The 54528-nt window shown below is 56.5% G+C and carries 69 protein-coding genes (2 of these 69 running past the window's edge); 15 read left to right on the forward strand and 54 right to left on the reverse strand.

What is annotated here, in order from left to right:
- The 3 genes from PGS25_RS01585 to PGS25_RS01595 form a co-directional block, all read right to left on the reverse strand.
- Nucleotides 1–1492, reverse strand: partial view of an anaerobic ribonucleoside triphosphate reductase gene (locus tag PGS25_RS01585; protein WP_117488118.1) — the 5' portion only. 842 nt of this gene lie to the left of the window's left edge; 1492 of the gene's 2334 nt are visible here — the first part of the coding sequence; it begins with the start codon at nt 1490–1492; its stop codon lies beyond the left edge, outside the window.
- A gap of 416 nt (nt 1493–1908) precedes the next feature.
- A complete protein-coding gene (fba, locus tag PGS25_RS01590; protein ID WP_270417444.1) occupies nt 1909–2877 on the reverse strand; it encodes a class II fructose-1,6-bisphosphate aldolase in 969 nt (322 codons plus the stop codon).
- Between the two features lie 55 nt (nt 2878–2932).
- Nucleotides 2933–3061, reverse strand: a complete 129-nt coding sequence (locus PGS25_RS01595; protein ID WP_256372130.1) for a hypothetical protein — start codon at nt 3059–3061, stop codon at nt 2933–2935.
- 76 nt (nt 3062–3137) lie between these two features.
- On the opposite strand from PGS25_RS01595, the gene PGS25_RS01600 reads away from it, so the two are divergent.
- The 3 genes from PGS25_RS01600 (at nt 3138) to PGS25_RS01610 (ending at nt 5840) form a co-directional block, all read left to right on the forward strand.
- Nucleotides 3138–4379 carry a 6-phosphofructokinase gene (locus PGS25_RS01600; RefSeq protein ID WP_116705116.1) on the forward strand — a complete coding sequence of 414 codons (1242 nt, stop codon included), beginning with the start codon at nt 3138–3140 and terminating at the stop codon, nt 4377–4379.
- A gap of 103 nt (nt 4380–4482) precedes the next feature.
- A complete protein-coding gene (locus tag PGS25_RS01605; RefSeq protein ID WP_270417445.1) occupies nt 4483–5163 on the forward strand; it encodes a hypothetical protein in 681 nt (226 codons plus the stop codon).
- A 17-nt stretch (nt 5164–5180) separates the two neighbouring features.
- A complete protein-coding gene (locus tag PGS25_RS01610; protein ID WP_270417446.1) occupies nt 5181–5840 on the forward strand; it encodes a hypothetical protein in 660 nt (219 codons plus the stop codon).
- Nucleotides 5841–5949: 109 nt separating this feature from the next.
- Here PGS25_RS01610 and PGS25_RS01615 read toward each other — a convergent pair whose 3' ends face one another.
- The 8 genes from PGS25_RS01615 to PGS25_RS01650 all read right to left on the reverse strand — a co-directional run bounded on the left by PGS25_RS01615 (nt 5950) and on the right by PGS25_RS01650 (nt 14721).
- Nucleotides 5950–7611 (reverse strand): glutamine--tRNA ligase/YqeY domain fusion protein, encoded by a 1662-nt coding sequence (locus PGS25_RS01615; RefSeq protein WP_270417447.1) that lies wholly within the window; start codon nt 7609–7611, stop codon nt 5950–5952.
- A 135-nt stretch (nt 7612–7746) separates the two neighbouring features.
- Nucleotides 7747–9399 (reverse strand): glutamate--tRNA ligase, encoded by a 1653-nt coding sequence (gltX, locus tag PGS25_RS01620; protein ID WP_227600637.1) that lies wholly within the window; start codon nt 9397–9399, stop codon nt 7747–7749.
- Between the two features lie 1040 nt (nt 9400–10439).
- The gene (locus PGS25_RS01625; RefSeq protein WP_118760472.1) at nt 10440–10772 is read right to left on the reverse strand and encodes a hypothetical protein; all 333 of its coding nucleotides are present in this window, start codon (nt 10770–10772) and stop codon (nt 10440–10442) included.
- 50 nt (nt 10773–10822) lie between these two features.
- Nucleotides 10823–11338 carry a Gx transporter family protein gene (locus tag PGS25_RS01630; protein WP_118479424.1) on the reverse strand — a complete coding sequence of 172 codons (516 nt, stop codon included), beginning with the start codon at nt 11336–11338 and terminating at the stop codon, nt 10823–10825.
- A 12-nt stretch (nt 11339–11350) separates the two neighbouring features.
- On the reverse strand, nt 11351–11722 hold the full coding sequence (locus PGS25_RS01635; protein WP_118760470.1) for a NusG domain II-containing protein: 372 nt from the start codon (nt 11720–11722) through the stop codon (nt 11351–11353).
- Nucleotides 11712–12761 carry an FAD:protein FMN transferase gene (locus PGS25_RS01640; protein WP_158580183.1) on the reverse strand — a complete coding sequence of 350 codons (1050 nt, stop codon included), beginning with the start codon at nt 12759–12761 and terminating at the stop codon, nt 11712–11714. Before PGS25_RS01640 ends, PGS25_RS01635 begins: the two co-directional genes overlap by 11 nt.
- A gap of 374 nt (nt 12762–13135) precedes the next feature.
- A complete protein-coding gene (locus PGS25_RS01645; RefSeq protein ID WP_227108968.1) occupies nt 13136–13576 on the reverse strand; it encodes an HIT family protein in 441 nt (146 codons plus the stop codon).
- Nucleotides 13577–13656: 80 nt separating this feature from the next.
- Nucleotides 13657–14721, reverse strand: a complete 1065-nt coding sequence (locus PGS25_RS01650; RefSeq protein WP_270417450.1) for an FkbM family methyltransferase — start codon at nt 14719–14721, stop codon at nt 13657–13659.
- Nucleotides 14722–15036: 315 nt separating this feature from the next.
- On the opposite strand from PGS25_RS01650, the gene PGS25_RS01655 reads away from it, so the two are divergent.
- Nucleotides 15037–15510: a hypothetical protein gene (locus PGS25_RS01655; protein WP_270417451.1), complete on the forward strand. Its 474-nt coding sequence runs from the start codon at nt 15037–15039 to the stop codon at nt 15508–15510.
- Nucleotides 15510–16367: a hypothetical protein gene (locus PGS25_RS01660; RefSeq protein ID WP_270417452.1), complete on the forward strand. Its 858-nt coding sequence runs from the start codon at nt 15510–15512 to the stop codon at nt 16365–16367. Before PGS25_RS01655 ends, PGS25_RS01660 begins: the two co-directional genes overlap by 1 nt.
- 76 nt (nt 16368–16443) lie before the next feature.
- Here the strand turns inward: PGS25_RS01660 and PGS25_RS01665 are convergent, their stop codons facing one another.
- The 3 genes from PGS25_RS01665 to PGS25_RS01675 all read right to left on the reverse strand — a co-directional run bounded on the left by PGS25_RS01665 (nt 16444) and on the right by PGS25_RS01675 (nt 19894).
- A complete protein-coding gene (locus PGS25_RS01665; RefSeq protein ID WP_270417453.1) occupies nt 16444–17421 on the reverse strand; it encodes a TPM domain-containing protein in 978 nt (325 codons plus the stop codon).
- Between the two features lie 13 nt (nt 17422–17434).
- On the reverse strand, nt 17435–18541 hold the full coding sequence (locus tag PGS25_RS01670; RefSeq protein ID WP_118285294.1) for a hypothetical protein: 1107 nt from the start codon (nt 18539–18541) through the stop codon (nt 17435–17437).
- A gap of 87 nt (nt 18542–18628) precedes the next feature.
- Nucleotides 18629–19894, reverse strand: a complete 1266-nt coding sequence (locus PGS25_RS01675; RefSeq protein WP_270417456.1) for an SPFH domain-containing protein — start codon at nt 19892–19894, stop codon at nt 18629–18631.
- A 255-nt stretch (nt 19895–20149) separates the two neighbouring features.
- On the opposite strand from PGS25_RS01675, the gene PGS25_RS01680 reads away from it, so the two are divergent.
- The 10 genes from PGS25_RS01680 to PGS25_RS01725 all read left to right on the forward strand — a co-directional run bounded on the left by PGS25_RS01680 (nt 20150) and on the right by PGS25_RS01725 (nt 27452).
- Entirely contained in the window at nt 20150–20863 is a 714-nt protein-coding gene (locus tag PGS25_RS01680; protein WP_270417458.1) for a tetratricopeptide repeat protein, read from the forward strand.
- A 103-nt stretch (nt 20864–20966) separates the two neighbouring features.
- Nucleotides 20967–21176, forward strand: a complete 210-nt coding sequence (locus PGS25_RS01685; protein ID WP_270417459.1) for a hypothetical protein — start codon at nt 20967–20969, stop codon at nt 21174–21176.
- Between the two features lie 253 nt (nt 21177–21429).
- Nucleotides 21430–22479: an FUSC family protein gene (locus PGS25_RS01690; RefSeq protein WP_270417460.1), complete on the forward strand. Its 1050-nt coding sequence runs from the start codon at nt 21430–21432 to the stop codon at nt 22477–22479.
- A gap of 140 nt (nt 22480–22619) precedes the next feature.
- Nucleotides 22620–23189: a biotin transporter BioY gene (locus PGS25_RS01695; protein ID WP_117487942.1), complete on the forward strand. Its 570-nt coding sequence runs from the start codon at nt 22620–22622 to the stop codon at nt 23187–23189.
- Nucleotides 23186–23575, forward strand: coding sequence for a DUF1284 domain-containing protein (locus tag PGS25_RS01700; RefSeq protein ID WP_270417461.1), 390 nt, complete (start codon nt 23186–23188; stop codon nt 23573–23575). The genes PGS25_RS01695 and PGS25_RS01700 overlap by 4 nt, the downstream gene beginning before the upstream one ends.
- A gap of 484 nt (nt 23576–24059) precedes the next feature.
- A complete protein-coding gene (locus PGS25_RS01705) occupies nt 24060–24482 on the forward strand; it encodes a BlaI/MecI/CopY family transcriptional regulator (RefSeq protein WP_270417462.1) in 423 nt (140 codons plus the stop codon).
- A gap of 61 nt (nt 24483–24543) precedes the next feature.
- Nucleotides 24544–25632 (forward strand): M56 family metallopeptidase, encoded by a 1089-nt coding sequence (locus PGS25_RS01710; protein ID WP_270417534.1) that lies wholly within the window; start codon nt 24544–24546, stop codon nt 25630–25632.
- A 486-nt stretch (nt 25633–26118) separates the two neighbouring features.
- Nucleotides 26119–26745: a dCTP deaminase gene (gene dcd / locus PGS25_RS01715; RefSeq protein WP_158575101.1), complete on the forward strand. Its 627-nt coding sequence runs from the start codon at nt 26119–26121 to the stop codon at nt 26743–26745.
- On the forward strand, nt 26735–27196 hold the full coding sequence (locus PGS25_RS01720) for a hypothetical protein (protein ID WP_270417463.1): 462 nt from the start codon (nt 26735–26737) through the stop codon (nt 27194–27196). Before dcd ends, PGS25_RS01720 begins: the two co-directional genes overlap by 11 nt.
- A complete protein-coding gene (locus PGS25_RS01725) occupies nt 27183–27452 on the forward strand; it encodes a DUF1653 domain-containing protein (protein ID WP_270417464.1) in 270 nt (89 codons plus the stop codon). The genes PGS25_RS01720 and PGS25_RS01725 overlap by 14 nt, the downstream gene beginning before the upstream one ends.
- 45 nt (nt 27453–27497) lie before the next feature.
- On the opposite strand, the gene PGS25_RS01730 is transcribed toward PGS25_RS01725, so the two are convergent.
- From PGS25_RS01730 to PGS25_RS15700, 40 genes are all read right to left on the reverse strand, one after another.
- Nucleotides 27498–28361, reverse strand: a complete 864-nt coding sequence (locus tag PGS25_RS01730) for a peptidoglycan recognition protein family protein (RefSeq protein ID WP_270417466.1) — start codon at nt 28359–28361, stop codon at nt 27498–27500.
- Between the two features lie 8 nt (nt 28362–28369).
- On the reverse strand, nt 28370–28639 hold the full coding sequence (locus PGS25_RS01735; RefSeq protein ID WP_270417467.1) for a phage holin: 270 nt from the start codon (nt 28637–28639) through the stop codon (nt 28370–28372).
- A 15-nt stretch (nt 28640–28654) separates the two neighbouring features.
- On the reverse strand, nt 28655–28966 hold the full coding sequence (locus PGS25_RS01740; protein ID WP_270417469.1) for a hypothetical protein: 312 nt from the start codon (nt 28964–28966) through the stop codon (nt 28655–28657).
- Between the two features lie 370 nt (nt 28967–29336).
- Nucleotides 29337–29543, reverse strand: a complete 207-nt coding sequence (locus PGS25_RS01745) for a hypothetical protein (RefSeq protein ID WP_270417470.1) — start codon at nt 29541–29543, stop codon at nt 29337–29339.
- Between the two features lie 12 nt (nt 29544–29555).
- Nucleotides 29556–29696 carry a hypothetical protein gene (locus PGS25_RS01750; protein WP_270417471.1) on the reverse strand — a complete coding sequence of 47 codons (141 nt, stop codon included), beginning with the start codon at nt 29694–29696 and terminating at the stop codon, nt 29556–29558.
- Nucleotides 29689–29856: a CD1375 family protein gene (locus PGS25_RS01755; RefSeq protein ID WP_270417472.1), complete on the reverse strand. Its 168-nt coding sequence runs from the start codon at nt 29854–29856 to the stop codon at nt 29689–29691. The genes PGS25_RS01750 and PGS25_RS01755 overlap by 8 nt, the downstream gene beginning before the upstream one ends.
- A gap of 43 nt (nt 29857–29899) precedes the next feature.
- Nucleotides 29900–30277 (reverse strand): hypothetical protein, encoded by a 378-nt coding sequence (locus PGS25_RS01760; RefSeq protein ID WP_270417473.1) that lies wholly within the window; start codon nt 30275–30277, stop codon nt 29900–29902.
- Complete coding sequence (locus tag PGS25_RS01765) at nt 30246–31301, reverse strand: RNA-directed DNA polymerase (protein WP_270417474.1); 1056 nt, start codon at nt 31299–31301, stop codon at nt 30246–30248. The genes PGS25_RS01760 and PGS25_RS01765 overlap by 32 nt, the downstream gene beginning before the upstream one ends.
- Before the next feature lie 319 nt (nt 31302–31620).
- Entirely contained in the window at nt 31621–33603 is a 1983-nt protein-coding gene (locus tag PGS25_RS01770; RefSeq protein WP_270417475.1) for a hypothetical protein, read from the reverse strand.
- A gap of 11 nt (nt 33604–33614) precedes the next feature.
- A complete protein-coding gene (locus tag PGS25_RS01775) occupies nt 33615–34139 on the reverse strand; it encodes a putative phage tail protein (RefSeq protein ID WP_270417476.1) in 525 nt (174 codons plus the stop codon).
- Nucleotides 34132–35190, reverse strand: a complete 1059-nt coding sequence (locus PGS25_RS01780) for a baseplate J/gp47 family protein (RefSeq protein ID WP_270417477.1) — start codon at nt 35188–35190, stop codon at nt 34132–34134. Before PGS25_RS01780 ends, PGS25_RS01775 begins: the two co-directional genes overlap by 8 nt.
- Nucleotides 35177–35629, reverse strand: a complete 453-nt coding sequence (locus PGS25_RS01785) for a DUF2634 domain-containing protein (protein WP_270417478.1) — start codon at nt 35627–35629, stop codon at nt 35177–35179. Before PGS25_RS01785 ends, PGS25_RS01780 begins: the two co-directional genes overlap by 14 nt.
- A gap of 18 nt (nt 35630–35647) precedes the next feature.
- Nucleotides 35648–37297, reverse strand: a complete 1650-nt coding sequence (locus PGS25_RS01790) for a terminase large subunit (RefSeq protein WP_270417479.1) — start codon at nt 37295–37297, stop codon at nt 35648–35650.
- Nucleotides 37298–37314: 17 nt separating this feature from the next.
- Nucleotides 37315–37578 carry a hypothetical protein gene (locus PGS25_RS01795; protein ID WP_270417480.1) on the reverse strand — a complete coding sequence of 88 codons (264 nt, stop codon included), beginning with the start codon at nt 37576–37578 and terminating at the stop codon, nt 37315–37317.
- A 61-nt stretch (nt 37579–37639) separates the two neighbouring features.
- Nucleotides 37640–39499, reverse strand: a complete 1860-nt coding sequence (locus tag PGS25_RS01800) for an XkdQ/YqbQ family protein (RefSeq protein ID WP_270417481.1) — start codon at nt 39497–39499, stop codon at nt 37640–37642.
- Between the two features lie 13 nt (nt 39500–39512).
- Complete coding sequence (locus tag PGS25_RS01805; RefSeq protein WP_270417482.1) at nt 39513–39929, reverse strand: hypothetical protein; 417 nt, start codon at nt 39927–39929, stop codon at nt 39513–39515.
- 13 nt (nt 39930–39942) lie between these two features.
- On the reverse strand, nt 39943–42036 hold the full coding sequence (locus tag PGS25_RS01810) for a hypothetical protein (RefSeq protein WP_270417483.1): 2094 nt from the start codon (nt 42034–42036) through the stop codon (nt 39943–39945).
- Complete coding sequence (locus PGS25_RS01815; RefSeq protein WP_270417484.1) at nt 42029–42214, reverse strand: hypothetical protein; 186 nt, start codon at nt 42212–42214, stop codon at nt 42029–42031. Before PGS25_RS01815 ends, PGS25_RS01810 begins: the two co-directional genes overlap by 8 nt.
- Before the next feature lie 14 nt (nt 42215–42228).
- A complete protein-coding gene (locus PGS25_RS01820; RefSeq protein ID WP_270417485.1) occupies nt 42229–42612 on the reverse strand; it encodes a hypothetical protein in 384 nt (127 codons plus the stop codon).
- Entirely contained in the window at nt 42605–43033 is a 429-nt protein-coding gene (locus PGS25_RS01825) for a hypothetical protein (RefSeq protein WP_270417486.1), read from the reverse strand. Before PGS25_RS01825 ends, PGS25_RS01820 begins: the two co-directional genes overlap by 8 nt.
- Nucleotides 43030–43476 (reverse strand): HK97 gp10 family phage protein, encoded by a 447-nt coding sequence (locus PGS25_RS01830; protein WP_270417487.1) that lies wholly within the window; start codon nt 43474–43476, stop codon nt 43030–43032. The genes PGS25_RS01825 and PGS25_RS01830 overlap by 4 nt, the downstream gene beginning before the upstream one ends.
- Nucleotides 43466–43822, reverse strand: coding sequence for a head-tail adaptor protein (locus PGS25_RS01835; protein ID WP_117490923.1), 357 nt, complete (start codon nt 43820–43822; stop codon nt 43466–43468). Before PGS25_RS01835 ends, PGS25_RS01830 begins: the two co-directional genes overlap by 11 nt.
- Nucleotides 43803–44117 carry a head-tail connector protein gene (locus tag PGS25_RS01840; protein ID WP_270417488.1) on the reverse strand — a complete coding sequence of 105 codons (315 nt, stop codon included), beginning with the start codon at nt 44115–44117 and terminating at the stop codon, nt 43803–43805. Before PGS25_RS01840 ends, PGS25_RS01835 begins: the two co-directional genes overlap by 20 nt.
- Nucleotides 44114–44857: a head maturation protease, ClpP-related gene (locus PGS25_RS01845; RefSeq protein ID WP_270417490.1), complete on the reverse strand. Its 744-nt coding sequence runs from the start codon at nt 44855–44857 to the stop codon at nt 44114–44116. Before PGS25_RS01845 ends, PGS25_RS01840 begins: the two co-directional genes overlap by 4 nt.
- Nucleotides 44858–44868: 11 nt before the next feature.
- Nucleotides 44869–45297 carry a phage tail tube protein gene (locus PGS25_RS01850; protein ID WP_270417491.1) on the reverse strand — a complete coding sequence of 143 codons (429 nt, stop codon included), beginning with the start codon at nt 45295–45297 and terminating at the stop codon, nt 44869–44871.
- 60 nt (nt 45298–45357) lie between these two features.
- Nucleotides 45358–46557, reverse strand: coding sequence for a phage major capsid protein (locus PGS25_RS01855; protein ID WP_270417492.1), 1200 nt, complete (start codon nt 46555–46557; stop codon nt 45358–45360).
- Nucleotides 46558–46586: 29 nt separating this feature from the next.
- On the reverse strand, nt 46587–47687 hold the full coding sequence (locus PGS25_RS01860) for a phage tail sheath C-terminal domain-containing protein (RefSeq protein ID WP_270417493.1): 1101 nt from the start codon (nt 47685–47687) through the stop codon (nt 46587–46589).
- Nucleotides 47687–48955 (reverse strand): phage portal protein, encoded by a 1269-nt coding sequence (locus PGS25_RS01865; RefSeq protein WP_118360507.1) that lies wholly within the window; start codon nt 48953–48955, stop codon nt 47687–47689. Before PGS25_RS01865 ends, PGS25_RS01860 begins: the two co-directional genes overlap by 1 nt.
- A 12-nt stretch (nt 48956–48967) precedes the next feature.
- A complete protein-coding gene (locus tag PGS25_RS01870) occupies nt 48968–49123 on the reverse strand; it encodes a hypothetical protein (RefSeq protein ID WP_158578310.1) in 156 nt (51 codons plus the stop codon).
- Nucleotides 49120–49383, reverse strand: coding sequence for a hypothetical protein (locus tag PGS25_RS01875; protein WP_117490909.1), 264 nt, complete (start codon nt 49381–49383; stop codon nt 49120–49122). The genes PGS25_RS01870 and PGS25_RS01875 overlap by 4 nt, the downstream gene beginning before the upstream one ends.
- 234 nt (nt 49384–49617) lie before the next feature.
- The gene (locus tag PGS25_RS01880) at nt 49618–49965 is read right to left on the reverse strand and encodes a hypothetical protein (protein WP_270417494.1); all 348 of its coding nucleotides are present in this window, start codon (nt 49963–49965) and stop codon (nt 49618–49620) included.
- Nucleotides 49966–50122: 157 nt separating this feature from the next.
- Entirely contained in the window at nt 50123–50845 is a 723-nt protein-coding gene (locus PGS25_RS01885; protein WP_270417495.1) for a hypothetical protein, read from the reverse strand.
- Complete coding sequence (locus tag PGS25_RS01890; protein ID WP_270417496.1) at nt 50835–51389, reverse strand: LemA family protein; 555 nt, start codon at nt 51387–51389, stop codon at nt 50835–50837. The genes PGS25_RS01885 and PGS25_RS01890 overlap by 11 nt, the downstream gene beginning before the upstream one ends.
- A complete protein-coding gene (locus tag PGS25_RS01895) occupies nt 51386–51550 on the reverse strand; it encodes a hypothetical protein (RefSeq protein ID WP_270417497.1) in 165 nt (54 codons plus the stop codon). Before PGS25_RS01895 ends, PGS25_RS01890 begins: the two co-directional genes overlap by 4 nt.
- Nucleotides 51551–51791: 241 nt before the next feature.
- On the reverse strand, nt 51792–52310 hold the full coding sequence (locus tag PGS25_RS01900) for a phage terminase small subunit P27 family (RefSeq protein ID WP_118360505.1): 519 nt from the start codon (nt 52308–52310) through the stop codon (nt 51792–51794).
- A gap of 10 nt (nt 52311–52320) precedes the next feature.
- Nucleotides 52321–53025 carry a DNA-methyltransferase gene (locus tag PGS25_RS01905; protein WP_270417498.1) on the reverse strand — a complete coding sequence of 235 codons (705 nt, stop codon included), beginning with the start codon at nt 53023–53025 and terminating at the stop codon, nt 52321–52323.
- Nucleotides 52971–53597 (reverse strand): ParB/Srx family N-terminal domain-containing protein, encoded by a 627-nt coding sequence (locus tag PGS25_RS01910; RefSeq protein WP_270417499.1) that lies wholly within the window; start codon nt 53595–53597, stop codon nt 52971–52973. Before PGS25_RS01910 ends, PGS25_RS01905 begins: the two co-directional genes overlap by 55 nt.
- Nucleotides 53598–53776: 179 nt before the next feature.
- Nucleotides 53777–54151: an HNH endonuclease gene (locus PGS25_RS01915; protein WP_270417500.1), complete on the reverse strand. Its 375-nt coding sequence runs from the start codon at nt 54149–54151 to the stop codon at nt 53777–53779.
- Complete coding sequence (locus tag PGS25_RS01920; protein ID WP_270417501.1) at nt 54141–54353, reverse strand: hypothetical protein; 213 nt, start codon at nt 54351–54353, stop codon at nt 54141–54143. The genes PGS25_RS01915 and PGS25_RS01920 overlap by 11 nt, the downstream gene beginning before the upstream one ends.
- A 51-nt stretch (nt 54354–54404) precedes the next feature.
- A protein-coding gene (locus tag PGS25_RS15700; protein WP_442865203.1) for a cysteine-rich KTR domain-containing protein crosses the window boundary here: on the reverse strand, nt 54405–54528 show its 3' portion. It continues 113 nt past the right edge of the window; only the last 124 of its 237 coding nucleotides appear in the window; its start codon lies beyond the right edge, outside the window; the stop codon is at nt 54405–54407.

A 54528-nucleotide genomic window follows, 5' to 3' on the forward strand; every position in this document is an offset into this window, starting at 1 on the left:
GGTCCTCGAAGAACCAGTCCAGATCGCCGTGGCTGCGGATTGCGATGCGAGGCAGGTTGACCGACGTGAACGACAGGTTGCCGCGGCCGTAGGTAATCTCACGGGTCGGATCGCACACATTGGACATAACACGCGTGCGGCAGCCCATGTAGCCGACCTCGGTCTCCGGATGACCCGGCTTGTAATACTGCAGGTTAAACGGCGCATCGAGGAACGAGAAGTTCGGGAACATACGCTTCGCGGAAACGCGGCACGCCAGCTTGAACAGGTCGTAGTTCGGGTCGCCCTCGTTGTAGTTGACGCCCTCCTTGACCTTGAAAATGTGGATCGGGAAAATCGGAGTCTCACCGTTGCCCAGACCAGCCTCGGTCGCGAGCAGCAGCTGCTCCATGACCAGACGGCCCTCCGGAGAGGTATCCGTGCCGTAGTTGAGCGACGAGAACGGAATCTGTGCACCTGCACGCGAGTGCATGGTGTTCAGATTGTGAACCAGCGCTTCCATCGCCTGATAGGTGCCCTTGCGGGTCTCCTTATCCGCGTACTTGCGGGCAAACTTCATGCACTTTGCAACCGTCTTTTCATCAAGCGTCTCGGAAAGTGCCTTAGCCATCGCCTCGTCGTAGCCGTTGCCGCCTGCCAGACAAGCCCACTTGCCGGTCTCCTGCTCAACACGCTCGGTCAGCGCACGCGCATCGACCTCGTTGTTGTCGTCCTCACCGAACACCTCGAGGGCCTTGGCGAGATTGTCGCGGAACAGCTTGCGGAAGGTCTTGCGCACACCCGGCGCCATCGAGTAATCGAAGTTCGGCACGCTCTGACCGCCATGCTGGTCATTCTGATTAGACTGGATAGCAATGCACGCCAGCGCGGAGTACGAACGGATGTCGTTCGGCTCACGCAGGAAGCCGTGGCCGGTGGAAAAACCGTCGCGGAACAGCTTCAGCAGGTCAATCTGACAGCAGGTGGTGGTCAGCGTCAGAAAATCCAGATCGTGGATGTGGATATCACCCTCGCGGTGTGCCTTGGCGTGCGCCGGATCGAGGATGAACATCTCGTAGAACTGCTTGGCACCTTCGGAGCCGTACTTGAGCATGGTGCCCATCGCGGTATCACCATCGATATTGGCGTTCTCACGCTTGACGTCGTTCTCGAGCGAGGACTTGAACGTCAGATCCTCGTACACCTTCATCAGACGGGTGTTCATCTCACGCACGCGGGTGCGCTCGTTGCGGTACAGGATGTACTTCTTGGCCGTGCGGGCATGTCCGCTTTCAATCAGAACCTTCTCAACAGTGTCCTGCACCTGTTCAACGGTGGGAGTTTCGGTTCCAGCAGTCTCCTCCAGCGTTTTTTCGACCTGCTCTGCCAGCTCCTGCGCCATATCGTGATCCTGGCCGCCGGAGGCCTGTGCTGCGCCGAAAATTGCATTTGTGATCTTGTCGATCTCAAAGGGAGCCATGCGCCCGTCCCGCTTGACGATCTGCTGAATCATAAAGAAAAATCCCTCTCTCATACAAAAACCGCCTAACGGCGATTTCTTGATTATTTACTAAATTATGTAGTGGTGCATTCAATATCGCACAACATCTTGTGTCTGCTTATCTCTTGCTTATATATTCTACCGCCGAAACACCGCCCTGTCAAGGCGCTAAATTCTTTTTGGCACATTTGCAAGAAAAGCACTATTTTTATTGGAGCATTCTCTAAACTTTTCCTCTTGACTCGAAAAATTTATCAGAAAAGCGCGACAAATTCCACAAAGTTTCTCCTTTATTTTCTCCGTGGTAATTTCTCCCGCAAAAAAGCAGCTACACTATATATGGTATCCGTTCTATTCCCCATCGCAAGACGAAAAAAGAACCCCGGAACAGGATTCCGAGGTTCTTTGGTTTCGATCAGAAAATGATCTTATGCCTTGCCGTTGCAGCCCAGAACATTGATCAGCTTGTGGGTAACCATGTCCTTGACAGCCTGACGAGCCGGCTTCAGGTACTGGCGCGGGTCGAAGTGATCCGGATGCTCAGCGAAGTGCTCGCGGATAGAAGCGGTGATAGCCAGACGAATATCGGAGTCGATATTGATCTTGCAGACGGACAGCTGTGCAGCGTGACGCAGCTCTTCCTCCGGAATGCCGATTGCATCCGGCATCTTGCCGCCGAACTTGTTGATCTTGTCAACAAACTCACGCGGTACGGAAGAGGAACCGTGCAGTACGATCGGGAAGCCCGGCAGACGCTTGGAAACTTCCTCGAGTACGTCGAAACGCAGCGGAGGCGGAACCAGAATGCCCTGCTCGTTGCGGGTGCACTGATCCGGGGTGAACTTGTAAGCGCCGTGAGAGGTGCCGATTGCGATAGCCAGAGAGTCACAGCCGGTGCGGGTTACGAACTCCTCAACCTCTTCCGGATGGGTGTAGGAGGAATCCTCAGCGGAAACCTTTACGTCGTCCTCTACGCCAGCCAGGGTGCCGAGCTCAGCCTCGACAACAACGCCGTGAGCGTGAGCATACTCTACAACCTTCTTGGTCTCCTCAACGTTCTCGTCGAACGGACGGGAGGAGCAGTCGATCATAACGGAGGTGAAGCCGCCGTCGATGCAGGACTTGCAGGTCTCGAAGTCCGGGCCGTGGTCCAGATGCAGAGCGATCGGAATGTCCGGGCACTCCTTAACAGCAGCCTCTACCATCTTAACGAGGTAGGTGTGGTTTGCGTAAGCGCGTGCGCCCTTGGATACCTGCAGGACTACCGGAGCGTGCTGCTCCTGGCAAGCCTCGGTGATACCCTGAACGATCTCCATGTTGTTCACGTTGAAAGCGCCAACAGCGTAGCCGCCGTCGTAAGCCTTCTTGAACATCTCAGTAGTAGTAACTAAAGGCATGGGAATACTTCCTTTCTGATAAAAACTGAATCTTAAAAATTCTGCTTTTATTCTATCAGTTAAGCATGCTAAAATCAAGTCCATATCCAAAAAATCCTGTCATTTTTTCGCCGAATTCCTGCGGCAACTTTGCCAAAATTGCCAAACCTGCCGAAAACGCAGGATTTTCATTGATTTTTTTCATATTATATGATACTCTTTATGAGTAAGAAAATGCATGGCACAGCTCTGCGTTTTAATTTGCTTAGGAGGTTTTATCAATGAGTGAACTGAAAGGCGCTTGCGTCATCGGTCAGTCGGGCGGCCCGACTTCCGTAATCAACTCTTCTGTTCTGGGTGCGCTGGAGGCAGCACTGGACAATCCGTCCATCACCCGCGTATTCGGCATGGCACACGGCATCAAGGGCCTGCTGAACGACGACCTGTATGATATCGACAAGGAAGACCGCGACGAGCTGGCTCTTCTGCGCTACACCCCGTCCTCTGCACTGGGCTCCTGCCGCTACAAGCTGGCTGATCCGGATGTTGACGACACCGATTACAAGCGCATCCTTGAGATCTTCAAGAAGTACGACATCCGTTACTTCTTCTACAACGGCGGCAACGACTCCATGGATACCTGCAACAAGGTTTCCAAGTATATGATGAAGTCCGGCTACGAGTGCCGCGTAATGGGCATTCCGAAGACCATCGACAATGACCTGTTCGGCACCGACCACTGCCCGGGCTTTGCTTCCGCTGCCAAGTATATCGCTACTTCCTGCATGGAGATCTATCAGGACGCTCGCGTATACGACACCGGCATGGTCTGCGTCGTAGAGATCATGGGCCGTCACGCTGGCTGGCTGGCAGGTGCTGCCGGTCTGGCTACCGCTATGGGCGCAGGTCCGGATCTGGTTTACCTGCCGGAGACCGACTTCGACATGAAGAAGTTCCTGGCTGACGTAAAGCGCATCTACGACGAGAAGGGCAACTGCCTGGTAGCTGTTTCCGAGGGTATCCACTACGCTGATGGCTCCTTCGTATCCGAGGCTAAGACCTCTGCTACCGACGGCTTCGGCCATGCACAGCTCGGTGGTCTGGCTTCCATGTTGGCTGACACCGTTAAGAACGAGCTGGGCTGCAAGGTTCGCGGCATCGAGCTGAGCCTGCTGCAGCGCTGCGCTGCTCACTGCGCTTCCAAGACCGACGTTGACGAGTCCTATATGTCCGGCAAGGCTGCTGTTGAGAACGCAGTTGCAGGCAAGACCGACTACATGCCGGGCTTCAAGTGCACCCGTGACGAGAACGGCTACAAGTGCGAGATCGAGCTGCTCCCGCTGTCCGAGGTTGCTAACACCGAGAAGAAGGTTCCGCGTGAGTGGATCAACGAGGAAGGCAACGGCGTAACGCAGGAGTTCGTTGACTACGCTCTGCCGCTCATCAACGGCGAGAACGTTGGCCCGAAGGTATCCGGTCTGCCGCGCTTCGCTAACCTGAAGAAGATCAAGGCTGAGGCTTGATTTTCCGCGCAAACTGAATATTCTGCGCCTTGCGGCGTGTGAACGCAAAAACGGGTAGAGCCGCAAGGCTCTGCCCGTTTGCTTTTTAAGAGGAATTTCCTGTATGAATCTTTTTCGATCCAAGAAAAATCTGCTGCTGCTTGCGGCTTCCGTCATCGTCTGGCTGGGCACCTGCCTGCTCGCCACGCACTGGAACACCGTGTATGACGGTGCCGTCGGCGGCTTCCCCGCCTATCTGTGGGTATTTGCGCCGGTCGCGCTCATTTTCAACATTTTTATGAACAGCAGACCCAGTAATCCCGACGGCAGGGATCACAGCCGCTGGGCGCAGGCGCTGCTCGTCTTTCTGGTGGCGCTGATGCTGTTCATTGCCCTGCTGTCCGGCATGAACCCGCTGTATGAGATCAGCTTCTGGTGGATTGCGGCGCTGATCGTGCTGTCCTTCATCGGCCTGCTGATCGGCAAGTGCATGAACCACCCTCTGCAGGAGGCTTCGCTGCGGCAGTCCGCCTATACCATCTTCCTGCTGTACCTGTCCTACGCCATCGCGCAGCTCGGCATGATCGCCGTGCTGCATCCGGTGTCCGTTGACGAAATCATCCGCACCGGAGAAGCGGCTGGCGGTCAGAGCGGTGAATATGTCGGTCGGCTGACCAGCGATACCGCAGAGCACCCCCTCGGCGTGTATTTCTTCACCAGCGCGGATAAATCGCAGTGGTACTACTACGATGTGCTGACCGGCGAAGCCGCTGCCGATTATCACAGCGTCTACGAACCCGCTTAACAAATCGAGGTACTCTTATGCTTGAAATCATCAAGGACCCGACCTTTGCCGAGCGCAATATTCCGCTCGGCATCCTCGAAGTCACCTACCCTGACCGTTCCCAGTGGAACGCAAAGGAATTTTACGACCTCGTTCATGCCGAGCTCGACCAGCTGCACGAAAAGTACACGGATTACGACCGCAAGGCCGTTTTCGGTGAAAACCCGTACTTCCGGTTTTTCAAGAAGTTCAAAAAAACCTATCCTGTCATGCAGCAGTTTGAATCCGTGCTGTTCAAGGGCCGTCCGTTCCCCGAGGATGACCCGGTGATGGGTGTTCCCTTTCTACTGGAGCTGACAACGTTCGTACTGTCCGGCACGCATGACATCGACCGTATGGACGGCCCGCTCACCATCTTCACACCAAGTGAGAAGCTGCCGTTTCCGGGTATGCGCGCTGCAAGCACACACACCTATCCCAACGACATCTGCGGCCGTGACGGCACGGACGTCATTTTCAGCATGATCGCGGGCGCGGACAACCGCACCTGCATCCATCCGGACAGCCGCCATATGTTCCATCCTGTGTTCGGCACGCCGGATACCGATAAGGCGGTTATCGAGAACGCACTCCGGCGGCTCGAGTTCTTCGTGAAGGTTCTGGCGCCGAATGCGGTCGCAGAAAGCACAATTCTGTAACGAATTTACACTCAGGTTTTCTGTTTTCGCAGGGCGGAGCAGTTTAACCCTTAACTGCAAAACAAAAAAGCTCTCTGAACAAAGTTCAGAGAGCTTTTCTTATCTGTGCTTACTTTTTCAGCGTTTTTGCAAAGCTGTCCTTCAGAGTTACAATGCGGTTGAAGCGGCCGCTCTCGCGGTCCTTGCAGTAATAGCCCATGCGGACAAACTGGAAGCGCTCGCCTTCCTTGGCATCAGCCAGCGACGGCTCGAGCTTGCAGCCGGTCAGCTTCTTGAGCGAATCCGGATTGAGATAATCCAGATAATCCGTGCCCTCCGGTACGTCATTAACGTTCTCGAGGGTGAACAGATTATCGTACAGATACAGGTCCGCATCAATGGCGTGCTCAGCGGATACCCAGTGGATCGTGCCCTTGACCTTGCGGCCGTCCGCCGGCATACCGTTGCCGGTTTCGAGGTCAGCCGTGCAGCGGAGCTCCACGATCTCGCCGTTCTCGTCCTTGATGATCTCGTTGCACTTGACGATATACGCGCCCATCAGACGAACCTCGCCGTCCGGCTTGAGGCGCTGGAACTTCGGAGGCGGAACCTCCGCGAAATCGCTCTTTTCAATATACAGCTCACGGGTGAACGGAACCTTGCGCGTGCCAGCTTCCTCATTGCGCGGGTTGTTCGGCACTTCGAACTCCTCGCACTTGTCCTCCGGGTAGTTGGTGATGGTGAGCTTGATCGGCTCGGTGACTGCCATGCGGCGCAGCGCGGTCTCGTTCAGCTCCTCGCGGATGCAGTGCTCGAGCAGCTTGATGTCAACCAGCGAGTTGGCCTTTGCGATGCCGGCGCGCTGTACAAAATCGAGGATGGCGCTCGGCGTGTAGCCGCGGCGGCGCAGCGCACACAGCGTAGGCATACGCGGGTCATCCCAGCCCTCAACGTGCTTTTCAAATACCAGCTGGCGCAGGTAACGCTTGGACATAACGGTGTGCGTTACGTTCAGGCGGGCAAACTCGCGCTGCTTGGGATGATGCGGCAGCGGGCAGTTGTCAACCACCCACTCGTACAGCGGACGGTGGTTCTCGAACTCAATCGAGCACATGGAGTGCGTGATGCCCTCAAGTGCGTCCTGAATCGGGTGTGCAAAGTCGTACAGCGGATAGATGCACCACTTATCGCCCTGACGGTGATGGTGTGCACGCACGATGCGGTAAATCGCCGGGTCGCGCAGGTTCATGTTCGGACTTGCCATGTCGATCTTGGCACGCAGCGTCTTGGAGCCGTCGGCAAACTTGCCGTCGCGCATGTCCTGGAACAGCTGCAGGTTTTCCTCGACCGAACGGTCGCGGTACGGACTCGGCTTGCCCGGCTCGGTCAGAGAGCCGCGGTACTGGCGCATTTCCTCCTGCGTCAGATCGTCAACATACGCCTTGCCGTCCTTGATCAGCTGTACCGCGCAGTTAAAGCAGGTTTCAAAGTAGTCCGAGCCGTAGTACACACCGCCGCTCGGCTCCTCGCCGGTCAGCCACTTGATGTCCTCCCAGATGGAGTCTACATACTCGGTATCCTCCTTGACCGGGTTTGTGTCGTCATAGCGCAGATTGAACAGGCCGTTGTATTTTTTTGCGATAGACCAGTTGATGAAGATGGCCTTAGCCGAGCCGATATGCAGGTAGCCGTTCGGCTCCGGCGGAAAGCGGGTGTGGATGCGCTCGGAAAGACCGTTTTTAATATCCTCGTCGATGATTTCTGTGAGGAAGTTGTTTACATTCTCTAACATTTATTATTCTCCCTTGGAATTGAGAATTGAAAATGGAAAATTGAAAATTGCGGTATCGCGCTGCGCGCGATGATTTAATTCCGCCCTTTGGGCGGCTCCTTCATTCTCCATTATCCATTTTACATTTTCCATTATTCAGAGCGCATCTGCGCACTTAGACAGGCGTTCCAGAACCTTTTCCTTACCCAGAATACCCATTACGGTCTGGAGATCCGGTGCGTTCTGGCGGCCCGCCACTGCTACGCGGACAACCATGGACACATCACCGACGGCGCCCTTATAGGCGGACGGGTCAGCCTTATACGCCTTGGTGTCGGCGGCGTAGCCGTGTGCAGAAGCGATCTGCTTCATCTTGTCGAAGAAGCCGTCCGGCGTATCGTTCTCGTCGAACATGCCTGCAAAATCGCTCAGAATTGCCTTGGCGTCCTCAGCGGAAACGCGCTCCGGCATGGTGTAATCCGGCTGGAACAGCTCGTCGAACATGAAGTCCATATAGCCCTTGGCATCCGACCACAGCGCGAGGTCCTTGCGCGGCTTTTTGCCGCCGCGGCCGATGGCGAGGTACGCCTTGGAGAATGCCGGGTCGCGGGTCAGCAGTGCGTTAAACTCCTTGTCGTTGACAGCAGACCACTCGGCAACAAAGTCGTAAACCTGCTCTGCCGTCATGCGCGAAATAACGTTCTTGGAAACGTCGCGCAGCTTTTCAATGTCAAACAGCGCACCCGAGCCACTCATCTTCTTGGTGGTGAACTGGAAATCGTTCATCGGCAGGTCCGGATTTGCGCGGCGCCACTCCTCGAAGTTGGAGTTGAGGAGCGTCATCAGGTACTCCAGTACCGCCGGCACCGGATAGCCCTCCTGCGCGTAGAACGTCAACGCCAGTTCCGGGTCCTTGCGCTTGGACAGCTTGCGCTTGCCGCCGGTCTCCGGGTCGATCTTCATCAGCTGGGCGGTGTGTGCGTACTTGGGTGCCTTCCAGCCCATCGCGCGGAACAGCTGCAGGTGTACCGGCAGCGTTGCCAGCCACTCCTCGCCGCGGACAACGACGGTCGTGCCCATCAGATGGTCGTCCACAACGTGTGCAAAGTGGTAGGTCGGGATGCCGTCAGACTTGAGGATAACCACGTCCTGATCGTTCTCGGTGACTTCCATCTTGCCCTTTACGAGATCCTCGTGACGGATTTTATGCTCAATGCTGCCCTCCGAGCGGAAACGGACAACATACGGCGTGCCCTTGGCAAGCTCTGCCTCGATGTCCTCCATCGGACGGTCGCGCCATACGGCGTACTTGCCGTAGTAGCCGAAGTTCTCCTTGTTCTTCTCCTGCTGCTCGTGTGCGGCGGAGAGCTCCTCCTCGGTGCAGAAGCACGGGTACGCCATGCCGCGCTGCACGAGGGACTTGACGAAGGTCTGATAGATCTCGGCACGCTGGCTCTGTCGGTACGGACCGTAGATGCCAGTCTCGCCGTCAGTCGTTGCACCCTCGTCGAACGGCAGGCCGAACGACTTGAACGCGTCAATGATCATCTGCACGCCGCCCTCTACCTCACGCTTGCGGTCAGTGTCCTCAATACGCAGATAAAATACGCCCTTGGACTGGTGCGCCAGGCGCTCATCCACCAGTGCGCCGTACAGGTTGCCGAGGTGCATGAAGCCGGTCGGACTTGGGCCCATACGGGTTACCTTTGCGCCCTCGGGCAGCTCGCGCTTGGGATAGCGAGCCTCCATCTCCTCCGGCGTGGTATTGATATGCGGAAACAGCAGTTCCGCCAAACGGTTGTAATCCATTTATTTCTCACTCCAACTCGTTAGACTGCGCGGAGACGCGGTTTGTGCGCTCCACGAGTGTTTTTCCCATAATAGTATTATTTTAGCACACGATTGCGGTCTGTGCAAGACGTAAACTGCGGTTTCGCTGCTTCCTGCGCATATAGAATGGGCGCCAACCTTTAGCGGGGAGGTTCGCCGCACCCGCGGCGGCGGGCAAGAGGGTAGACACCTGCGGTTTCTAACCTATGATTTTCACTCCTTTCCCTAACGGGGGAGTGTCGCTTGAGAAGCGAACGGAACTGCGCTGACGCCGCGCGGGCGCACAAGAGGGTAGACACCTACGGTTTCCACCCTCTTGTGAATCTCCCCTTTCCCTTAGATGGCCTGGCGCAGATTGCCGACATGTGACCGCTGCGAAATACGGGGAACGGCAGAGGATTTTTTCTCTGCTGCGGACGAACTACCTTCGGAGTCCGTCCTCTTGAGCAGCCTATTCGCAGTGTCGGCGACCGTACTGCTACACAGGCGGTTTACTCTACGCAGGCGCGACATAACAGTGTCGCGCAAGTCGTCAGCACGTTATAATAGACAGGGCCTGCGAAGATAAATTGTACCAAACGCTTAATTCGTAGGTGCCGTGCGGTATAACGTGTTAAAGAGTTGCGCGGCACTGCTATGCCGCGCCCAGCGGAGGTTTTCTGGTCTGTGTAGCAGTACGCTATCTGTGAACTGCGAATATTTCACGAAAGACACGCTGCGGTAACCCGACTGCCGTTCCCCTTTTCGCAGCGGTCACATGTTGGCAATCTGCGCCAGACTATCCAAGGGAAAGGTAGGAGTTCAAAGAGGAAGGGAAACCGCAGGTGTCCCTTCCTTTTTGCCCCAGCCGCGGGTGCGGCAGTCTCCCGCGCTCCGCAGAGCGCAACTCTCCGCTGAGGTTCAGCGAAAAAACTGCCGCCCGGACAGGGCGAACCCGCTGACGCAACTCGTGTGCCCCAGTGCGTCGGTGCAGAAGAAACAAAGAAAAACGGCACAGCTTACGCCATGCCGTTTCTGTTTTACGGATTCTCCGCCGGAGCATTCGTACCGTTCGCCGTATTCGGCCGCTTCGCCGCGTTATTGTTATCTCCGGTCACGGCGTCTGCACCGTCGCGGATGGCGTTGCCTGCCTCATCCATCGCGTCTCCGACGGCGTTGCCTGCATCGTCCACGCCGTTGCGAACATCATCACCGACGGTATTCGTGTTGGTGTCGTGCCGCTCATCAACAGCGTTGTTGGTGCCGTTGTTGGTGCCATTGCCGTTGTCTGTGCCGTTATCCTTGCTGTTGCTGCCGCAGCCGCAGACGAACAGCATCGTCAGCGCCGCCAGCAGGGCGATCAGCTTTTTCATAGCAGTCCCTCCTAATCTGTTTTCGTTAGTATGAGGCTGCTTTTTCAAATTTATGCACCGAAATCAATTTTTTTAAGATGATGTAATACGACCGAGCAGGTCAGCCCCGTCACCAGTCCGAGCGGCACGCTCATCACGAGCAGGAACGGCAAATATGCGATCACGGCCCAGTTTTTCAGCCAGATCACAGCCGCTGCCATCTGCCCGATATTATGCGCCGCGGCGCCGCCTACGCTCACGCCGAACAGTGAGCAGAATCTGCCTTCGGCTTTGAGCAGGATTCCCATCACGATGAGCGACAGCAGGCCGCCGAACAGCGAGAACAGGAACGCCGACACGCTGCCCATCAGCAGCGAGGAAATGGCAACGCGCGTTACCACGATGGCGAATGCGTCTCTCGCGCTCAGCCGCGTGAGCGCAAACAGCGTCACCACGTTCGCTAGCCCTAATTTGACGCCGGGCACGGGCACGATGGCATCCAGCGGGAACATACGCTCAACCAGCGAGAGCACAACAGCCACCGCCGCCAGCATACCGCAGAGCGTCAATCGTTTTGCATTTTTCATGTGCTGCACCCCTTACGATGCCACAGCGTCGATGCCGCTGTCATTCACGCCGACCAGCTTGAGCACCACGCGGTGAGGCAGACAGACCGCCGCCTGTCCGGCATGGGTAAGTGTACCGGTGCGCACGCACACCTGATCCCGACAGTCCGCGTCCGCCATTTTCGCTGTTTTGCCCGAGAGCACAATGGTGTTGCCGTCCAGCTTGATCGTGCGGTCGGTCGCATCGGTCAGCTGCACCCGCTCGATGAGCGTATCGTTCTGCCAGACCTCGGCGTACAGCTTGTCGCCGGAGCTGTGGAACGCCAGCGCTGCCGCCAGTGCGCCTGCCATCACCAGAACCACGCCAATGATGATAAAATCACCGAATTTCAGCTTATTCCGCATAGGTGTATCCCTTTTTCTCGCCGAGAAACTCAAACGTGCAGTCCCCTGTCTTGGATGTGGTGTACACCTGCTTGTCCGAGGTGATGAACACGGCCGCAATCTTGTTTTCCTCGCAGAATTTCATGCCCTTATCCAGACCCATGACGAACAGCGCCGTTGTCAGCGCATCCGCCTTGGTCGAGCAGGGATCAATGACGGTCACGCCGCGCAGGCCGCTGTCCGCCGGATACCCTGTTGCGGGGTCAAAAATGTGGTGGTAGCGTTTGCCGTCCTTTTCAAAAAAGCGCTCGTAATCACCCGAGGTAACAACCGAGCCGTCCCGCAGCGACACCACCGCAATCGAGTCCGTGTTGTCGTCCGGATCGGCAATGCCGATGTTCCAGTTGTCCGTGCCGCTGTCTGCGGTTTTGCCGCCGTACATCTCGACATTGCCGCTCAGCCGCGCCAGAACGTGCCACTGATCCGAGGTGTCGCTCTCCACCATTTCGTGCACGATGTCGCCTGCGTAACCCTTGCCGATACCGCCCAGATCGACCTGTGCGCCATTCAGCAGCTGCACCTGATTGTTGCCGAGCAGCTTGACGTTCTGATAGCCGACATGCGTCAGCGCTTCATCAATCTCGCTCTGCGCGGGCACACGCGCGTTGTCCGTGCCGATGCCCCAGAGGTCGGTCAGCGGCGCCATCGTCGGGTCAAACGCACCGTTTGTCATCTCGGCGTACTCGAGCGCCTTCTCAAGCGCGGTGTAGGTGTCATCGCTCACCTCGGTCGGCTGACCGTTCGCGTGGTTCAGCTTGTAGAGATCGCCCGCCTGCTGCGTGCGCGAGAGCGCCGCGTCCAGCTGATTGACGCGCTGCTCGATCTTAATCGCCATGTCCTCTGCCGCGCTTTCGCTCTTTTCGCTCGACACATCGACCGACATATAGGTGTCCATCGCAAAAAAGTCCTCGGTGGTAGTATAAAGCTGTGCACTGCTGCCGCTTGAGCCGCAGCCGGACAGCGCAAGCAGCAGCATCGCCGCTGCAAAATAGCGTTTCATAGCATTGCTCCTTTGTTTATACAATACGAAATCACTGTACATTATACCGCACGTTCCCGCAGCGCGCAAGTATCATATAAGACAAAAAACAGCACCGAACCGTCGGCTGTCGCGAAACTACAGTTTCGCCGACAAGCAGGAACGGACCGTGGGCCGTTCCAAAGTCGTCCGAAAGTTCCTATACAGAAACTTTCTCCCTCCAGAAGTTCAAAAAGGGTGATACATGCTCCCCCTTTTTGAGCATTTGCAGAGCAAATGCTATTTCATGCGCGCTGCCGCGCGATACCTGAAACAACAAATTCTAAACTTTAGGTATAAAAAACAGCACCGAACCGCAAAGTTCGATGCTGTTTGTGACTTATGCAGCCAAAGGATTAAAGGCCAAGCTCCTTCTGGAGAGCCTCGATCATTTCCTTGTACTCCTCGTCCTTCAGGATAACCGGCTCCGGATTGGTGATGGCAAAGCTGCCGCCGAACTCAAAGCCGCCCTCGTACTTCGGTACGATGTGGAAATGCAGGTGCGGATTGCTGTCGCCGAACGAACCGAGGTTGATCTTGGTGCAGCCCCACAGCTTCTTAATAGCGCCGGAAGCAGCAGCCAGATCTGCACAGTAATCGTTGCGCTCCTGCTCGTCGCACTCGCACAGCTCCTTCTTATGGCTCTTGAGCGCCAGTGCGCAGCGGCCCTTGTGTGCCTGATCCTTGAACAGGTACAGGGTACCTGCCTTCATGTCGCCAACCTTAAACATGATTGCTTCGCGGCCCTCATGGTGCTCATCACAGTAAAAACAGCCCATTGTTATGATCTCCTTCATGTATAAATTCTCCGGCAGGTCACACCCTGCCGTAATCTATCTTTATTATACAACGGCCCGACCGGGATTTCCACTGTTTTTTATATTGCGTACAAATTCGTATCCCAAGCCGGAACATAAGGATGGTGACGCAGATACAGCCGGTAGTTCGGCTGCAGCGCATGGATGAGCAGCGGCAGCTGAAAGAAATCCTCACTGCGGTGATAGGCAGCAACGTTCAGCTTGGGTGCGTACTGCCGAATGGTTTTCTCGGCGCCGGCGATGGCTTCGCGCTCTGCGCCCTCCACGTCCATTTTAAGATAGGTGCACGGGCGGCCGGACAGCACGCTGTCGAGCGCACGCATCTGCGTCTCTTTGCCCTGCCCCGCTACGCGGGACTGGCGGCCTGCCTGATCGGTGAAGCATTTGACCGTGTCCTCGTTCCACGCGCCCGCCTGCACGAGCGTAACATCGCCCGTGATATTGGCACTCGCCCACTCATTCAGCTTGCGGAAGCTGCGGCGATCGGGTTCGAGGGCGGTAACGGACGCAAACTTGCCGTCCGTGTAGTGCAGCAGCTCGCGGATGGTGTCGCCGTTGTATGCGCCGAGGTCGGAGAAATGCTCCTCTGCGGTCGGGCGCAGGAGATTATGAAACACCTCATCCTTGTCGGATTCACTGTGGCGCAGGTATTCCATTTTGCCGGACAGCTTGAAGCGCACGGTATCCAGAAAAACCTCGCGCGACAAATCATCTGCCAGAAGATCATACGCCCGCTGCATCTCGTCCTGGTGCGCGCGCACGAAATCCTCATCGAACAGCGGTCCCTCGACCACCGGCACGTCCGGCGCCACCACGTCGTATTTTTCCTCGAGCGCATACATCAGCTGCAGCACCTCGGGTCTCTGGCTGGCGAACGCAATCACGATTACGATGTCCTCGCCCAGCTCGGCTACCGTGTCCGACAGCTTGCGCACGCAGAACCCGTGGAACAGATTGCCGCGGGCAAATTCATCACTTGCGAACACCGCAGACGCGCGAATGCCCAGACGGTCAAACTGCGCAAGTATTTTGTCTGCGCCGTCGCCCATGCCGTACAGCGCGATTGGACGCGTTTCTTCCTGCAATCGGCGCCAGACCGACTGCTCTAACGATAAAAAATCCATAATTTCTCCCATTCTATATACAAATGACATTTATCTAACTTTTACCGTAGGGCGGGTGCCTCACGGTAGTTGTTTAATCCAATCCGCAGAATTGATATTGTGCTAACCGGATAAAACGTACGCGCAATGCGCGCCCCTACAATATTTTACATGGTACAGCATAATCAACCGACCGGAACACCGTATCTGTTTTCTCCCTACTATTATACGAAAACCATCTGCGGATTGTAAAGCCAAAATTTTGCTTGTTTGCGGTTGCGGATTGCGCTCCCTTCATATATAATTATAATTAGTGAATGAGAGGTGTGTGGTGTTATGTCCAAGCCGAACGGTATTGTGGCAATGAATCCGGAAAAATACCGCGAGATCGACGGCGTTGTGTTCGACGAAGCGAGCTATGCGCGGCATTGCCAACCGAAAACCGAAGAAGCACCTGCTCCCGAGACCGCACCCGAAGCAAGTGATCCGGCACAGTCTGCCGCACCAGCACCTGTTTTCGCGGTGGACCCCTACCCGGAGGGCTGGTATCCGGCCGATGACGAGCGCCCTCCGGTGCCCATCATGGGCGGCGCTGTCCCCTCGACAGCAGGTGAGGAAACCGCTGTCTCCGCATCCGGTGAAACTACCGTTATACAGACCGTTTGCGTGCCGTGCGGCTCAGGCTCCGGCTCGTATGTGACCTCGTACACCACCTCTTACCGCACCAGTTATTCCGGTTCCGGATCGGGTTCGTTCCGGTTCGGTTCCGGCTCGTGCCCGGTCGGCGGCTACGGATTGGAGCTGATCTGATGCAGGCGTTCCACTCCAACTGGACAAAGCCGTTTTTCGTCCGCAATCCCCATATGGAATACCGAATCGAGCCGTTTGAACTGCTCACGACCGCGCTTTCCGCGCTCGAGTGGCGCAGGGAGAACGGTTCGATCCGCATGATCTGCGACACACCTGCCAAGCGTTATTATGAATCGCTCGGGCTTTGTTTTTTGTGGGATGACGGCGTGTATCCTCTGTTGGACACCATGCCCGAGGACATAAACGCCACAGCCTTCTGGGCGGCCGGCAAGCTGTACGCGCTCTCCGCTGTGCCATCGCCGTGCGTGATGCTTGATACAGATTTCATCTGCTGGAAATCCATCAGTAATCTGCTCGACGGACCGGACACCGCAGCCATCCACCGCGAGGACATTACGCCGTCCATCTATCCGGATCAAACGGCATTCGCCAAAACCGAAGGCTTCCCGCTTGATTCATTTGACTGGACGGTACAGCCGTTCAATACCGCGCTCGCCTATTTCGGCAATGACGAGTTCCGACGGTACTACACGGACACCGCCATCCGCTTCATGCGCTGCTCACCGGATGCCGACGACACACTCACCTACATGGTGTTCGCCGAGCAGCGGCTGCTCGCCATGTGCGCCGAGAAAAAGCACGCGCATGCGGCTGCCCTCAGTGACCTGCCTGCGCTGTTCGGCGGTGCGCAGAACGGATATTTTACCCATATCTGGGGCTTCAAGCAGCAAATGCGGGAGAATCCCGAGTTGTATGAGGATTTCTGCAGACGGTGTGCCGCAAGGCTGCAGAAGGACTTCCCGAAGGAATCCAAAACGATTGCGAAAATTGCGGAATTATCTCCGTTTTTTGCATAAAAAAAGACAGCCTGTCGGCTGTCTTTTTGCTTTTTGTTTACGGAAAATGCAGCTATGTTCATTCTCCGTTTTCCATTCAGAATTTACCGCTTCTCCCATGTCCCGAACTGCTGGTATGGCTGACGCTGCCGGAAAATCCGGCTCCGCCGTGACCGCCGCCGGTCGAGTTGTTATTATTGTCATTTCGCGGAATCTGCCGCCGCTTCTGCGAGGTATAACGGTAAATATCGCGGCTGAGCGTCAGATTGAGGCCGCCGTTTCCCACATACCGGTTTGCAGTCGTCTGTGTATGCACGGATTTCATCTGCGAACGGAACACCATGCACACGATCAGCGCCGCCACGCACGAAATGAGCAGCGACAGGCCGAATGCACCGCCGAGCGAAAACGAATCGTCCGCTGTGTCTTCCTGCGTACTGTCCGAAATCTCGACCTCATTATGCACCGGCACACCGGCTTTGCCGCCTTCGGCTACATGCTGCAGATACCACTCACAGCCGGAAACGAAGTCCGAAAAGCCGCCGTACCAATCATCGTTTCCGAAATTATCCAGGAAATACGACTCCAAATCCTGCAGGACCGCATCGCTGAAAATCTCCTCGGCTTTCGCGCCGTGCGCATAGGTCGCAAAATCGCGGTCATCCAGACTGATGAGCAGCGCCACGCCGTCGCCGTCCTCGCTCGCACCCAGATCAAGCTCGTTGTAGAGCTGCTCTGCCGCATCATAAGCGTCATCGCCGTACGGCGTGTAGTCGTCAATCGTTATGATGCCGACACCGATGCCGTATTTCTCCGCGATCGCCCTGATTTTTTCCTCGAGCGTGTCAATCTGGACCTGCGTCAGCACCTCTTCATAGTCGAACACGCGCGGCTTGTCTGCCGACGGGTCAATCGAATCCGTACCGCCGAGCGGTGCGGTCTGGTCAGTTTCCTCCGTCTGGGTGGTCGAGGTATCGCTCTCATCCGTTATATCGTCCTCAACCGCAAAGGCCGGAAACAGCAGCAAAAGCACTGCTAAGAGCGCAGCCAGACGCAGTTTTCTCTTGTTTTTCATCTACGCCGCCTCCTTACAGAAAATACAGCAGCGCCGTCAGCACCGCAGTCATGGGCGCGGCAACGGCGGCAAACAGACCCCAGAACCGTTTTCTGTCCACCGGCAGGTCACCGACCATGCGTCCGGTCTGACCGTTCATCGCAAACATGTAATTCTTGCCGTTCCAGCGGGTATTCAGCATCCAGACCGGCAGCAGCGCGTAATGTACACCGGTGCGTTTGAGGTGAATATCCTCGCCGGTCGGCGTGACCGAGGTATACGGACGGCCGTTTCGCGCGGTTCCCTGCAGCGCATCCGACAGCGACTGCCGACAGCGCTTGTCCGCACGGCTGCTGCTCTCCTCGATGGAAACATCGAACTTATCCGCGAAAAATCCGGGCAGATAGGCGGTCGAAAATGGCTTCAGGCCGGCATAATCAAACGGCTCGATGGAATCCATATAATCATCCGGCATCTTGCGCGATGCATCCACCGGAACACGGCTGAACGGCAGCGTGCCCGCGCGCTGCACCTCGTAAAAGCTGGTCTCGGTGATTTCCGTGTCTCCGTGACGGAACACGCGCGTGGTCGTCGCCATGTAATTCGCGCTGCCTTCGGCTTCGCCGTCGAACAGCCAGAACGGTACATAAATGCCGCGCAGCTCCTCGATATGGTTATTATCGCGGAACAGCTTGGGCAGCAGCAGCTTTCCCTTGTAATGCTGCTTGAGCGCGGAAACCGCATCCTCCTTGCTCAGCTTGAACGGCAGTATGTAGTCCGGCTTGAGAATGCCGCTGAACTGCTCGGGAATGACGGTCGGGTTGCCGCAGTACGGGCACGAGGTCGCCGCCGTGGTCTCCTCGCAGATCAGCTGCGCACCGCAGGACGGACAGCTGTATACGCGCATCTTGTCTGCGTCCGTGCCCCAGTCCTCATCTGCGGAGGACTGCCATTCACCGGTGTCGCTCCCTGTCTCCGGCTGAGACGCGGCCTGCTGTTCCTTTTCAGCGTACAGCTTTTCGATCTCTGCCGGGTCAAATGACGAGCCGCAGTAGTCGCATTGCAGCCGTCCCGCGGCGCCGTCGTAGTGCAGCGGTCCCGTGCAGGACGGGCATTGGTAGTTTGTTGCTTTGTCTGACATTTCTTCACCATCACTTTTTATTTTTGAAGTGAATCCGTAGGGCGGGTTGCCCTCACCCTACGATATACATTGGATCGTCTATCATTTTTACATATTTGGTTTTGCCTTGCCGCACTCCGAGCAAAACTTTCCCTGATTGACTGCGCCGCACGAGCACGTCCAGGTCGTATTCTCCGGTCGGGGCTTTCCGCACTCGGAGCAGAATTTTCCGGTATTGACCGTACCGCAAACGCATTTCCAGCTGCTCTGCTCAGGTCTGGGTCTGCCGCAGCCCATGCAGAATTTGCCGGTGTTTCCGGTCTGTCCGCACGAGCACGTCCACTCACCTGCCGTCTGCGCCTGCTGCTGACCCATTGCGTACAGATTCTGCACGCTGGCTCCACCTGCCTGACCGGCCATATTCATGCCCATGAACGCCATCGCCGGACCGGCGTTCGCATTCGCTGCCGCAGACTTCATCGCCTCGGCCTGCGCGTGCACGAGCGAGCCTGCCGCACGGGTCGGATCGCGGTAGGCAGCCTCGCGCTGCATTTCCTTGATGGTCTTTTCGTCCTCCTCGTCCGCCTTGACCGAGTTGACGCCGAACGACACGATCTCGATGCCGCGCAGCTCACGCCACTTGGACGAAAGCTGTTCGTTGAGCGCGTCTGCAATTTCCATCGTATGCGCGGGCAGCGCCGAGTAGCGCACACCGTTTGCACCAATGCGCGCAAAGGCGGGCTGCAGCGCGGTCAGCAGCTCGCTTTTGAGCTGGCTGTCCAGATTTTCCCGCCGGTATTCCTCTGCCATGTTGCCGCACACGTTGGTATAGAACAGCATGGGATTGACAATCTTGTAGCTGTACTCGCCGAAGCACCGCAGACCAATGTCCATGTCGATGCCCGCCCGCTCATCGAGCACGCGGAACGGCACCGGAGACGCGGTTCCGTACTTGTTGCCGGTCAGCTCCTTGGTGTTGAAATAGTAGACGCGCTGCGTGCGCGGCGCTTCTCCGCCGAACGTGAAGCGCTTGGCCATGTTGGCGAACATTTTGCACACGCTGTCACCGAACGAACCGGCGAAAATAGTCGGCTCGGCGGACGAATCGTAGACGAACTCACCCGGCTCGAATGCGGCTTCCACGACCTTGCCCTGATCGACGATCATCATCGCCTGTCCGTCCGCCACCGCGATGACCGAGCCGCTCGTGATGATATCCTCGTCGCCCTTGGTGTTGCTCGACCGCCTGGTGACCTTTTTGCGGCCCTTGACCGCGAGCACATCCGCGTCTATCGCATCACAGTAAAAATATTCCTTCCACTGGTCAGCCAGCACACCGCCGCCCGCGCCTGCTGCTGCTTTGATAAGTCCCATTTGACATTCTCCTTTTATCTGATAGAGTGCCGTTGTTTTACAATCTATACCTTGGTTTAAGAAATCCTATTTCCAGTTTACGTTTTTTCAGCGCAAAGCGCAAGTCCATTCACACACATTTCACATTTTTGTCAAGATACGGTTGTGCCATGCTATTTCTTTCGCTTTTTCGTAGACTTTCGACGTGCGGTGTGATAAAATAAGATATCTGCATACCGCATATTTCGGAGGCGGTACTGTCTGGAGGAGTAAACAATGGAAGCGAACAAGGAAAATCAGCAGAGCATTGAACAGGCGTTCAATCAGGCTCTGGACGCATATAAGGCAGGCAATTTTGCTGAAGCGGCCGGTCAGTGGCTGGCTCTTGCGGAGGACGGCTGCGCACCGGCGCAGCGTGCGCTCGGCTCGCTGTATGAGCGCGGACAGGGCGTGGAAAAGAATGCTGAGAATGCCTTTGAATGGACAAAAAAGGCGGCTGAGCAAAACGATCCGGTTGCTATGTTCAATCTGGCGTGCTACCATGACAAGGGCTTCGGCGCGGAAAAGAACCAGCAGACCGCGCTCACCTGGTACCGCAAGGCCGCTGAATACGGCCATCCGGAGGCTGCGGCACTAATCGCCAGCCTGATCGAGACGGGCGACCGCGGCTTGGAAAAGGACATGGACGAGGCTGTCCGTTGGTACCAGATTGCCGCAAACCGCGGCAACGTACTGGCGATGGGTCGTCTGGCATGGCTGTACAGCACCGGTACCGGCGTTCCGCAGGATGCGACCTTCGCCTTCCAGTATTTTCTCAAGGCTGCTCAGGGCGGCAACGCAGCGTGCATGATGAACACCGCTATCCTGTACGCACGCGGCGAAGGCACACCGCATGACGCGCACGAGGCGCTCTACTGGGCCGAGCAAGCCAAGAAGCACGGCGCTCCACAGGCCGAGCGGCTCATCAATGCCATCAAGAAGAACGGATAAGATCGAAAACCGGCGTTTTTACGTCGGTTTTTCTTTTTTTGCAGATCAGATCAAGCGGCACAGCTTATTCTCCTGTATCATGCAGGGACAAGGAGGGATTTTCATGCAAAACTGGCACGACAATGTTCTGCGGCTGATCGCCGAGATTGACCGCTGTATCCGTGCGCGTGAGGGCGAAACGCTGACACTCGCGTATTTAACTCGGCTGCTTGACTGTTCGCAGTCGCAGGTTTCGCACACATTCGCAACTACGAGAGCATCGGTTACTGGGATTTTATGCAAAGGCAGGCTCGCATTCCCGGAGCGGATTTAGAAACGGTCAGCGCGCTTCTGCGGCAGCTTGTCCCCGAAGCCGAGCAGCAGATGGCGTTCGTGAACGAGCCGAGCGGCCGCCGGCTGCTGTCTGGATACCGCACCCGGTCGTGTGTTCTATTTTGTGCACGATTGTGTACGTTTCTGGAAGTATATCCGGCCTGTTGTTCGATTTTAAAAAAACAGTTGAAATTTTTTCTCGATGGTGATACAGTTATATAGTTACTCATTTTCACCGATTGGAAAGGAATTTCATGACATTTTATCAGGAATTACAGGTCAATCAGGCAGGCTCAAAGAAAATCATCCGTGAGAGTGCGTCACAGCGCGAAAAGCTGTACCATATTGCCGTGTATTTGACCAAAATTGCGATAACCGTCGCATTCTGCTTTGTTTTCGTTTCACTTTACAGTCTGGGCTTCGGCGCAGACAACAGCATCGTCGGCGTAGTCGTGCTGCTGTATCTGCTCGTATTCCGCAGCGCACATCTGTGCATTCGCACAGGACAGTCCACGCTGCTGCTCGCCGGATTTTTCGGCATTATGGCCGTCGGACCGCATGCAGCCAATCTGGCCGGTCCGGTCGGCGGATTGTTCATCAATGCTGCTGCGATTGCCCTGCTCATTCTGTTCGGCTGCCACGAGCCAAGAATGTTCAATCAGTCCACACTCGTGCTCGGCTATCTGCTGTTGTATGGTTACGATGTGAGCGGGCACGCCTATCAAATGCGCCTGTTTGGACTTGCTGCCGGTGCGCTTCTGGTCTGCGCGGTATTCTATGGCAACCATCGCGGCAATGCCTATGAGCTCTGTGCAGGAGACATCCTTCCTGCTTTCGATCTGCGCCATCCGCGCTCCAAATGGCAGCTTTGCCAGATCATCTGCGTTCCGCTCGTGCTTTTCCTCGCAGAGCTGAGCGGCATGCCGCGTGCGATGTGGGCGGGCATTGCCGCCATGAGCGCAATCCTTCCCGCGATGGACGATATGCGCTACCGCGTTCGCTGGCGTATCATCGGAAATATTGTGGGTGTTTGCTGCTTTTTAGCGCTGTATTTCCTGCTTCCGTCCTCGATTTACGCCTATATCGGCGTGATTGGCGGCATCGGTGTCGGTTTTTCCGCGAAATACGGCTGGCAGGCTGTGTTCAACACGTTCGGTGCGCTCGCTATTGCAACCAGCGCATACGGACTCAAAAGCGCGGTCGGTCTGCGTGTCGCACAGAATATGTTCGGCGTGGTGTTCGCGCTGCTGTTCTGCCTGATCCTCCACCGCATTTTCGCCCGCTGGGAGCGCTCTGCAAGCTGAGCAAACAGCCGTTCTGTGCAAATGCACGGAACGGCTGTTTCTTTTTTTCGCATACCGTCAACCATTTTTCCAAAATCAGTTGACATTGCAGTAAATCTGTGGTTTAATGCAATAAGCAAAACAACGAGGAGGAACTCCCAATGAGTGACATTTCCAGCAAGCCCGCACAGCGCAGCGCGTTTTCCGTGCGCGACATCTGCTATTCCGGACTGTTCGCAGCGGTCATTGCGATCATGGCGCAGATTTCCATTCCGATGCCCGGCGGCGTACCGATGACCATGCAGACGTTCGCGATTACGCTGGCGGCTGTCGTACTCGGCGCCAAGCTGAGCACAGTTTCATGCGTAATTTATCTGCTGCTCGGTGCCGTCGGCGTACCGGTGCTCGCGAACTTTTCCGGCGGTTTTGACAAGTTTATCGGTCCTACCGGCGGTTTTCTGATCTCCTTCCCGCTGATGGCGTTTATCATCGGCTGGGGCGCCGATCACCGTCATGCATTCCGCGGCGCGTATGTCATCGCGCTGATCGTCGGCACGATTGCCAACTATGTTGTCGGCACGGTGATGTTCTGCGTACTCATGAACAGCTCGATCGCCGCAGGCGTGACCGCATGCGTGCTGCCGTTCATCCCGACCGCTGTCATCAAGGCTGTTCTTGCAACCGTGATCGGCTTTCTTGTTCGCAAGCGCATCCCGGGGCTAAAGGCATGATCCGGCTGCGCCCGCATCATCTGCTTTGCACACAAGGGTACTCCGGCAGGGGCTATAGCACAGAATTTGTGCAAAATATGAGTGCAATTGTGCATTCTCTGCGAAATGTACCGGGAACCCGAATCCGGCTTGTCTTTGGCTCGGATTCTCTGTGCGCGCACTGCCCGCACCACACCGCTGATGACCTGTGCGAAGCACAGGAAAAGGTCTCTCGCTTTGACCGAAAGACGGTCGAATACTTTAATTTGCACGAGGGCGTGTATGTTTATCAGGACCTGATCCGTGCAATCGACACACAAATGACATCGGTCATGCTGGAGGATATTTGTCGCGGATGTGCGTGGTACCCCGTCAGCGCCTGCAAAAAGAATATCTGCGGAAAATGAAATGAGGCACACCGAAAGGTGTGCCTCAGCTTGTCGAAAAAGTCAGATTTCTATTTTGTGCTTCGTGCGACAGCACGTATAAAATAGAATTTGCGCAGCAAATTCATAAAAACCGGGGGGCGTGGTCCAGACCACCCTCTCTTGCCGCTATGCGGCAATTCACCTTGTGTACCTCGGTTTTTATACAAGGGAAGAAAAAATGTGTCCGGAGGACGCGGTTTTTCTTCAGCATTCGATCGAAAGCGTGGTTTCGATCGAGAGGCTGCCCGAAAAACGATAGTTTTTCGACAGCCTCAGGCACACCGAAAGGTGTGCCTTTCCCCCTGTCACCAGAAAATATATTGTCACTTCTCACAATTTATCATGTCCAGTTTCAGATATTCCTACAAATTTCCATCAAGATATTGACAACCACCTTCAAGGTGGTTATTCTTATCTTATAACAAACACCTTACAGGTGATTATCAAAACAGAGGTGAGGCCAATGAAGCGCTTCAAGCTGTCCAACTCCGAGGAAATTCTGATGGACACCTTATGGCGGGAAAACCGTCCGCTCACAACACTGCAGCTTGCCGAAAAAATTACGGAGGCCCGCTGGAACACCAATTATATCGACAAACTGCTCGGTCAGCTTGTCAAAAAAGGCATGGTGCAGGTCAGCGGTCTGCTGCAGAACGGACGCTATCAGTCGCGGCAGTTCGTCCCCTGCTACACCAAGGACGAATTTCTGGCGAACATGCTCGAGGAGCAAGGCGTGAACCAGGCACTGTTTGCCCGAATCGCCGTAGCGCTGTTCAAAAAACCTGCCAAATCAAACGAATCCGAGCAGGAAGAAAAGCTGATTGCCGAGCTGGAAAAAATGGTCGATCAGTACGAAGCTGCGCTGCAGAACAAAGAAGATAAATAATATGCAAATAACCCTATTTTCCTTTATATCTGCACTTTTATGGAGCAGTTTGTTGATTATTGTGATCTATCTTGTGCGGCGCACACGCTTCCGGCCGCATTTCGGCGTGCTGACTATGGTGCTGCTTTACCTGTTCTGCGCCGCGCGCCTGCTGCTGCCGCTCGAGTTTCCGCACGCAGTGATTGTGAGCGACAGCGTCGTGTATCCGCGCATCTACAACTTTCTGGCGCGCAAGCCCGATTCGGTCACGCACCTGCCGGTCGGACTGCTTTTGTGTGCAATCTGGCTGCTCGGCACAGTTTTTCTGCTGATCCATTACGCGTTGCAGTATTGCAAAGCCATCCGCGCTGCGCGGCAAGCCAAGCCATGGGACAGCCGCACGGCTTTCCTGCTGAGCGAGATCCGGCGGCAGACCGGCCGCACCATCAAAGTTCGCGGACGTACAGCCGCGAATATCGAATCTGCCTTTGGCGTAGGTGTGCTGCGCCGGTACATCATTCTGCCGGACAAGACGTACACAGACGCCGAACTGCACTACATTCTGCTGCACGAGTACACGCATTTTCTCAACCATGATACGGCTGTCAAGCTGCTCGTAACGCTGTACTGCATCATTTTCTGGTGGAATCCGGTCGTATACCTGCTGCAGAAGGATTTGGAACAGACGCTCGAGCTTAAATGCGACCGTGCGATTGCACAGACGCTGAATGCAAAGGAACGCACAGCCTATCTGCGCGCCATCCTCGCCGCAATGAAGCAAGGCTGCACGCAGCAGCCGGTGCCGCAGCCGTCCACGGCCCTGTTTCGCGCCGAGGCAGACAAGGCCATGCGGGAGCGGTTCACCGCCGTGCTCACCTGCGCGGAGCAGCCGAACGACCGAACCGCAAGTGCCGTACTCATCGGCAGCTTTGCTGTCCTGCTGGCACTGTCGTATGCGGTGCTGCCGCAGCCGGCATTCGAGCCACCGGCCGAGCCCGACAGCAGCTCGACCGTCTATTTTGACGACGAGAATGCCTATCTCAAGCAAAGTGCGGACGGACGATACTGGCTGTGCATTGACGGCCACAAGCCGTATGAGCTGACAGAAGGTGATGTGCAATTTTATCTGGAGCACTCGGTTTTCAAATATATCCGCGAGACCGAGCAATAAAAGGCAGCTGCCGAAGGATAGCGGCAGCACAGAGAGTAAAAGCAAAATGTGGGACGAAATAGAAGCAGCTGAGATGTGGGGTCTCAGCTGCTTTTTGTTCAGACAAAAGAAAAAGCCACTCACAATGAGTGGCTTGGTGGTGGACATTAACGGGTTCGAACCGCTGACCTTCCGCACGTCAAGCGGTTATAGAAAATGCCGATTTTGTTAGATATATCGTCATTTTTTGAGGTTCGTCTTTCTTGTTTTCCTACACATTTTCTACATCTATCAAAACTCTTTATAATATCTTCCCTGTTATATCTTTTACGCTGTACCTTTCTCCATAAACACAGCATAGTCATCAACATTCCTGATAGCCTAACCGCTTATGACAGGCTATATAGTATAACCTATCATATCAAAAATGTCAATAAAAACATTGACAAACCCCTACTATTTGCTTATTATTATGTTACAGTTCTATTATAGCAGGAGTTGTTTAGAGTGATTTTATCCGATAAAGATATCCGCGTCCTCTGCACGCAGCCAGAGCATCCTTTGATATCTCCTTTCGACGAGTTTCGCCTGCAAGGTGCTTCTTACGATGTTTCCATGTCAGATGTTATCCATGTTTTCAAAGATGATGTGCGAACAATTTCTTTAACCGACCAAAATGCGATTGATTCTTTGTACAAAGAAGTTCCTATTCCCGATTCTTCTTCATTCATTCTGAAACCGATGGAATACATCTTAGTGACATTGAAAGAAACTATCTGCATTCCTTCCAATATGATTGCACATATTCGTCCAAGGACCAAGTTTACTCGATTGGGTATTATTGTTTCGGATCAGCACTGCAATCCTGGATATCGAGGAACTCTGCAGATTGGTCTGCGAAATGTAAGCCCTAATTCTATCGCTTTGACGTCTGACATGCCTATCGCTCAGATTGTTTTTGAAGAACTAAAAAGCGAGCCTTCGCCTGAAAAAGTTTATAGTGCTAAGGCAGATGCTTCTTACCATAATGAAAATGAGTTTTTAGGTGCTAAATTTACAGAATCCGATTTTTCACCTAAGGCACAAGAACTATATAGAAAAATCATGAGCGGAGCCTACCTCAATGACAGATAACAACGATCATATCACTACCGAGGAACTTATTCATGCATATGTGTCCGATCGCTTAAAAGATAATGCTACTGATGGTATAGCTGCATCCGAATTACTTCGATTACAGCAGCATGCCGAACGTGATATCTATAAAGATATTCGAAACGAAATACTCCGTGACATCACAGAAGATGAAAAGAAAAAGAAGCTCAAAGAAATAAAGCGTGCCGTAGGAAAGGAACGCTTTATCCAGTTGACAACTCTTCTTTTAGAAAGCGGTTTATTAGCGTTCCTTATTGGCATTTTGGTCAATCAAGTGACTAGTCTTTTGACTAAACATATTTGTCCCGACGGATATTCTGGTTGGATTATCGCAATCTTATCATTCTTGATCGTTGTAGTTTTTGTTGGCTTAATTCTCCGGAACATTAGCCAGTTTTTCAATATAGGAGAGGAAAATGAATCCAAGTAGTCGAAAAATATTAGTTGGCGAGAAATATCTGCACTTCAAAGGCAAACTATATCAGGTTCTCGCCATTGCCACGCATACAGAAACCAGTGAGCCTTTGGTAATTTATCAGGCTCTCTATGATGATTTCAAAATCTATGCACGGCCATACGATATGTTTGCATCAGAGGTAGATCACAAGAAGTATCCGAATGTCACACAGCGTTTTCGGTTTGCTCATGTGATTTTTGATGGCAATACTCCAAAACCAACTGAATAACAACAGGCCCTCGGTGTCCAAATCGAACACCGAGGGCCTTACTATTTACTTAACTGCGGCTGCCAGCTTCTTCACGAGGTCCTCGCCCCACTGATAGCGGAGCAGATACTCGATCGTCTTATCTTCCAGACCTGCGGTTTCCCGCAGCGTATCAACTGCGGCCTGTACAGCCTCATCGCCGTCCGGGACAAATGTGCGGCACTGCGGTGCGGTGATGCTCGGAACCTTGCGAACAGCGTCATACCCGATCATAAAGCCCGCCTGCTGGAGCGATCTCATCTTGATATAGTTAGTGACGTCCTTTGTAATGACGTCGCACTCGTAGGTCTTGCCGTTGAGCAGGACCTTTTTCTTTTCTACCACTTCGTCGTCCTCCTTCTTCGGTTCGGGTTCAACCGGCGCGGTCAGCCGCGCCTTAAACTTGCGCCACAGGCTCTCATCACGCACCCACGGCTCCGGGCAGTCCTTACCCGTTACGTCATAATGGCGCACAACATGATCCACGTCGATGCCGTACTTGTCCATCAGCCAGCGCACCAGCTCAACCGTGCGGTCTACCGTCTGGGCGGTAATAACGTACTTGCCGTTTACCTTGTCCGAGCACATCTCCACACCCAGACTGTTGCGGTTCATACAGATATTGTGCAGCGGGTGATGCGAGCTTTCCAACGGACCGCCGCAGTGCCATGCACCGTCTGTATCGCGGACAGACTGCACAACACTGTGCTCATCGACAAAATAATGCGCCGACGCCTGCAAGCCGCTGTTGTTGTGGAAATACTGCGCATTATTCATGGCGGTATCACCGTTACCGGCCGTATAGTGTACGACAATATACTTGATACTGTTGCCGCCTCGGCCAGAATAGAAATTGCTCGAGTCAGCCTGCAGAAACGGAATATTCGTCATAGCGCACCTCACTTTTCCAGCGGCGCAGTGTACGACTTAGCGCGATCCGAGTCCGTCAGACCGCTGGTGGTCGGGTCATTAAGTGCCGACCACACGTTGCAGGCAATCAAAAACAGGCAGTACGGGTTTGCCGCCGTGGCCTTGATAATCTGCCATACGCCCGCCCAGGTGGTCATGTCCGCGGCGGTCAGGCCGGCATAGGCCAGCGCCGTTGCGAACGCACCAAGGGCGATCTGCACCCAGAACACCGGGTTCTTGATTCTGATTTTCCAGTTCATAAGTACCTCTCTTTCTCAGTTCAAGCCGATCTGCCGAGCAATGTAGCCGATAACGATACCGATCACAGCCGTAGCGCCGTAGGCCACAACCTTGCGCCACATCGCGCCGTCGCGGTCCTCGAGCGTTTCAAGGCGCTTGCCCTGCTTTTCCTGCTCCTTGACCATGCTCTCAACCGAGGTTGCCAGCTTGCCGACCGAGGCGGTCAGCTGGTTCAGCTCGCGCATATTATTCTCCAACAGCTCAATGCGCTTGTCCTGCCGACGATTTTCTTCTTCGAGCCGTCGGCGAAACTCTTCGTGCTCGGCACGAGTGATGGGATTATCCATATAACCTCTTTCCCCGAGGCATAAAAATGCCCCGTCCCTGTCGTTCTTGACAAAGCCGGAGCATATGCTATAATATAAGCAAAGGGAACGCTGTTACAGCAGTCAGACCCTATAGACCGTTCATTTAGATGACCGTTCGTGGATCAGACGAGCGGTCATCGCGCTTTTATACAGAAAATGTACAGTACAATGACCGCACACATAAAAAGCCTAAATGCTTTCTTCTGCATTCGCGCCACCTCCTTCCTGCCGCAGACTGCGGGAAAGGAACAGAAGGTCTGACCGCCATATGTAACAGCGTCCGCCTGTATTATAGCATACACCGCCGAACCCTGTCAACGAACCGCCTTTTCAGGCGGTTTTTTGTTGTTTACAGCCCCAGCAGGCGCTTATCCTCAACGCTGAGAAGTTCAGGCACACCGGTCTGCTGTGCGCGCCAGTGCTTGTACTGCGCACGCGCGAGCGCGTCATGCTTGAGGTTGTGGGCGTCATCGAACTTATCGAGCTGCACGCCCATGTCTCCGTGGTACTTCTTCACTTCTGCGTAGTTCTTGATGTAGATATTCGATTCGTACATAGTTCTGCTCCTTTACTTTACGATTGCATCCAGACGCCCGAGTGCGTCCTCAACTGCCTTATCCTGTGCGAGCATTTCACTTTGCCGCCGCACGATTTCCGCAAGCTGTGCGCAGATACCGCACAGCTCGTCAATCAGTTGTGCGTCACTCACTTACAGCATCCTTCGTGCCGCCGAACTCAGCCGGCACAAGCTCCGGCATACCGCACTCATCAATCAGGATTTCCGCTACCTGCTTTTTCAGCTTTGTGGGAACCTGCTCAAACTCACACTTGCCGAGGATTACGCGCTGCGCAAATAACATTGCCATCATAATAACCGTCCTTTCAAAACGTTCTCGAATGTTGTTGATAAACTTACGCATAGACGACTTGCGCCATCTCTGCAATGCAGTCCTCGTAAAAAGACTGCTGATCTGTCAGCGCAGCCACCTGCTGTCTGAGCGTTGCGTTCTGCGCTTGCAGTTCTTCGTTTTCTGCCACGATTTCCGCCTTGCTTTTCTCGTTCGCCTTGGCCTCCATCAGCAGGGCTTCGCGGTTTGCTTTTACCTCATCCAGCAGCGCGGGCGTGTCCTCGACCTCGGTCGTGTACTCGTCATACACCCAGCCGGTGTGACCGTCCTTGCCCTTCTCCTGCTTGGCATTCTGGGTAAAGCGTACCCATGCCCTGCCGGGCTTGTTTGGTATACTGCCTGCCGCAACCTCAGGCGGTTTGACATCTCCGTGCACTCTCAATTCGTACCACTCCTTTCAAATTCTGCACGCCCACTGGACGCACATATTTAACCATTATCGTTTTGCTGGCACACCATTTCAGCCGCCCAAGTCGACTAAGCAATGCTTGTGCCATCTTTGCCGACACACGTTCCCGCTTTGCCGCTCGTCTAAGCTGTCGCAGTGTCCGCAGCAGGCTGTGCTTGCGCAGTACGACTACATTGCGACCAAACTTATACCCGACAGCATCAACCTTGCGCTTCCTGATCGGGTACACTTGCCAGTCATTCTTGAGCGTCAGACCAAGTGTTCTCAGGTGCTGTTCTGCCACCTTGACAGCCTTATGCAGTGCTCTTTTGGAGCGTCCAAAGATTGTCACGTTGTCCATGTAGCGCACTTCACAGACAACGCCCTTGCAGCTACACAGCACGCGGTCAAGTGTTTCCAGATAGTAATTCGCAAGCCACTGACAGATATAGTAGCCAATCGCCAGACCGTCAGCAATGATGCGCATTACCAGATTAACAAACCGCTTGTCCTTGATCTTGCGTTCCAGCGCCCGACGGATACCGTCCGGTGGAATACTATCGTAGAACTTGCGAACGTCCATCTGCGCACAATACCGGCTGTCCTTTGGTCTGCGCTGTACCATGTGCGTAATCTGCCGCATAGCACGAGCACCGCCGCGCCCAGGAATGCTTGCACATGACCAATGGTGCATACCGCGCATCAAAACCGGCTGCATAGCACGGACGCAAAGCCAATGCACACAGCCGTCCGGGTAGAACGGTACAACCTTAATATCACGCCATTTGCGGCTTGATACGTCGTACACGCGCTTGACCTTCGGTTTTGTCGGTATGAAGCTGTCCGTCCGCAGCATGACCAGCAGCTTTTCGGCGTATGCGTCAATGTTCGCCAGTACACGTCGGACGCTGCGACGATTTTTCTTGCCGTTTGCGGCAAGCCGTATTGTTTCTGTTATAAATGCTCTGTCGAGCATCTTTTCGTAGAGGAATCCAACTCTTTTAGGGATTGTTATCACATCCTTATTGCCTGCGAGAGTATTCGAGTAACCTACTAACTCCCGTCCTCTGGGCATGATTTTCACCAAGGGGTGAGGAAAAGCCTGCGCAATGATAATTGAGTTGCTAAGTAGACGCGCGGAGATGTTCGAGTTCGAATTCGAAGAGGTGTTGTTCGCATTGAAGTACAACAGACCTGCATTCGAGCCATTGCTCCAATTGCCACCAACATACAGCACGTGCTCCACGACGCGCAGACAGTCCCTTATTCACTTAAAATTTACACTTTGAAACATGCCGGGGGTTGCGACCCCCGGACCCCCGGAGGGGATTGCGCGGCTACGCCTCGCACAGGAGACGCGCGGAGATGTCCGAGTTCGAATTCGAAGAGGTGTAGTTCGCATTGAAGCACAACAGACCTGCAGACGAGCCACCGCACCAATCGCCACCAACATACAGCACGCGCCAACCGGAAGACGAGTTCGCATAATCTGGAATGTACGTTGTTTCCGAACCGCCAGACGTTTTCGGAATGAGTAGACCATTATCGGTAACGGTCAAGTCCTTAATCCAACCAGAGCCGGGAAGCGTACCGATTTTGGTATAGCCGGTTGCAGTATCGTCCGCGTACTTGCTCGGGTCGGTGCAGTAGTACGCCGTTGTACCGTTGGCGTTAAAGCCGTCTACCCACTGGTATACGTTGCCCCAGAGGTTTTCGATCCAGCGGTACTGGACTGCGTTATTGCGGAGTCCGGTGTGGAATGTCATGGTGTCTGTGGCACCAGAATTGATTGCATAATTGTAATCCACATAACCGCGCCCGATTTTACTCTGACAGTTCCAATCAGCGAATTCCACAACATACAGAAAGATAATTGCGCAGTAAGTTGCGAAGTCGTACAGATGGAATTTGCTGTTAAATGCTCCGTTGGTAATTCCGCTTTTCACCAAGTCCCGGAAGCCTGCTCGCGAAATATTTACCCGCGGTGTGCTGCCAGTCGAACCTCCACCATATTCACCATTAGAAGTATACCTGCCGATATATTTTCCACTGCCCGGGTGTTTCGTCATACCAGTTTTCGGATTGTCCGAAACGTAGAAATACTGCTTCGTGCCGTTTCTCTTAGCAGCAACGTAAAAAGCAGGGATAAACACCATGGTATAATCACTTCTACGAGTAAACGCGCTGTTTCCCTTCCATGCGGTTACTGCGCCAGAAGAGTTGAGATTGCATTCCTTCATTCCGTTCCACGGCGCATAGCTGTCAAACAAGCTGCTTCCAGAGCCAGTTCCGACAGCTGGAATTGGCTCAGTCGTCACCGACCGCGTAACCAATCCGTAAGGGTCAGTGCTCGGAGTTAAGCGCGTCAACGCCGTGCTCGAATTACTCGTATCCCAGCAAACACCGAACACGTTAGCGTAGATCAGCGTCAGGCTCTTGCTCTGACCACTGGCGGTAATGCTTACCGTGCCCTCTGCGGTCTGGTCACCCTTGGTAGCCTTGATTGCCCATGTGCCCGCCTTACCGACGGTAAATACCGCCGTGCCGGTGCTCGTCTTGGTCAATACCGTACTGCCCAGTGTAGCCGTAACCGTCGAACCGCTATCTACGGTTACGGTAATCGTACTCTGGAATTTCTCAAGATTGACACTCAGCGCCGTGTAATATGCCTTGGTTGCAACCTCGGTTGTATACGTCGTACCGGACAGTGCAGCGCTCAGTGTGTAGGTGGTATTGATGCCGAGCACGCTTACAGTTGCCGTCTTGCTGCTGTCTACCGTGCCGGTGTAGGTTTCCCCGCCGCCCTTGAGTGTCCACGCCTGCCCGACAAAATCAGCCGCAAACGTCAGCGTAATCCGGCTGCCGCCGGATGTTGGTGCGTCTACCTCGCCCACGGTATTATCAGCCGTAAAACCGAGGTACTTTCCCTTCTTTCCCTTGATCTTGTTCTGCTTTGCCGCAAACAGCGCACTGTGCGCGCTTGCGCTCGTATTATGCGTATCTACGGCGCCCTTGCCCTCGTAATTCATCTCCGGCAGCTGTGCTGCTGGCACCTTGCCGTCAGCGCCCAGACCTGCAATGCCGTCAGCCTTGCCCTTATCCGCCGCCGATACCGCGCCCAGATCAGAGGCAGTCAGACCGCCGTCCTTGGCAACCTTTTTCACCTCTGCTGCAAGTTCAGCGGTTTTCACGCGGGCTGCAACTTCGTTGTCCAGCTTGTCCCAGTTGCCATTCAACGCCTGATCGATGTTAAACGTGTTTGCGCCGTCTGCCGCTGGATCATACTTAAACAGCTCCAAATTTTTGGTTTTTGTACTCAATATATCACTCCTCAGAAGGCAAAATCGCTGATACGGTGCCTTTGCAGCTCATCGACCGTCATAGCAGATACCTCACGCACCAGCAGCCAGCGCCACAAATACTTGACCGCCAGATGACACGGCACAGTCTGCTCAATCGCATCCCTAAGTGCCGCCAACGCTGTGTTGTCAGGCATACCATACGCGCCTACAAACGTCAGCACAATCACGCCCTTTGCAAAGCCGACGGAGATCTCGCCGTTGCGCCACGAGTCACACACGCTCTGGATGCGCTCCACGTCACACTTGCCGGCACCGCGCCAGCGTGCGATCAGTGCCGTGCGGCGCTCTTCCAGCGTGCCGGTTGACGGCAGGTTGACCGCCCGTTCCTCGGTCTCCAGCAGCCACGTCATGCTGGCCGGAAAGAGCTGCGCCGCCGCGTCCAGCATCTCCGTGCGCTGGCTCTCATCCAGCCCGCGGATGGCCTCCAGCAGGTCGCGCACCCACCGGTCTTTGCGGTAAGCCGTCGGCAGGCTTATCAGCATATCCTCATACATAGGCGATGCTCACCTCTCCCAGCACCGGGCACTCGCGCTCACCGACCGCGATGTTGGCTGTGCCGCCGCCGACCGCCAGGCCCTCAAAGTCCACCACGCCGTCGGCCGACAGGATAGCCGCCGCGATCTGCGCGTAAGAAACGTAATCCTGCACGAACACCGTCCCGGCGAGATACGCCGCGACCGCCGCTTTGACTGCCGCCGTCACGCTGTCCGCCTCTGCGGTGTTCGATTTGAACACCTTGCAGGAAATGGCGATCTTCTTCTCCGCCGCCGCCGACACAAAGCACTGCGCGCCGATCGGCGCCTGCCCCCTTCCGGCTCCCTCGCTCTCGGGGTCAATGTACGCCTGCACCGCCTGCACCAGCTCCTCGCTCGCAGGCTGTCCCGCGCTGTCCACAATGACCACGTCCACGGTATACGCGCCGCGCGCCTGCGGAAAGACCTTGACGTGCCCCACGCCCGAGCACTCGAGCGCCCACTGCTGATAGTGGTATACGTTGCCGGAGGTCGCCAGAGTCCGCAGCCGCAGCAGATACCGCGCGTAATACTCCGCATCGCTCTCCTCGGCATAACCGCCGCCAATCGGTTCAGGGTTATCACACGAGGCAATGCCCTGCACTGCCACCGGCATCTGCGTCACGCTGTGCGCGGGCAGATTGCCTGCCGTGCCGTCCACCGTGCAGGTGACCGGTACAGTACCCTCGCCCTCAATGGCTACGGTCTCTGTCGCATAATACTGAACACCGCCGCCGCTCTCGAACAGCGTGCCCTGCTCGACCGTGCCTGTGCCGGTGACGGTCAGGCTGCCGTGCGCAAAGGTCGCCGCCTTGCGCTCCAGGCCGGAGCGCGGATAGATGTAACGGTCAAGAGCGCTGTCGTGCAGGTTTTCCGGGTCGAGCTGCTGTTTGGCCTCGTCGATGGCATCGTCCGTGCCCTCCATGCGGAGCGACACCGCCGCCAGCAGGTCATAGGTCGGGAAACCGATGGTTTTCTGATAGCTTTCCGGCATTGCCGCAAGCATCTCGTCTAAAATCTCACTCGCTGACATACGTCGTCACCTCCTCACTCTCTCCGCTGTGCAGGCGGACCGTGAAGCGTACCTCCACGCCGCGCCGCACGCGCGTAAACTTAAAACTGTCAAGCGACCGGATAGCCGGACAGAACGCAGCGGTCTCCCGCACGTTGCGCTCGATCTCGGCAAAAATCCACCCCTCCGGCACTCTGCGGTCAAGGCTTGCCGCCTCCACGCCCGGCTGGGTCGTGCCGCTCGTCCGGTAGATTGGAATCGCACCAGGCTTTTGCCGGAGCATAAGCTCAAGCCACTGCTTGACCGCCTCCACGCCCTGCCGCTCCACCAGAGCGCCGTCAACCAGTGGGAAACTGCCCGAGCGTCCGTCCTCGTGGAAGACAAACGCCGGAGACCGCCCGATGCTCTCCGCAACCTGCGCGGGCAGCTCCTCCGGGATAACCGGAAACACATCGGCCATAGCCGACACCTCCTAAACTCACATGTGCCAATCCGCAGCCGCCACGCTGTCCGCCAGCGTCGGTGCAGGCTGCAGCATCGCCGTCGCAAACGCGATGATCCACGCCACCGTGATATCAATGCGTCCGCGGCTCCGCTTTTTGGTTGGCTTGATATTCTCATTGTCATCACTGACGCACCGCAGATTGAGAAAACACTGCCGTGCCGCCGTGTTGTGCACATGCAGCATCTCATGCGCTCGGATGAGCCGCTCCAGCTCCTTCATCGGCGGCGAGATGGACCGGATACCCTGCGGTATCTCGACAACCTCGGTCACCGTACCGGCAAGCCGCTCGCGGATGTTCTGCATCACAGTCGCACCCAGATACGGGTCAAAGCCGACCATACGCAGGTCGTAATCCTGTGCGGCCTGTACCACAGCGTCAGCCACAGCCGCAAAGTCGATGATATCTCCCTCACAGCCATGCAGGAAACCTGCGCGTATCCAGTCCCGGTACGGCACATGATCCTCGCGCTCGCGTGCGTCAATGCCGTCAAGCGGCATCCACCCGGCAGGCAGAGCCACCCACCTGTCCAGACCCTCCTGCGGCGGAAACACCAGTACAAAGGCGGTAAGGTCGGTGCTCTTGGAGAGGTCAACGCCGCCGTAACAGGTCTTGCCGCGCAGCAGCTGCACGGCCTCGCGCCAGTCCTTACAGCCGGGCGGATTCCACTGCGTTTTGTCATAGATGGTTATCGGTATCCACCCGACAGTCGCCGTGGCAATCCACTGGTTAAGCCTGAGCCAACGGAACAGCCGCTCAGCGGCCTCGCTCTTCTTGGCGTCCGCCGCCTGGGCGCGGATGGTGGCCATCTTGAGCGTCTTGCCGAGCGACGGATTGCACCGCCGCCACAGGTCCTCGTCGTAGATATTGAGGTCCTTCAGTTCATCCTCGTCCTCGATCAGTCCGAGACCGTAGATGATCGGCAGCCAACGCGGGTCATCGTAGGCTTTCTCGTCCCTCGCGCCGCGCCGCCATCGGTAGATAGCGAGCGCCTTCTCGTGGACTTCCCAACCGATGGATTTGCGGTCGGGGTCATCTCCGGCGGTGGTCAGCACGATCCACACCGGCTGACGGCGTGCGTCACCGGCACCAAACGTCATAACGTCCCACAGGTCGCGGCTCGGCTGGGCGTGCAGCTCGTCAAAGATAACGCAGCTCGGCTTGTAGCCGTGCTTGCTGTACGCCTCGCTGGACAGCACCTTGAGCCTGCTGCCGCTCGTCTCGTCGTAGATGGTCTTAGTGCTGTCCACGATGCGGCTGCGCTTTTTGAGCGCCGGACTCTGCTCGACCATGTACTTGGCCGCCGCAAAGACGATGCCCGCATTGTCGCGGTCAGCCGCTACGACATACACCTCGCCGTTAATCTCGCCGTCGGCAAACAGGTGGTACACGCCCAGACCGGCAGCGATTTCCGACTTGCCGTTCTTCTTTGCAATCTCAAGGTACAGGTACTGGTATCGCCGCAGGTAGTTGCCTGCCGGGTCGTCCTCGTCCTCGATCAGCTGACCGTAAAACTCGGTTATCATGTCGCGCTGCCAGTCCATCAGGCGCAGCGGCACACCGCTGGAGCACGTCAGGCACTCCAAAAAATCGCAGACAAACTGCGCCTGCTCCTCGTCAAACATCCGCTGCACCTCCTCCGTTACAGACTGTCCAAAACCAACAGCTCACTGCCTTGCAGAATGGCTGCCGCCTGATTGCCGACTTTCCACTCTTTCGCCCGAGCAGTCGCGGTCATAATCAGGCCATCTCCCGTGCTGAACTGAAATTCCTTGCTTACCACAGAAAAAATCAACTTGGGCGTTACCTGCAAGACCTCGGCACGATACCAGCCTTTGGGTAGGCTCTTTGCCGCTTTTCTCGCGGTGTTCTTGATGGCCAAAGCCATCTCTGTATCCCATGACACTGGCATGCACTCCTTTCCACATCTTGCACAGTTTTATCCACAACTGCGCTATATTTAGTAGTTATCCCCACGGCGTACAGAAACCGGACACCTCACCATAGCTGCGCGTTACGCGCTTGACGCTGTTGGAGTAGTTGCCCTCCACCGTCTCAAACGACGATGCTCCAGCAGAAATTACAATGCCGATGTGACGGTCGCCCTGAATCATCAGGTCACCCGCCTTGGGCTTGTAACTGCCTGCCGATTTGTACTTGCCGCGTGATTTGAAATAGCTGGTCATATCGCCAACGTAGCCGTAGCTTGTCGGGATAGGCGCACCGGACTTGTACGCACACCAGCAAATAAAATAGACGCACCACGCGACACCGTTGTGGCCTGCCCACTGACCGTACTTGTTGATATCCTTGCCGGACTCCTTGTAGCCGACCTCACCCAGTGCCGTATTGACAAACGACACCGCACTGCCAGAGCCGCCGCCCGAGCCGCCGATGATCGCGGAGCCGTTTTTGCGTCCCCAGCGGTTGCATTCAGCGTTCGAGGACATCAAGAGGTCGAAGTGGTACACGCCGTTCTCAATCTGGATCGCGCCGCCTCTGTCGTTGACCGTGTAGGTCGTTCCGTCGAGGCTTGTGCCGGTGTCGCGCACCGTGATTTTGGTGCCAAACGGCACAGACGGCGGTGCGGCGCAGGTGTGCTTACTCGGGTCGAGCCTGTTGCCCTGTGCATCCAGATAACCGCCCTCCAGCGCATTGTTGGCGGGATAGTAAGCCGTAAACAATGCCTTGACGATCGTGCCGCCCGAGCCGCTGTCGCTGCCGCCGGACAGATCCGGCAGGCCGAACACCTGCACCTTGTCCGTGCTGGCGGCCTTGATGGCTGCCGCGTCGGTCTTGCCCTCGGCGGCGGCTCGCACCTGCTCGAGCGCCGTGATTTCGAGCGCCATCGTGTGCCCTGCACCGCCGTAGTGATGCTCCACGCGAGTAATACGGAAGTTGCCCTTGATGCCGAACGCGGGCGAGTTGAATCGCAGTACCACGCCGCTCTTCACCTCATCACAGCCCCAGATTTCCGAGATGGAGCGCGTCTGCCCTACCTTGTCGGCGTTCTTGAGCAGATTTTTCACCATCTGCCCAAGCACAGCCGTACCGGGGTTCTCGGTCACGGTCTCAATATGTTGCATAAATCCGTAGCGCTTGATGGATGCCGCGTTGCTGGCCTGTGCGCCGATGTACGCCTTGCCGTCGTCCTCGGCGGCAATGACAACAGCGTTGTAGGTGTCCTCAATGCTGTCCTCGCCGCTCACCTGGCCGAGCGCCCAGGTGATGTCAAACGCCGCAAGGTTTTTCGCCGGCTTGTGCATCGCCTTGATGGGAGAGACCGGTAGTGCTTCCACCACGAGACCGGTATCGTCTACCCTGTGACGGTACTCTTTGCCGGTCGCCGCCGCGCAGGTGTCCAGTACATCGCTGATGATGTCGGACGGCGTTGAGCCTGTCCACAGCTGCGTGATCTTGGTCGGCAGGCTGCACACCTTGCCGACCGTCACGCCCGCCTTGGCACACGCCTTGCGGATGACCTGATCGGCGGCAAGGTTGTTGACCTGCAGCACGATTTCTGACTTATTCAGATACCAGCCGCGGTCATAAGCGGTAACACCGCCGTCCAACGTCACCGTGATAATGATGCCGGAAAAGACCGTTTTGCCCTGATTGGTCACGCGCACCTTGTCGCCCGGCGCAAGCGCCAGCTTAGGCGTGTACTTGTCCCACGGCGAGATAAACGTCGTAAACGTCAGCTCCGCCGCCAGTGTGTCAAGGTCATCCGTCAGCGTCATATCACTGGCAAACGCCGTAATGTCGCGCGGCTGTGCGCCGTCGCGGTACAAGACGAGCTTGTGCTCGTCTACATAGCCTGCCGCCATGCGGCGCACCTCCTCACGTGATAAATCGGTATTCTGTCACGGCGATGCTGTACTCCAGGTCGCCGTTGCGGCGCACGGTGACATCAAAGCTGTCCACCGTCACCGGCATGTTAAGCCGTGCCGCGCCCTTGCTGTCGAGCACGATCAGCCGGAACGGCACCTTCTTGTCGCGCCACCGGTCGAAGAAATCGACATACGCCCAACCATCCGCAGACGCCTCAGACGGCATGAAGAAGTATCGGTGCACTGGAAGCAGCGCCGTCCACTCCATGTGCCGCAGACAAAGCGTGCCGATGCGGCGATAGTCTCGGCTCAGGCCCTCGTAGGTCTCGTGGTGCTGCTCCGGCTGTGGGATTGGGAAATCCGGCGGACAGTGCGGCAGCGTCCAGACCTCCTCGTTGTTGTTGACCGAGAAAATTATCTTGTACACGCACCGCACCTCCTTATGTGTTGCCAAGCGCCGCGAGCACCTTGCGGCCGACGTACTCACCGACCTGTTCGGTATACTCCCGGTTGCCGATCACGTTGCCCTGGATGGTGACGTTGACCGTCACGCTCCGACCGCCTGCCGCCTTGACAGACACATCATGCGGGATGATCTGCGTGCCGCTCGGCAGGTTCATGATTTCGCCGCCGCGCTCGTTGACTCTTGTAAAGCCGCCACGCCAGTAGGGCGTGCCGGTTGCCTTGCCGAGTCCCGGCAGGCTCAGCAGGCTGCTGGGTGTCGGCTTAGGTACCGTCGTAGTGGTCGAGGTCGTGGTCTTGACCGGACCGGCCGTGGTTGTCGTTTTGCTGTTGGTCTTGGTCTGGGTTGTTCCGGTGGTAGACGTGCCCGAGCGATTGCCCGTTGTGGCATTGTCTACCCACTCGATAGCGTCGCCCAGTACACCCTTGGCACCCTTGTACAGACTGCCGAGGATAGGAATGCTCTCAATCTTGTCATTGAGCCACGACAGCTTGCTTGCTACCCATTCCAGCGCCGTCTTAGCGGCATTTTTGACCTTGTTGAACGCACCGGAAAAGGCAGTGCCAATGCGAATGCTGACGTCCTTAAACTTGTTCCAAAGGCTCTGCGCTGTGTCCGTAATTTTGTCACCAAACAAAAGCCAGACGGCAATCAAGGCCTCAATAGCCAGAATGATTACACCGATAGGGTTTGCATTCATCGCAATATTGAGTCCAGTCTGCGCTGTGGTTGCTGCACCTGTTGCTGCAGCCTGTGCACCTGTAACGCCGATCATCGTACCGATAGTTTGAATGCAACCGCCAATATTGCTGATTGCATCCGTAAGGCCTGTATTAAACTGGGACAGCTTAACCATGCCAAAAGCAATGCCAAGTAGTCCTACAACCGTTTTTAATTCCGCGCTATGATCTTTACAAAACTGCATGGCATCTTTTGCCTTATCCAGCGCATCGCTCAGCAGGTCAATGCCGCCCTTTGCCAGCTCTGCCGCTTTCGGGATGCCGTCAGATAGTTTATCGGCGAGAACCGTAAGACCGCCATTTTCCACCCATGACTTAACCTTATCAAGCCACTCTCCGATTCTTTGCGCTGCTGCACCAACATACTTATCTACCTGCGCCTGCAGATTGGATAAATCAAGTCCACTGATCCAAGTGGAGAGGTCTGCAGCTTTTCTGTAAATCCAGTCCAGCGCCGAGCCAGAGCGGATGGAACCGTCCTCGGCAGCACCGGCCAGCACCCACAGCTGGTTTTTCAGCTTGGAGCTGGTGTCGCCCACCTTGGCGAGCATCTCGTCCAAGGTCGCATGATTACGCCGCGCATTGACTACCTGCTGGTTGTTCGCATAGAAACTGTCAGCGGCCTTGTCATAGGTCTTGGAGAGCGTATCCATGATCAGCTGATTGCGTTTGCTGACATCGGTTGTTTTCTCCAGCTTGGCGTTAAAATCATCCTCCAGAATACCGACCCAGTTAAGCGCATCCGCAAAAACGCCTGTCACCTGACCGGTTCGTGCGGTTTCATTTGCGGACTCAACTAATCCCTCGATTGGCAGAGAATCGCCAAACGTGCCGTGCACGCCTGCCGCAATGCGTGTCCATGTAGCTACATCCTTTTCGGTTTTAGCCATGTTGGCAAGTAGCTGAGAGGCTTCGGTCGCGGTGTCCGTATCGCCAAGAATAGCATAAAAATTGCGATAGCTCTTGCGAGCCACATCGGCGGAAAAGCCCGCTGCCTGAAATCCGGCGTTGAGTTTGCCCTGCGCTATGCGGTATTCCTCGGTCGCGCCGTCCAACGCAGCAAATCCAACAGCAATGCCCGTAATGCTCGCAGTGATTGCCAGTGCTGACGTTTTTGCGATATTTACAAGCCCGTTAAAGCCTTTTTTAGCGGTATCCGTCAGCGCTTTAACCGACTTATTTTTAAACGCTACCACACTGCGCGTAGCGGAGAGCATACTACCGTCGATAGCTTTGCCTGACTTTTTAGCGTTTTTTGCAGCTTCAACCAATCCGCCTGACAGTTTATCCTGCACCGTCAGGACGGTGTTGATAACCTTATTTTTAGCCACTGTTCCGTCCCTCCTCCGGTGCGTATGCGCGGCAGATGCCTGCCGCAATCAGGTTTATCATATCCTCGTACCAGCGCGCCCGCCCGACTCGCAGCACCGCACGGTCTGCGTAGCTCATCTGCCGGATTTGCTCCGGCGTGATGCCTCGCGCCGCGTAAAATGCTGCAAGGTCGAGCACCGGGTCGCGCTCAATCAGTTTTTTGCCGGGTCCTCATCCTCATCACCGGCAATCAGGCCGAGCCAGGTAAACAGGACTGCCGCGAGCTCATTGACCTCGCGGACATCCATCAGCACCCAGATAACGTCGTACGGGTCGGTCACGCCGAGCGCGGTGTGCAGCTCCGGGTCCTGCAATGCCGGACAACAGTCGTAGATCAGCTGTGCGCCGATGTTCAGCATCTGCGCCGGCTGGTCGCGTGCCGCCAGAAAAGCCTCATAAGCGTCCAGCTGCGCGGTGTGCCCGATCTTTACAAAATCAAGCAGCTGACCGCCGACCTTAAACTGAATGACCTTGGCTTTGTCAGCCTTGCGCTGCTCGGCTTTCGCCGCCAGCGCGTCCAGTAACTTTTTATCCATATACCATTTCCTCCATAAATTCGCCGGTCTCCTCGGCGGTCTCGATCCAGGTGAGCCGCAGCATGACTGTCAGCGTCTCGCCGTCTGCGTCGCAGGTGATGTCGTCCTCCGGGATGAGCACCACGTCCTGCACGGTCACGCCCTCCCGCAGCGCCGTGCGGATCGCGTCAGCGGCGGCGTTCAGTTCGTCCCGCGGGCGCGTGCCGTCGGCGGGATAAAAATAAATCTCGATGTCGCAGCCGGTCTCGGCGTAGTCGTCCGTGCCCATGCCGTCGGTCTGACCAACGTCAATGCGGTAACTGCGCCGCACCAGCGGAGCCTTAACATCGTCACGGATACGCCCGGCAGGCAGGTCGGCGGCCCCCAGCGCCGCACTTACCACCGCGCCGAGCGCATCGTCTATCTCTTTCCATCGGATCATAGCTTGTTAATCACCTCGTCCAGAGCGTCCTCGGCGGCCTGCTGAAACTGCTCATCAAAGCCTTGCGCGGCCTTGTCAAAGACCTCGCGGCCCGGCTGCTTCTTTCCTCGGGTGCCGTCTCGTGCTTTGGGTGTCCATTCCTGCTCGACCAGATGGCCGATCGGGTCACCCGAATACACGCGGATACGCATCTGGCCGTCCTTGGTATACACCTTGCCGCGCTTGATGCTCTTGTGGTACTGACCGGCGGCGCGGTCATACTCTTTGCGGTGCACCGCTGTGCGGTTGACCGTTGCACGCGCCTGCTGGGCGGTCTTGCGGCGCAGCTTGCTGCCCTCATCGCGGAGCAGCTTTTTCTGCACCTTTTCCAGCTCCTTGGGCTGTGCGCCCAGCTGCTCGGCAAACTCCATCAGCTCCGAGCAATCAAAACCATCACGAGCCATCGCGTGTCACCTCTCCCTGCCGCAGTGTGCAGTAGATTTCTACCCAGCCGCGGCGGTTATAGATTGGCAGCCAGTACGACACATCGAGCCGCTGACCGCGGATAATAAAGTACATCTCGCGGCACAGCTCCGGCAGGCTGGCGCTCCGGCAGACCACGCGGTGCGTGATCTCGGCACGCTCAGCGTCACCGGTCAGCGTCTCCGTGCGCCCGCTTGTCGGGTTGACGGCAGCCCAGATTGTCCGGGCTTTGGTGTAGCAGTAGTCGGTCTCGCCGTTTGGCTGCTCCACCGGTGCGGCAAGCCATACTTCGGCGCGGTCGCGCAGATCACGCACCTGTGTCGCCATCGCCCGCACCTCCAAACGCACAAACGAGCTTGAGCTGGTTTACCAACTGCCGCACGAGCGGCGGAACCGTAGCCAGGGCGGCGGCTGCATTGTCTGCACACTTGCCCTCGTACTGGTTCAGCACCATCGCCTGCACGATAAGGTCATACATCGCCTCGTGGCCGTCACGAGTGATACCGCACTGTGTGAGATAGCTGTCGCCCATCTCCGCAAAGCCGGTCAGCTGCGCATCGTCCTCATCGTAGTCAATGCGGCAGTATTGTTTGATTGCGGTCAGCCGCTCGGCGGTAATCATACGACCACCGCCCGGAGTTCTGCCTCAGCGATGGCGATGGCACGCTTGCGGGCGGTGTTCAAATTGGACACCGGCGGCTGCGGCTCTGGCTCTTGGCTCTGGCTCTTCGCGGCGTTGTACGCCGCGCGCAGCTTGTCCATGTCGGGCAGCGCGCCGACTGCATTGTAAATGTTTGCAGGGTCTACCGGCTCGCCGCTCTGCGGCTCCTCGATGATCTCATCGACAAGGCCGGCGTCAAGCGCCGTGCGCGCAGAAAGAAAGGTTTCCCTGTCCATCAAGCGCCGCAGTGCTGCCGGACTGGTTTTATTGGCGACTTTGCGCTCGTACCCAGCAATGATGCTCTCGGTGATGCTCTCCAGCATCTGCACGCTTTCGCGGTGTACGTTCTGGTTGCCTTCCGTGACGGTGAGGGGCAGGTGGATCATCACCTGCGCCACCGGGCTGCACGCCACGGTGTCCGCGCCCACCATCGCCACCGAGGCCGCCGAGCCCGCAAGGCTCTGCACCTCGGCGCGGATACGGACGCCGTCTCGCGATGCCCGCCGCAGTACGCTGTACATCTCAAATCCCGCAAAGACCGAGCCGCCAGGCGAATTGATTTCGAGCGTGAACTCTTCGTCCGCAGGGTTCTCCGCGATGGCCTGGCGGATGTCTGCCGGACAGACAGCGGAGAGTCCCCACCAGCGCAGGACGGGCGCGTCATCGTCTGCCACGATGCGCCCGTTTAAGCTGTATCTCATGCCGCACCTCCTTACAGGGTCTCCAGAACCTCGAAGTTGCCGAACTTGAACGGGATTTCCTCCTCGGTCTTGGACTTCTTCTCAAATTTGGCGAGCGTGAACTCGTCAATCGTAATGTCGCTGTACGCAACACGCTCGGCCTTGCTCGTGCCCGGCATGGTCTGGCTGGTGATGATGGTGATGGTCGGCATCTCGCCGGATTTGTACGCCGCAGACATCAGGCTCAGCACATCACTGTCGATCTTGAGCGTAGTCAGCGTGCCTTCGCCCGAGTAGCCGTTATAAACGCGATATGTAGCCGGATCGCCACAGACATTGATCTCCTCAAAATCACCGGAAACCTTGGCCTCAACCGACTGCAGCGTGGTCAGCTTTTTGCCGTTAAACCACGCATGACCGCCGTTGCCGTGCATAATGCGATTGGGGTTAAATTCAGGCATCCTGTGCCCTCCTCTCTAAAAATGGGAAGGGCGGCAGCAGCGCCGCCCTTGTGTCAGTCCTTACGCAATGGTCAGAGATACCGCAGCAGCGGCCTCAGAGTCGAACACCTGTGCGTCCAGACGAGTAATCGCGCGGACCTCGGTGCTGTTGGTCTTCCATGCGTTGCCGCCGATGTCGGTCGATGCGATCTCAAGCGGCTGACGGCGGAACAAAGTAGCGTACTGCGTAAAATCACCGAAGTAGATCGGCGCCTTGCTGGTCGCGGTCTTGAGGATGCCGTTAGACACAACGGTAATGCCGCGGCCAAACAGCAGTTTGCCGGTCGAGCCGGTCGGGTCGGGCTGGAGCAGCGGGCGCTTGTTGCCGTCGAGCAGCTGATCGAGGGCGTTAAAGCCGTCCTGATTGGTGACAAAATGCGCCGTCGCGGAGATGGCCGGGTCAAGGCCGGTGTTGAGCAGCTTCTTGAGCGTGCCCACCACAGCGGCGGTGGTCGCCGCCGTCGCAGATTCATCCAGAGCCGCCAGCTTGGTGACAAGCAGATTGTTCTCGGTGATGATCTGCTTCTTGGCGAGCCAGCGAGAGATATACGCCAGCAGCGCCTCGTCGGTGTCGCGCAGCAGGTCGTTGGATACCGGCAGGATCAGCGCGTAGTCCTCGACCTTGTACGCAATCTTGCGAAATGCCGGCTTGTCATCCTGCGGAATGTCGTCCATCTCGGCAATCTTAGTGAAGCCCTTGGTCGGCGCGGTGTCTACCACGCGCGAGCCAGACAGGAACGATACATTCTCGACCGCAAACAGGTCGGACAGCGGCACCAGAGAGCGGCGCAGCTCGTTAATACGGGTCTGGATGTCCTGCGGCACCAGCAGACCGCCGTCTGCCTCGACACCCTCGGTCATGGCACCGGCGTTTTCGGCTGCCATGGCACGACGCAGAACGTCTGCGTTGGTCTCAAAGGCTGCACGCTGGCCGCGTGCCTGGGCGCGGATGCACTCCGCAAAGGCATGGACGCACTCGCGGCTGTTGACCGGCTCTGCCGCCGGAGGATCGGTGCCGCTGGTCGGCACGCCTTCCGGCTCTGCCGGTACATTCTCCTCGGCTTCCATGATTGCCTTTACGCGGGCAATCTCCGCATCAACGGCGGTGTTCTCTGCCAGCGCCGCGTCAAATGCGGTCTGGTCACCTGCCGCATCCGCCTGTCTCATGCGGTCTACAATGCCGCGCTTCTTAGCGAGCAGGTCAAGCAGTTTCTTCTTCATAGGTCTTGCCTCCTTAATTGTTGTTGTAGTTACGCCATGGTGATCGGGAAAATGAGGTCGGTCATCGAGCCGAGAATCTTGACGTTGGCCGTCAGATAGACAGTGCGCTTGAACGGGTTGGCCTTGACGGTATCATCGTCCCAGTCGGCAGCCTCGCTCTTGCCGGATGCCACCCACGCGGCACGCTGCGCGTCCGTGTCGATGCGGGCCGCATTGGCATAGTCCGGGTCAAGGATGCTCTGCTGCATCAGCTGACGGAAATAGCTGCTGTTGAGCGAGGCCACCAGCATCATCTGGTTGTCGCGGCTGTTGCGGTAGTTGCCGAGGTAGGTCTCACGGAATACGGACGTAATGTCGTCGCGCATCATGTCCATCGCCTCGACCGTCTCGATAAACTGCATGTCCTCGGTTTTGGTCTTGCCGTCGGTCGTGGTCATCGAGTTAATGCCCTGCGCCACGCGCACATTGCCGTCCTCGTCGTTGACAAGGATAAACTTGCCGCTGCCGAGCGCCGCGTCGTTGTCCGCAACTTCCTGCACCTCGCTGAGGTTGCTGCACAGGTAGTTGGTACTGCCGCGGGTGACGTTGCACACCGCGAAGATACCGAGCAGGCTCGGCAGATAGGTCACGCCGTCTTTCTTGCCGCGGTCATCCGTGTAGGTAACCGACTCGTTGACAAAATTGACAACGTGCATATCGTCCGGCGCGGTGGTCAGGTTATGGCAGACCGCCTTATAGGTCTTGTGCTTGGTGTTATCCTGCGTCTTGACCCACGCAGACAGCGCCAGACCATCATCTGCACTCTGACCGGCAATAGTCAGCCAGCCGGTCTTGACGCGCTTGCCGATCTCGGCGAGCGTATCTGCCAGAGCGCCGTCCGCATCACAGCGGAATACATGCGCCTGATACGGCGCAAAGCCGAGCAGGTCGCAGATAGCAGCGTAATTGTCTGCGGTGTACAGGCTCTCGTCCGCCTGCGCGGCAGACAGGTCGCTGTACTGCTTGTGCGTAAATGTCTTGTCGGTGTCGTCTCTCACGATCAGGATTGCGACACCGCGCTCGCTGCGGCCGATCAGGCTCACAGCACGCTGCTCAAACGTAATGTCGATTTTAGGCATTGTGATTGCCATTATGGGGTCACTCCTTTCTGTTCCTCGCCGTCCGCTCCGTTGCGGCGGCGGCTCAGGTCCCGCCAGTCCTCCAGCGGGACGTAGTTAAGGCTTGCCAGACGGTCATCGCCGCCGGGCACGTCCGGCAGGTCCTCGAGTGCGCGGATATCGTCCACGCTGTACGCGCCGATCTCGCGCATGGACTTGTACCATGCAGCCCGAGCCGTCCAGTCTCCGCGCAGCTCGCCCATCATGTTGCGGCGCAGCTGCAGGCCGCGGCTGCACTCGCTCTCAAGCAGCAGCTTGTGCGTATCCTCCTGCTCGTGCTCGCTGACGATCGGCGACAGTGTGCGCTGGATATACTCAATGGCCGCCTGCGTGTTGGCGGCATAGCTCTCCTTGCCCGCGCCGAGCTTGTAAAACGGGATGTTAAACAGCCGGGCAATGTCCTCGACGCTGGCAGCCTTGCTCTCGATAAACTGCGCGTCACGGTTTGTTGCGGTCAGCGGCGTGTACTTGAGGCCGTTATCCAGCACCGCAATGCGGTAAGCGTTGTCCGCTCCGGAGTGGATGCTTTCCCACTCGGCACGGATTTTGCTCTTGATGTCCACTTTCTCACCGCCGATGGTGGTCGACCTTGGCGAGAGGTCGGTGTCGGTGGTCAGAATGCCGCTTACCTGACCGCCGTTGCGGTAGTAGTTGCTCTCGTATCGCTGTGCCTGCAGGGCTGCCTCAATGGTCTCGGCACCGCGGCGCAGATAGCTGATGCCCTCAAGGCCGTCTGTGCTGAATGCCTTGTAATGCAGCACATCGGTCGGCCAGAACTTGCGGTACTCGTGCGTCTTGGGATTGATGCCGACATACCACAGCTTGGCGTTGGTGTCGAGGATCGGCAGCATGTAGCCCGGCGCGATCGGCAGCAGCTCCACCGGCTGTCCCCACTTGTCGCGCAGGATGAGCGCGTAAGCGTTGCCGTACGCAATACGGCGGCTCTCCATCAGCTTGTGATAGTCAAAGGCGGTCAGGGCCTCGGTCGGCCTGCCGGTCAGCAGCCGCACCGCCGGGTGGTCGGGTACCCGCTCGCGGGTCTCGCCGTCCATCAGGTAGATCGGCATTTTAGCCACGCTGTCCGAGATGATCTCGATGCAGGCATTGACGGCAGGCAGCTTCATAGCCTGCATTTCCTTGCCGCCGAACAGGGTGCTGCCGCCCGTGCTCCATCCGGTCGGGTCGTCCAGCGTCAGCGTGGTCTGACCACGGATGCGGTGTAAAATCTTATCTGCGATCATTGCTGCACCGCCTTACACGACCATCAAAATCGACAGCAAGATAGCGAGCACACCGCCCGCGATTGCGGCCAGCGGCGGCCAAATCGTGTAGAGTCCAACCATAATAACAACCACGCCGCCCAACAGCAGAGCGTCAGACAGCAGCGCGACTACGATTTTCTTCATCATTCACTTTCCTCCTCTGTCGGTGCGTCATCCTCCGGCGCGTCAACCAGATTATCCAGCAGTGCACACTCGCCTGCCGTCGCAATGCCGAGGTACGCCATCAACGCCGCACGGCCGTAATCGTCGGTGCCGTTGTCGCGCTCCCAATATTCGGTCGCCTCGCGCCAGGTCATAGTGCGGTGCTCAGCGTTCACACCGCTCGCAATCAGGCGGATATCCTCCGCTTTGCTGATGTAGTCGATGCGTTTTTCTTTCTTTGCCATCTCTCTCACCCCTTTCCGAGCAAAAAATAAGAGCCGACGAGACAAATTGCTCGTTGGCTCTGGCTCTCAGGCTCTGGCTCTCTACCGCTTTCCCGCGTCGGCTCTGTTAAATTGATTTCCGGTGCTCTGACGGACGCGGCGGCGTTCCGTTACCGCCGTGCCCTGCGCAAAATTATTTTGGAGGTTGTTTCTCGGGCAGCTGCTGCCGCCCGTCACAGCACCGGAATGCTGTTGTCACTTTTCCGCCTGTTTCTGCTGTGCGCCTGTTCGCTTGCTGCTGCACAGCGCACAGGTCCGGCGGTTGTCTCTCGGCGGCCGCTTGCCGCAGATAACGCACAGACCGGCAGCGTAGCGAGCGTCACGCCGCTCACGCTGTTTCTCGGTGGCTCGCTGAGAGTATTCCTTGCGCTTCTCGGCGGTCAGCTCGTTAAAATACCGCATGGTGCGCTCCGTGTTTTGAGCCGCACACGCGGCGCAGGTCGTGCGGCCGCTGCGTGCCTTAGCCTTGCGGCAGCGCACGCAGATGCCGTGCGTCTTATACCACTCATACTCCTCGCGGTCATACATCGTCAAAACCTCCATAATTTGCACCATCCGGTGCTCTGACGGACGGGCGAGGTACAAGAGGACAAACCCTCGCCGCCGCCAAAAGAAATAGGTAAGGTGTTTCGGGTGGGTCGCCCGTCACAGCACCGGATTTTACTTTTTGTGTGCGGTGTTCAGTTTGGACACCACATTTTCAATCCAGCCATCGGTTTTCCAACGCACAGAAACCATATACTGCACCACCGGTCAGCACAATCCATAATACCCAGAACAAAAAGATGGCAATATTACCTTGTCTTACAGCAAGGTCTCTAACTGCCTGAGGTTCCGCATCGACATAAAACCGGTTGCTGTCTGCAATCATATGATCTTTGATTTGCGTATGTATACTGCCAACCATATTTGCGTCCACAGCTTCGTAATAATGCCGCACAAGTCTGCTGTCATAGATTGTATCGCCCTGTTGGTGCGCTGTAACGGAAAACTTATCCGCCGGGAATGATGCACCCATGAACATGTATGTTTCTGTGCTGTCTTTCTCCCGGTCAATCTCGTCCCACGTCCAATACACCTCGGTGCGAGTGTATGTGTGCCCCTTTCCGTCCGTAGAGGTTACAACGCGCGTGTGCATGGTATATTGCTCCGTGATTTTGGTCAGCTGCGCATATTCGCCATCTAAATCATCAGCCGAAACGGGTTGTTCGGCAACCAGATTGCCGTAAGCGATGACATTCCCGAAGTCGGTATCCAGCGCATATTGAAACTGCTGATCGTCTGTAATCTGCGTTGCCGTGGTAAATTCCTCGTTTGTCTCAGCGATATGGTCACTGATTTTGCTACCGAGCAGAAATCCCAGTGCCACCATAACGAACACGATTGCAACGCTGAACGCAATCTCACGAGGCTTAATCTCCATCGCCGCCACCGAACAGGTTCTGCGGAGCATCTTCCGGTGCATCGTAGTCCGTGTAGGTCGTGTCGATTGTCTGATAGTTCATTACCCACAGCAGAAAACCGGTCGGGAAAGACCGTACCAGCTTGTTGTATGCCCGTACCTGCTGATTGTAGTTGTTGCGGTACTGCGCGATCTGGTTCTCGGTCAGCGCAAGTTCGGTCATGAGTTGCTTGTAATTTTCGTTTGCCTTGAGTTCCGGGTACTGCTCCGCAACAGCATTTAACGTAACCTGTGCTTCTTCTACCTTGCCCGATGCAGCAGCAGTGCGGGCCTGCGTAATCTTCGTCAGCGTGTCGCTCTCATAGGTCTGATAGGACTTTACTGCGTCCACCAGATTGTAAACGAGATCAACACGGCGTTTCTCTGCTACCTGCACGTCAGCTGCTGACGAGCTGACCTGTTCCTCCGCCGATACCGCGCGGTTATTGACCGACACGAACGCAGCGGCGATCATAAGTACCAGCGCGGCCACGATAGCCAGCACGATTAAAGTGGTTTTCTTCATTTTGTTTTCCTCCTATTTTCGGTGTTCAAACTGGACACCGCCTTGCGCATTTTCTTATGCGGGCACTCCCGCACCTGGCCTGCCCGTCTCCATGCGCTCTCGCAAAAGCCCTGGACGTTGAGCATCGGGCACATAGCCGGACAGATTGTTCGATCTTGCATTGTTTGCTCCTCCTGCGCTCCGACGGACGCACCCACTCGTCTGCATTCCGGGTGCACCCGCTTGTATCCTTGCCACTCTGACGTGGGGGACGGCGTAATGGCTGACCACCGTCCGCCGCAGCGCAGGAAGCTGTCCGAGGCTCTGACGGACAGGCGAGGAAATATCACAAAACTCACCTACCGCCAAAGGTCGAAGCTCGAGCAGGCATTACACTGCCCGTCACAACCTCGGACGTATGTCTCACGCCTTCCGGCGCTCTGCCCGCTCGCGCAGCATTTTGCTGAGCGGGTCCTCGTCGGCCTCATCCTTGGGCGGCTCCGGCATCACGAGGCGGCACCGCGCCGACACGCTCAGACCGAGCGCCGACGCACAGCTCTGGCACTGACCAAAGTAAACGTTCGCCGTCTTGGTCCAGCTGCCCGCCTCCTTGGCGTCGCCCTGCATGATCGCACGGTTCGCCCAGTTCTGGGCGTTCTGCCATGCGGCGCGAGCGATAAAATACCGCGCAAGCATGTCATAGTCAAGGTCGGAAAAGATATGCAGGGCAACCAGCTTTTTCGCAGTCAGCCGGTATTCTGCCTCCATCACCTGCGGCAGATACTTGGGCACCGTGATGCGTTTCGGCTCCTTCGCCCGCACCTCGCTTTTGGCTTTTGCCTCGATCTCGGCGTTTGTACGGTGTCCTGCCATGCGCTTTCGCGCCTGCTTGATGTCCACCGTGCCGTCCGCCTCCCGCGGAATTGGCTTGCTGGCTGGCATATCTCTCACCTCACTCTCTCAAATTCCGAAGCCGCTCGGCCTTCCGGCCGGTCAGCGCCTCCCATCGGCGTAAAATTACATCGCAATACCGCGGTGACAACTCCACCGCCACGCATTTACGGTTTGCCTGTTCGCAAGCCAGCAGCGTCGTGCCACTGCCGCAGAACGGGTCATACACCGTGTCACCAACGTCCGTACTGTTGCGAATCAGGTAGTCAAACAGCGGAATCGGCTTCATGGTCGGGTGGTCGCGGTTCGCCTTCGGGCGCGGACAGTCGATCACGGTCGTTTGGCTGCGGTCGCTGCACCACTTGTGCGCGGCTCCCGGCTTCCAGCCGTACAGACACGGTTCGTGCTTCCACTGGTAATCCTGTCGGCCCATCACAAAGCAATCCTTGTTCCAGATCAGCTGCTCGCGCACTGGCCATCCAAGCTGTTCCACCGCCCGAGCGAACACATCCCACGTTTTGCTCGCACACCAGATGTAATACGCTGCGCCCTCTCGCAGCCACTCGCTGACAGCAGCAAACGAGCCGGTCAGCAGTTCCATCAGCGCGTCACGGTCAGCGCCATCATTCTCGATGGTCATTGCGTCGCCGGTCTTGCCGACGTAATCAACGCCATACGGCGGGTCAGTAAGTAGTAAATCAACTTTTTGTGTTACCCCCCCCCGAAAATTTTGTCTAAATACGCTTTTTCGGTACAATTTCCGCACAAAAGAACGTGGTCACCGAGTTTCCACACATCGCCGTCCTGGGCGCGACTGGGCGTGTCGGAATCCGGTTCGCCGCTATCGCCGTCATCTTCGGCGGCAGGCGGTTCTTCGTTCGGGTCCTCTATTTCCATGTCCGCTGCCGTGAATCCGGTGATTGTCAGATCCATGCCCGCGGACTGCATCTCGCCCAGCTCAAGCGCCAGCATCTCGGTGTCCCAGCCGGACTGCTCCGCAAGGCGGTTGTCTGCCAGGATGTATGCACGCCGCTGTGCGTCCGTCAGGTGCTCAACGAGTACGCACGGCACCTCGGTCATGCCCTCGGCCTGCGCCGCCAGTACGCGCCCGTGTCCGGCGATGATATTCCGGTCGCTGTCAATCAGCACCGGATTGACAAAACCAAACTCCCGCAGGCTCGCTCTGATTTGGGCGATCTGGCTCTCGCTGTGCGTCCGCGCATTGCGGGCATAGGGCACCAGCTCGCCGATCGGCACCCGCGCCAGCTGCTCCGGCATAAACCACGCCGCTTTTACCTCGCCCGGCCCTGCCGGACCGACGCTTTTCTTGTTTGCCATTTTCAAAACCTCCAAAATTCCCGCTCCATTGGGAAAAAATCTCGCACGAATGGGGGGCTGCGGTCTAGAGCGCCCCGCCGCAAAACTTTCCGAGGGCGGGGGGACCCCGAGAAATCTTGAGATTTCTCGCCAAGTTCGCGCACACCCACCTGCCTGCGCCCGTCCAAGCGTTCCGCCGGTCAGCGCCGTTTCGTCTTGCCTTTAGCCCTGCTTTCGGCCATGGTCTTTGCGCTGTGGCAACCGTGGCACAGGCTTTGCAGGTTGCTTGGGTCGGTAAAGCGCTGCCAGTCTCCGTTGTGCGACTCGATGTGGTCAACGTCTGTCGCTCGGACTCGGCGGCCTTGCCGTGCGCACTCGCGGCACCACGGCTCACGCAGCAGCTGTGCCGGCCGCAGGTTGTCCGTCCAGATCGGCAGGCTGTACCAGCCACGCCACCGGCGGCTCTCTGTGCTGCGCCGTGCGCTGTCCTTGGGTCTGTGCTTGTCACAGTACCCGCACCGCACCAGCTCCCGGCAGCCGGGATGCAGGCACGGCCTCAGCGGCTTACTTGTCATACTCGAGCATGTCGTGCAGGGCGGACTCGGTAGACGTGATGATGCTCTTGAGCCGACAGATGCGCACCGTCAGCTTGTAGCGCTTCTCAAAGCTCGGTTCAAGCTCACGTTCCCGCAGCAGATCAAGCCGCCGCTGACGCAGCCGGTCGAGGTTGCGCTTGTACTCAGGTATCATCTCGCGCACCGTTTGCACGACACTCACCGTCCTTCCTGGCAAAAAATAAGAGCCAAATAGCCACACCATTCGGTGCAGTTATTCGGCTCTGGCTCTCAGGCGCTGGCGCTCCCCGTCAAACTCAATGACGGTCTCACATTTGCAAAATTTACAAAACAACGGGAAATCCCGCAACACTGTGCGTCCCTTGATTGCGACCACG

The organism is Butyricicoccus sp. AM78-15b2TA (genome assembly GCF_027665985.1).
In the GTDB taxonomy this organism is placed as follows: Bacteria; Bacillota; Clostridia; order Oscillospirales; family Butyricicoccaceae; genus Agathobaculum; species Agathobaculum butyriciproducens.

Coding starts and splice junctions, on each gene's coding strand:
- fba (WP_270417444.1), bottom strand. CDS start 2,877: ATGCCTTTAGTTACTACTACTGAGATGTTCAAGAAGGCTTACGACGGC.
- PGS25_RS01595 (WP_256372130.1), bottom strand. CDS start 3,061: ATGAAAAAAATCAATGAAAATCCTGCGTTTTCGGCAGGTTTGGCAATT.
- PGS25_RS01600 (WP_116705116.1), top strand. CDS start 3,138: ATGAGTGAACTGAAAGGCGCTTGCGTCATCGGTCAGTCGGGCGGCCCG.
- PGS25_RS01605 (WP_270417445.1), top strand. CDS start 4,483: ATGAATCTTTTTCGATCCAAGAAAAATCTGCTGCTGCTTGCGGCTTCC.
- PGS25_RS01610 (WP_270417446.1), top strand. CDS start 5,181: ATGCTTGAAATCATCAAGGACCCGACCTTTGCCGAGCGCAATATTCCG.
- PGS25_RS01615 (WP_270417447.1), bottom strand. CDS start 7,611: ATGTTAGAGAATGTAAACAACTTCCTCACAGAAATCATCGACGAGGAT.
- gltX (WP_227600637.1), bottom strand. CDS start 9,399: ATGGATTACAACCGTTTGGCGGAACTGCTGTTTCCGCATATCAATACC.
- PGS25_RS01625 (WP_118760472.1), bottom strand. CDS start 10,772: ATGAAAAAGCTGATCGCCCTGCTGGCGGCGCTGACGATGCTGTTCGTC.
- PGS25_RS01630 (WP_118479424.1), bottom strand. CDS start 11,338: ATGAAAAATGCAAAACGATTGACGCTCTGCGGTATGCTGGCGGCGGTG.
- PGS25_RS01635 (WP_118760470.1), bottom strand. CDS start 11,722: ATGCGGAATAAGCTGAAATTCGGTGATTTTATCATCATTGGCGTGGTT.
- PGS25_RS01640 (WP_158580183.1), bottom strand. CDS start 12,761: ATGAAACGCTATTTTGCAGCGGCGATGCTGCTGCTTGCGCTGTCCGGC.
- PGS25_RS01645 (WP_227108968.1), bottom strand. CDS start 13,576: ATGAAGGAGATCATAACAATGGGCTGTTTTTACTGTGATGAGCACCAT.
- PGS25_RS01650 (WP_270417450.1), bottom strand. CDS start 14,721: ATGGATTTTTTATCGTTAGAGCAGTCGGTCTGGCGCCGATTGCAGGAA.
- PGS25_RS01655 (WP_270417451.1), top strand. CDS start 15,037: ATGTCCAAGCCGAACGGTATTGTGGCAATGAATCCGGAAAAATACCGC.
- PGS25_RS01660 (WP_270417452.1), top strand. CDS start 15,510: ATGCAGGCGTTCCACTCCAACTGGACAAAGCCGTTTTTCGTCCGCAAT.
- PGS25_RS01665 (WP_270417453.1), bottom strand. CDS start 17,421: ATGAAAAACAAGAGAAAACTGCGTCTGGCTGCGCTCTTAGCAGTGCTT.
- PGS25_RS01670 (WP_118285294.1), bottom strand. CDS start 18,541: ATGTCAGACAAAGCAACAAACTACCAATGCCCGTCCTGCACGGGACCG.
- PGS25_RS01675 (WP_270417456.1), bottom strand. CDS start 19,894: ATGGGACTTATCAAAGCAGCAGCAGGCGCGGGCGGCGGTGTGCTGGCT.
- PGS25_RS01680 (WP_270417458.1), top strand. CDS start 20,150: ATGGAAGCGAACAAGGAAAATCAGCAGAGCATTGAACAGGCGTTCAAT.
- PGS25_RS01685 (WP_270417459.1), top strand. CDS start 20,967: ATGCAAAACTGGCACGACAATGTTCTGCGGCTGATCGCCGAGATTGAC.
- PGS25_RS01690 (WP_270417460.1), top strand. CDS start 21,430: ATGACATTTTATCAGGAATTACAGGTCAATCAGGCAGGCTCAAAGAAA.
- PGS25_RS01695 (WP_117487942.1), top strand. CDS start 22,620: ATGAGTGACATTTCCAGCAAGCCCGCACAGCGCAGCGCGTTTTCCGTG.
- PGS25_RS01700 (WP_270417461.1), top strand. CDS start 23,186: ATGATCCGGCTGCGCCCGCATCATCTGCTTTGCACACAAGGGTACTCC.
- PGS25_RS01705 (WP_270417462.1), top strand. CDS start 24,060: ATGAAGCGCTTCAAGCTGTCCAACTCCGAGGAAATTCTGATGGACACC.
- PGS25_RS01720 (WP_270417463.1), top strand. CDS start 26,735: ATGACAGATAACAACGATCATATCACTACCGAGGAACTTATTCATGCA.
- PGS25_RS01725 (WP_270417464.1), top strand. CDS start 27,183: ATGAATCCAAGTAGTCGAAAAATATTAGTTGGCGAGAAATATCTGCAC.
- PGS25_RS01730 (WP_270417466.1), bottom strand. CDS start 28,361: ATGACGAATATTCCGTTTCTGCAGGCTGACTCGAGCAATTTCTATTCT.
- PGS25_RS01735 (WP_270417467.1), bottom strand. CDS start 28,639: ATGAACTGGAAAATCAGAATCAAGAACCCGGTGTTCTGGGTGCAGATC.
- PGS25_RS01740 (WP_270417469.1), bottom strand. CDS start 28,966: ATGGATAATCCCATCACTCGTGCCGAGCACGAAGAGTTTCGCCGACGG.
- PGS25_RS01745 (WP_270417470.1), bottom strand. CDS start 29,543: ATGTACGAATCGAATATCTACATCAAGAACTACGCAGAAGTGAAGAAG.
- PGS25_RS01755 (WP_270417472.1), bottom strand. CDS start 29,856: ATGATGGCAATGTTATTTGCGCAGCGCGTAATCCTCGGCAAGTGTGAG.
- PGS25_RS01775 (WP_270417476.1), bottom strand. CDS start 34,139: ATGTATGAGGATATGCTGATAAGCCTGCCGACGGCTTACCGCAAAGAC.
- PGS25_RS01780 (WP_270417477.1), bottom strand. CDS start 35,190: ATGTCAGCGAGTGAGATTTTAGACGAGATGCTTGCGGCAATGCCGGAA.
- PGS25_RS01785 (WP_270417478.1), bottom strand. CDS start 35,629: ATGGCCGATGTGTTTCCGGTTATCCCGGAGGAGCTGCCCGCGCAGGTT.
- PGS25_RS01790 (WP_270417479.1), bottom strand. CDS start 37,297: ATGTTTGACGAGGAGCAGGCGCAGTTTGTCTGCGATTTTTTGGAGTGC.
- PGS25_RS01800 (WP_270417481.1), bottom strand. CDS start 39,499: ATGGCGGCAGGCTATGTAGACGAGCACAAGCTCGTCTTGTACCGCGAC.
- PGS25_RS01820 (WP_270417485.1), bottom strand. CDS start 42,612: ATGGATAAAAAGTTACTGGACGCGCTGGCGGCGAAAGCCGAGCAGCGC.
- PGS25_RS01825 (WP_270417486.1), bottom strand. CDS start 43,033: ATGATCCGATGGAAAGAGATAGACGATGCGCTCGGCGCGGTGGTAAGT.
- PGS25_RS01830 (WP_270417487.1), bottom strand. CDS start 43,476: ATGGCTCGTGATGGTTTTGATTGCTCGGAGCTGATGGAGTTTGCCGAG.
- PGS25_RS01835 (WP_117490923.1), bottom strand. CDS start 43,822: ATGGCGACACAGGTGCGTGATCTGCGCGACCGCGCCGAAGTATGGCTT.
- PGS25_RS01840 (WP_270417488.1), bottom strand. CDS start 44,117: ATGATTACCGCCGAGCGGCTGACCGCAATCAAACAATACTGCCGCATT.
- PGS25_RS01845 (WP_270417490.1), bottom strand. CDS start 44,857: ATGAGATACAGCTTAAACGGGCGCATCGTGGCAGACGATGACGCGCCC.
- PGS25_RS01850 (WP_270417491.1), bottom strand. CDS start 45,297: ATGCCTGAATTTAACCCCAATCGCATTATGCACGGCAACGGCGGTCAT.
- PGS25_RS01855 (WP_270417492.1), bottom strand. CDS start 46,557: ATGAAGAAGAAACTGCTTGACCTGCTCGCTAAGAAGCGCGGCATTGTA.
- PGS25_RS01860 (WP_270417493.1), bottom strand. CDS start 47,687: ATGGCAATCACAATGCCTAAAATCGACATTACGTTTGAGCAGCGTGCT.
- PGS25_RS01865 (WP_118360507.1), bottom strand. CDS start 48,955: ATGATCGCAGATAAGATTTTACACCGCATCCGTGGTCAGACCACGCTG.
- PGS25_RS01870 (WP_158578310.1), bottom strand. CDS start 49,123: ATGATGAAGAAAATCGTAGTCGCGCTGCTGTCTGACGCTCTGCTGTTG.
- PGS25_RS01875 (WP_117490909.1), bottom strand. CDS start 49,383: ATGGCAAAGAAAGAAAAACGCATCGACTACATCAGCAAAGCGGAGGAT.
- PGS25_RS01880 (WP_270417494.1), bottom strand. CDS start 49,965: ATGGAGGTTTTGACGATGTATGACCGCGAGGAGTATGAGTGGTATAAG.
- PGS25_RS01885 (WP_270417495.1), bottom strand. CDS start 50,845: ATGGAGATTAAGCCTCGTGAGATTGCGTTCAGCGTTGCAATCGTGTTC.
- PGS25_RS01890 (WP_270417496.1), bottom strand. CDS start 51,389: ATGAAGAAAACCACTTTAATCGTGCTGGCTATCGTGGCCGCGCTGGTA.
- PGS25_RS01895 (WP_270417497.1), bottom strand. CDS start 51,550: ATGCAAGATCGAACAATCTGTCCGGCTATGTGCCCGATGCTCAACGTC.
- PGS25_RS01900 (WP_118360505.1), bottom strand. CDS start 52,310: ATGCCAGCCAGCAAGCCAATTCCGCGGGAGGCGGACGGCACGGTGGAC.
- PGS25_RS01910 (WP_270417499.1), bottom strand. CDS start 53,597: ATGGCAAACAAGAAAAGCGTCGGTCCGGCAGGGCCGGGCGAGGTAAAA.
- PGS25_RS01915 (WP_270417500.1), bottom strand. CDS start 54,151: ATGACAAGTAAGCCGCTGAGGCCGTGCCTGCATCCCGGCTGCCGGGAG.